The organism is Floridaenema flaviceps BLCC-F50 (assembly GCF_041929275.2).
GTDB lineage: Bacteria > Cyanobacteriota > Cyanobacteriia > Cyanobacteriales > Aerosakkonemataceae > Floridanema > Floridanema flaviceps.
Genome location: NZ_JBHFNR020000002.1, coordinates 1169442 through 1227112, shown reverse-complemented (window position 1 = coordinate 1227112; position 57671 = coordinate 1169442). Strand labels below are relative to the sequence as shown.

44 protein-coding genes and 2 pseudogenes (1 of these 46 only partly in view) are annotated in these 57671 nt (G+C 42.0%); 20 read left to right on the top strand and 26 right to left on the bottom strand.

What is annotated here, in order from left to right:
• The first annotated feature begins 337 nt into the window (after positions 1–337).
• Positions 338–1072 carry a choice-of-anchor K domain-containing protein gene (locus ACE1CI_RS25580; RefSeq protein WP_413264319.1) on the top strand — a complete coding sequence of 245 codons (735 nt, stop codon included), beginning with the start codon at positions 338–340 and terminating at the stop codon, positions 1070–1072.
• 288 nt (positions 1073–1360) lie between these two features.
• On the opposite strand, the gene rpaA is transcribed toward ACE1CI_RS25580, so the two are convergent.
• Positions 1361–2104 (bottom strand): two component system response regulator RpaA, encoded by a 744-nt coding sequence (rpaA, locus tag ACE1CI_RS25575; RefSeq protein WP_413264363.1) that lies wholly within the window; start codon positions 2102–2104, stop codon positions 1361–1363.
• A 375-nt stretch (positions 2105–2479) separates the two neighbouring features.
• Between rpaA and ACE1CI_RS25570 the strand changes: the two genes are divergently transcribed.
• Positions 2480–3529 carry a YheT family hydrolase gene (locus ACE1CI_RS25570; protein ID WP_413264362.1) on the top strand — a complete coding sequence of 350 codons (1050 nt, stop codon included), beginning with the start codon at positions 2480–2482 and terminating at the stop codon, positions 3527–3529.
• A gap of 153 nt (positions 3530–3682) precedes the next feature.
• Here the strand turns inward: ACE1CI_RS25570 and ACE1CI_RS25565 are convergent, their stop codons facing one another.
• The 3 genes from ACE1CI_RS25565 to clpS form a co-directional block, all read right to left on the bottom strand.
• Complete coding sequence (locus tag ACE1CI_RS25565) at positions 3683–5212, bottom strand: hypothetical protein (protein ID WP_413264318.1); 1530 nt, start codon at positions 5210–5212, stop codon at positions 3683–3685.
• Between the two features lie 285 nt (positions 5213–5497).
• Complete coding sequence (locus ACE1CI_RS25560; RefSeq protein WP_413264317.1) at positions 5498–6313, bottom strand: CPBP family intramembrane glutamic endopeptidase; 816 nt, start codon at positions 6311–6313, stop codon at positions 5498–5500.
• 13 nt (positions 6314–6326) lie between these two features.
• A complete protein-coding gene (gene clpS, locus ACE1CI_RS25555; RefSeq protein ID WP_413264316.1) occupies positions 6327–6608 on the bottom strand; it encodes an ATP-dependent Clp protease adapter ClpS in 282 nt (93 codons plus the stop codon).
• Between the two features lie 411 nt (positions 6609–7019).
• On the opposite strand from clpS, the gene ACE1CI_RS25550 reads away from it, so the two are divergent.
• The gene (locus ACE1CI_RS25550) at positions 7020–7385 is read left to right on the top strand and encodes a hypothetical protein (RefSeq protein WP_413264315.1); all 366 of its coding nucleotides are present in this window, start codon (positions 7020–7022) and stop codon (positions 7383–7385) included.
• A gap of 9 nt (positions 7386–7394) precedes the next feature.
• Here ACE1CI_RS25550 and ACE1CI_RS25545 read toward each other — a convergent pair whose 3' ends face one another.
• Together ACE1CI_RS25545 and ACE1CI_RS25540 are read right to left on the bottom strand one after the other, a co-directional pair.
• Positions 7395–8570: a pyridoxal phosphate-dependent aminotransferase gene (locus ACE1CI_RS25545; RefSeq protein WP_413264361.1), complete on the bottom strand. Its 1176-nt coding sequence runs from the start codon at positions 8568–8570 to the stop codon at positions 7395–7397.
• A gap of 132 nt (positions 8571–8702) precedes the next feature.
• Positions 8703–8897 carry a hypothetical protein gene (locus ACE1CI_RS25540; RefSeq protein ID WP_193980889.1) on the bottom strand — a complete coding sequence of 65 codons (195 nt, stop codon included), beginning with the start codon at positions 8895–8897 and terminating at the stop codon, positions 8703–8705.
• Between the two features lie 516 nt (positions 8898–9413).
• Here ACE1CI_RS25540 and ACE1CI_RS25535 point away from each other — a divergent pair.
• From ACE1CI_RS25535 to ACE1CI_RS25515, 5 genes and pseudogenes are all read left to right on the top strand, one after another.
• A complete protein-coding gene (locus ACE1CI_RS25535; RefSeq protein ID WP_413264314.1) occupies positions 9414–9746 on the top strand; it encodes an STAS domain-containing protein in 333 nt (110 codons plus the stop codon).
• A 325-nt stretch (positions 9747–10071) separates the two neighbouring features.
• The gene (locus tag ACE1CI_RS25530) at positions 10072–12786 is read left to right on the top strand and encodes a TIGR03960 family B12-binding radical SAM protein (protein ID WP_413264360.1); all 2715 of its coding nucleotides are present in this window, start codon (positions 10072–10074) and stop codon (positions 12784–12786) included.
• Between the two features lie 1063 nt (positions 12787–13849).
• Positions 13850–16117 carry a ribonuclease E gene (gene rne, locus ACE1CI_RS25525; protein ID WP_413264312.1) on the top strand — a complete coding sequence of 756 codons (2268 nt, stop codon included), beginning with the start codon at positions 13850–13852 and terminating at the stop codon, positions 16115–16117.
• 91 nt (positions 16118–16208) lie between these two features.
• Positions 16209–16813, top strand: a pseudogene (locus ACE1CI_RS25520) (ribonuclease HII).
• A 175-nt stretch (positions 16814–16988) separates the two neighbouring features.
• Positions 16989–17957: a hypothetical protein gene (locus ACE1CI_RS25515; protein WP_413265558.1), complete on the top strand. Its 969-nt coding sequence runs from the start codon at positions 16989–16991 to the stop codon at positions 17955–17957.
• Here ACE1CI_RS25515 and ACE1CI_RS25510 read toward each other — a convergent pair.
• Entirely contained in the window at positions 17880–18455 is a 576-nt protein-coding gene (locus tag ACE1CI_RS25510) for a DUF1997 domain-containing protein (protein ID WP_496615809.1), read from the bottom strand. The genes ACE1CI_RS25515 and ACE1CI_RS25510 overlap by 78 nt on opposite strands.
• A 263-nt stretch (positions 18456–18718) precedes the next feature.
• On the opposite strand from ACE1CI_RS25510, the gene pheA reads away from it, so the two are divergent.
• Entirely contained in the window at positions 18719–19618 is a 900-nt protein-coding gene (pheA, locus tag ACE1CI_RS25505) for a prephenate dehydratase (RefSeq protein ID WP_413265560.1), read from the top strand.
• Positions 19619–19669: 51 nt separating this feature from the next.
• The gene (locus ACE1CI_RS25500; RefSeq protein WP_413265561.1) at positions 19670–21073 is read left to right on the top strand and encodes a hypothetical protein; all 1404 of its coding nucleotides are present in this window, start codon (positions 19670–19672) and stop codon (positions 21071–21073) included.
• 106 nt (positions 21074–21179) lie between these two features.
• Here the strand turns inward: ACE1CI_RS25500 and ACE1CI_RS25495 are convergent, their stop codons facing one another.
• From ACE1CI_RS25495 to ACE1CI_RS25455, 9 genes are all read right to left on the bottom strand, one after another.
• Complete coding sequence (locus ACE1CI_RS25495; RefSeq protein WP_413265580.1) at positions 21180–21821, bottom strand: LON peptidase substrate-binding domain-containing protein; 642 nt, start codon at positions 21819–21821, stop codon at positions 21180–21182.
• A gap of 128 nt (positions 21822–21949) precedes the next feature.
• Positions 21950–22267, bottom strand: coding sequence for a 30S ribosomal protein S10 (gene rpsJ, locus ACE1CI_RS25490; RefSeq protein ID WP_073594782.1), 318 nt, complete (start codon positions 22265–22267; stop codon positions 21950–21952).
• A 133-nt stretch (positions 22268–22400) separates the two neighbouring features.
• Positions 22401–23630, bottom strand: a complete 1230-nt coding sequence (gene tuf, locus ACE1CI_RS25485; RefSeq protein ID WP_413265562.1) for an elongation factor Tu — start codon at positions 23628–23630, stop codon at positions 22401–22403.
• A 198-nt stretch (positions 23631–23828) separates the two neighbouring features.
• Positions 23829–25907: an elongation factor G gene (gene fusA, locus ACE1CI_RS25480; RefSeq protein ID WP_413265563.1), complete on the bottom strand. Its 2079-nt coding sequence runs from the start codon at positions 25905–25907 to the stop codon at positions 23829–23831.
• Between the two features lie 161 nt (positions 25908–26068).
• The gene (gene rpsG, locus ACE1CI_RS25475; RefSeq protein ID WP_413265564.1) at positions 26069–26539 is read right to left on the bottom strand and encodes a 30S ribosomal protein S7; all 471 of its coding nucleotides are present in this window, start codon (positions 26537–26539) and stop codon (positions 26069–26071) included.
• A 268-nt stretch (positions 26540–26807) separates the two neighbouring features.
• Positions 26808–27191: a 30S ribosomal protein S12 gene (gene rpsL / locus ACE1CI_RS25470; protein ID WP_413265565.1), complete on the bottom strand. Its 384-nt coding sequence runs from the start codon at positions 27189–27191 to the stop codon at positions 26808–26810.
• A 55-nt stretch (positions 27192–27246) separates the two neighbouring features.
• Complete coding sequence (locus tag ACE1CI_RS25465) at positions 27247–27588, bottom strand: HesB/IscA family protein (protein WP_413265566.1); 342 nt, start codon at positions 27586–27588, stop codon at positions 27247–27249.
• 13 nt (positions 27589–27601) lie between these two features.
• Positions 27602–28009 carry a phosphomannose isomerase type II C-terminal cupin domain gene (locus tag ACE1CI_RS25460; protein ID WP_413265567.1) on the bottom strand — a complete coding sequence of 136 codons (408 nt, stop codon included), beginning with the start codon at positions 28007–28009 and terminating at the stop codon, positions 27602–27604.
• Between the two features lie 279 nt (positions 28010–28288).
• Positions 28289–30133 carry a phosphodiester glycosidase family protein gene (locus ACE1CI_RS25455; protein ID WP_496615807.1) on the bottom strand — a complete coding sequence of 615 codons (1845 nt, stop codon included), beginning with the start codon at positions 30131–30133 and terminating at the stop codon, positions 28289–28291.
• 90 nt (positions 30134–30223) lie between these two features.
• Between ACE1CI_RS25455 and ACE1CI_RS25450 the strand changes: the two genes are divergently transcribed.
• Together ACE1CI_RS25450 and ACE1CI_RS25445 are read left to right on the top strand one after the other, a co-directional pair.
• Positions 30224–30544: a hypothetical protein gene (locus tag ACE1CI_RS25450; RefSeq protein ID WP_413265569.1), complete on the top strand. Its 321-nt coding sequence runs from the start codon at positions 30224–30226 to the stop codon at positions 30542–30544.
• 210 nt (positions 30545–30754) lie between these two features.
• Positions 30755–35494 carry a glutamate synthase-related protein gene (locus ACE1CI_RS25445; RefSeq protein ID WP_459564088.1) on the top strand — a complete coding sequence of 1580 codons (4740 nt, stop codon included), beginning with the start codon at positions 30755–30757 and terminating at the stop codon, positions 35492–35494.
• An 84-nt stretch (positions 35495–35578) separates the two neighbouring features.
• Here the strand turns inward: ACE1CI_RS25445 and ACE1CI_RS25440 are convergent, their stop codons facing one another.
• The 3 genes from ACE1CI_RS25440 to ACE1CI_RS25430 all read right to left on the bottom strand — a co-directional run bounded on the left by ACE1CI_RS25440 (position 35579) and on the right by ACE1CI_RS25430 (position 40638).
• Positions 35579–36703, bottom strand: a complete 1125-nt coding sequence (locus tag ACE1CI_RS25440) for a polysaccharide deacetylase family protein (RefSeq protein WP_496615806.1) — start codon at positions 36701–36703, stop codon at positions 35579–35581.
• Between the two features lie 608 nt (positions 36704–37311).
• Positions 37312–39024 carry a bifunctional pantoate--beta-alanine ligase/(d)CMP kinase gene (locus tag ACE1CI_RS25435; RefSeq protein ID WP_459564089.1) on the bottom strand — a complete coding sequence of 571 codons (1713 nt, stop codon included), beginning with the start codon at positions 39022–39024 and terminating at the stop codon, positions 37312–37314.
• 447 nt (positions 39025–39471) lie between these two features.
• Positions 39472–40638: a septal ring lytic transglycosylase RlpA family protein gene (locus ACE1CI_RS25430; RefSeq protein ID WP_413265573.1), complete on the bottom strand. Its 1167-nt coding sequence runs from the start codon at positions 40636–40638 to the stop codon at positions 39472–39474.
• A 413-nt stretch (positions 40639–41051) separates the two neighbouring features.
• Here ACE1CI_RS25430 and purM point away from each other — a divergent pair, with 413 nt between their 5' ends.
• Positions 41052–42080 carry a phosphoribosylformylglycinamidine cyclo-ligase gene (gene purM, locus ACE1CI_RS25425; RefSeq protein WP_413265574.1) on the top strand — a complete coding sequence of 343 codons (1029 nt, stop codon included), beginning with the start codon at positions 41052–41054 and terminating at the stop codon, positions 42078–42080.
• A gap of 73 nt (positions 42081–42153) precedes the next feature.
• Here purM and ACE1CI_RS25420 read toward each other — a convergent pair whose 3' ends face one another.
• The 3 genes from ACE1CI_RS25420 to ACE1CI_RS25410 all read right to left on the bottom strand — a co-directional run bounded on the left by ACE1CI_RS25420 (position 42154) and on the right by ACE1CI_RS25410 (position 45542).
• Entirely contained in the window at positions 42154–42804 is a 651-nt protein-coding gene (locus tag ACE1CI_RS25420; protein WP_413265575.1) for a hypothetical protein, read from the bottom strand.
• Positions 42805–43060: 256 nt separating this feature from the next.
• Positions 43061–44197, bottom strand: a complete 1137-nt coding sequence (locus tag ACE1CI_RS25415) for a tetratricopeptide repeat protein (RefSeq protein ID WP_413265576.1) — start codon at positions 44195–44197, stop codon at positions 43061–43063.
• 16 nt (positions 44198–44213) lie between these two features.
• On the bottom strand, positions 44214–45542 hold the full coding sequence (locus tag ACE1CI_RS25410; protein WP_496615805.1) for a C13 family peptidase: 1329 nt from the start codon (positions 45540–45542) through the stop codon (positions 44214–44216).
• A gap of 83 nt (positions 45543–45625) precedes the next feature.
• Between ACE1CI_RS25410 and ACE1CI_RS25405 the strand changes: the two genes are divergently transcribed.
• Entirely contained in the window at positions 45626–47635 is a 2010-nt protein-coding gene (locus ACE1CI_RS25405; protein WP_413265578.1) for a DNA polymerase III subunit gamma/tau, read from the top strand.
• A 259-nt stretch (positions 47636–47894) separates the two neighbouring features.
• Here the strand turns inward: ACE1CI_RS25405 and ACE1CI_RS25400 are convergent, their stop codons facing one another.
• Together ACE1CI_RS25400 and ACE1CI_RS25395 are read right to left on the bottom strand one after the other, a co-directional pair.
• Positions 47895–49301: a glycosyltransferase family 2 protein gene (locus ACE1CI_RS25400; protein WP_413264861.1), complete on the bottom strand. Its 1407-nt coding sequence runs from the start codon at positions 49299–49301 to the stop codon at positions 47895–47897.
• A pseudogene (locus ACE1CI_RS25395) lies at positions 49255–49629 on the bottom strand (radical SAM protein); the annotation flags it as partial. The pseudogene ACE1CI_RS25395 and the gene ACE1CI_RS25400, both read right to left, overlap by 47 nt.
• Before the next feature lie 497 nt (positions 49630–50126).
• Here ACE1CI_RS25395 and ebsA point away from each other — a divergent pair.
• The 6 genes from ebsA to ACE1CI_RS25365 all read left to right on the top strand — a co-directional run bounded on the left by ebsA (position 50127) and on the right by ACE1CI_RS25365 (position 53842).
• Positions 50127–50504 carry a type IV pilus biogenesis protein EbsA gene (gene ebsA, locus ACE1CI_RS25390; protein WP_413268399.1) on the top strand — a complete coding sequence of 126 codons (378 nt, stop codon included), beginning with the start codon at positions 50127–50129 and terminating at the stop codon, positions 50502–50504.
• 46 nt (positions 50505–50550) lie between these two features.
• Positions 50551–51642 (top strand): phosphotransacetylase family protein, encoded by a 1092-nt coding sequence (locus tag ACE1CI_RS25385; RefSeq protein WP_413268400.1) that lies wholly within the window; start codon positions 50551–50553, stop codon positions 51640–51642.
• Positions 51643–51714: 72 nt separating this feature from the next.
• The gene (locus tag ACE1CI_RS25380; RefSeq protein WP_413268401.1) at positions 51715–52218 is read left to right on the top strand and encodes a DNA recombination-mediator protein A; all 504 of its coding nucleotides are present in this window, start codon (positions 51715–51717) and stop codon (positions 52216–52218) included.
• A 45-nt stretch (positions 52219–52263) separates the two neighbouring features.
• Positions 52264–52668 carry an MAPEG family protein gene (locus ACE1CI_RS25375; protein WP_413268402.1) on the top strand — a complete coding sequence of 135 codons (405 nt, stop codon included), beginning with the start codon at positions 52264–52266 and terminating at the stop codon, positions 52666–52668.
• A gap of 137 nt (positions 52669–52805) precedes the next feature.
• Positions 52806–53297, top strand: coding sequence for a YajQ family cyclic di-GMP-binding protein (locus ACE1CI_RS25370; RefSeq protein ID WP_413268403.1), 492 nt, complete (start codon positions 52806–52808; stop codon positions 53295–53297).
• A 50-nt stretch (positions 53298–53347) separates the two neighbouring features.
• Positions 53348–53842: a YidH family protein gene (locus tag ACE1CI_RS25365; protein ID WP_413268404.1), complete on the top strand. Its 495-nt coding sequence runs from the start codon at positions 53348–53350 to the stop codon at positions 53840–53842.
• Positions 53843–54078: 236 nt separating this feature from the next.
• Here the strand turns inward: ACE1CI_RS25365 and ACE1CI_RS25360 are convergent, their stop codons facing one another.
• Both ACE1CI_RS25360 and ACE1CI_RS25355 read right to left on the bottom strand, forming a co-directional pair.
• Positions 54079–54729 (bottom strand): SnoaL-like polyketide cyclase, encoded by a 651-nt coding sequence (locus tag ACE1CI_RS25360; RefSeq protein ID WP_413268405.1) that lies wholly within the window; start codon positions 54727–54729, stop codon positions 54079–54081.
• Positions 54730–54875: 146 nt separating this feature from the next.
• Positions 54876–57671, bottom strand: partial view of an ATP-binding protein gene (locus tag ACE1CI_RS25355; RefSeq protein WP_496615803.1) — the 3' portion only. Its footprint extends 228 nt past the window's final position; the window shows 2796 of its 3024 coding nt (coding positions 229–3024); the start codon falls outside the window, past its right edge; its stop codon occupies positions 54876–54878.

Genomic DNA, 57671 nt, shown 5'->3' with positions numbered 1-57671 from the left:
TGTCTCAACTAGTAATTTTAATGACTAACAGTTTATGACTAGAATAATTTCTTAATCAGAGCAATTCAATAAACATTATATAGCGCCTTATCTACAACAAAGAAATATTCAGTACTTAAAAGTTACTGTTAGAAATTTGCAAATACAATACTTATTTCGTATGAATAAAGTTTATAAACATAGTTATTCTTCCGGATCTCACCTGTTTCTAGTAGGAAGGATAATTAAAGTTTTAGTAAAGATTTAGTGAAAAGATTGCAAATACGTAAAAGTGTACTTGGCAATCATTATATAAATTTACTAGCTTTGATAAAAGTATTCGATTAACAGCAAAATTATGGAAGTTTCTCTCAAAAAAATTATAAATAAACTGTCAAGCTTTGTTTTAACAACAAATATCTTGTTAGGTTTACCATTAAGCGCTCAAGCCGTTACTTTTTCAGGCCAAACAAGCGGCGAATGGGGATTACCTGATACGGAAAACCCAAGTGCAGTTGTTAGCCTAAGTAGCGAAGACGGTGGAACCAATAATCGTCTGACTTGGGGGACTCCTGGAATGGCAGGCATAAACAATTATGTTCAATTTAACGGCCTCAACTTTAGCAGTACTCCTAACCATATTTTTAAACTTGGAGAACTTTTTTATCAAAATGGTAGTACGTTTATTGACACTAACTTTGATGGAGATTTTCCTCTTAATTTAGAGTTAGCCCTGACTCTTCCTTTAACTAGCACAGAATCATTTGAGTTCTTATTTAATATCTTGAACACGCCTAATAATACAGACGATCCAGTTTTGAATGGCGATCTACTCCGGTTTTCCACTGCGGGAATGTCCGGCCAAACTTTCCATTACGAAGGAATTGAATATACTTTGCAACTCATCGGCTTTTCCACAGATGAAGGACAGACAATTCTACATGAATTTAATTCGGCAGAATTGAGCATATCTGAGGCTTCTCTGTACGGAAAAATCACCTTTGCTTCTCCCCCTGCTTCCGTTCCTGAGCCTAGCGTTATAGCTGCGCTGTCAATATTGTCTATTTACTTAGCAACCCGCCAACGTAAATAAAAAATTTTTTCTTCAGGTGTGCATCTATATTAATTAATTTTTAGGTTTTATAAAGATTTTGATTCTTTTTATTTAAATTTATAAGCTTATAGGCAATTAATTTACATACTTTGCTAAATGTAGGTAAAGCCTACAAATCCTCTCACCTGCTGCCTCAACTAGCAACGAAAAATAGCTAACAGCTTAGCTCCACTAATAAACTAATTGCTGAATACTTAAAACCGAGACATGACGATCGGATCTGAGTTGTAGCAGGGGTGAGAACCCTACTACATTATTGGTTAACACTCACTCGACAATTGAAGAATCGAGGTCTTCTCCCAACTGTTCGCGGCTAGGTAACTCCAAACAGTAACCTGCACCATAGACTGTTTTAATATAGCGGGGATGACGGGGATCTGGCTCCAGTTTCGTTCGCAAGTGTCGGATATGAACTCGAATAGTTTCTATATCATCATCTGGGTCATATCCCCAGACTTCCTTGAGAATTTCGCTAGGAGACACAGTTTGACCATGACGCTGTAGTAAACAGTGGAGTAACTCAAACTCCAAGTGAGTCAGCTTGATAGTCTGACCGAACCAGATCGCCTCAAAGCGTTCTGGCACTAGAGTTAGAGGGCCATAGTTCAGGATTTCACTGTGTTTAGCCGCTTGCGGAATGCGATCGGTACGTCTAAGTAAAGCACGTACCCGCGCCAGCATTTCTTCTACTTCAAAGGGTTTAGTGAGATAATCATCTGCTCCAGCATTAAAGCCTTCTACTTTATCTTGAGTTTGACCCAAGGCCGTCAACATTAAAACCGGAATATCCTTGGTGCGTTCATCCCGGCGTAGGCGTTGACAAACGGTAAATCCATCCACCTTGGGTAGCATTAGATCTAGCAGAATCAGGTCAGGCTGAATTTGCAAGGCAAGCGCCTGACCTTTGATGCCATCCTCTGCTTGACTGACATCATATCCAGCCATTTCCAGATTGACGGCGACTAATTCTGAGATAGCAGAGTCATCGTCGATGACGAGTATCCGGGGCATCATTAAAAAATATAACTTTGGCTAAAGGGCTCGTTAAGGTTCTTGAAGAACCTGTTGCGGCATCCAAAGATTCCTGTACAAATTATAAGCAAGTATTCTAAATTCTTGTCTTAGCAACCAAAACTTTACAATTCACTAATTTTTCTGAGCCGCTACCCATGCTGAAATAGCTGAAAGCCTTTGCCTACAATGGATAAGTATCTTGTGCTGAGGGTATTTTGAGTATTTCAGCACTACCTCAATTGTCAGGTGAACTTGATGTACGTAAAGGGTTGGCAAAACTTAGTCGCAAATTTAGCTCCTACTTCCCCTGGAATCAAAAATTTTCAGCCTCCAGCTTACACTCCCCCTAGCTGGTTAAAAGACGGCTTCGCCATGACTCTTTACACGGCACTGCGGGCTTCCCGTGACTGGGAATCTACTATTAATCACCCGGAACCAGATTACCAAGAAAAAATCTTTACAGGTGCCCAAGGCGTACCCATCTACGGCAGAGTTGCCATACCTGAAAATCCTCGTGGCACAATTGTTGGGACTTACGGGATTACAGGTTCTTTAGATAACCAGTGGTTTCTCAAAATTTTGGGGCGTAAAGCATTTGCCAGTGGTTATGCCGTAGTTTTATTTGACTGGCGTGCTCACGGCAAAACGGCAGAATTATCTCCTACCTTGACTTCTGATGGTTTATTTGAAGGGGAAGATTTTGTTCGCATTGCTTCCCAAGCCAAGGAAATGGGCTCTCCTGCGCCTTTTTGGTTTACGGGGTACTCTTTGAGCGGACAGTTAGCTTTGTGGGGTATCAAAGCTGCCCAAGACTTAATTCCTACTCAACAGGTGCCAGGTTTACAGGAAGCAGACATTGGCGGCGCAGCAGTGATTTGTCCTAATCTCGATTCGGTGCGATCGCTTTCGTACCTGGTCAAACATCCTCTGGGTAAATACTTAGAAAAAGCGATCGCCAAAGAACTCAAAAGACTCGCTCTCCAAATACACAATTTGCACCCAGAGTCAATAGATTTAGCTGCTGTGGCACGGGCAAATAGTATCTGGAATTTCGATCGCGAACTAGTCATCCCCCGCTTAGGCTTTCCCACCGTAGAAGCCTACTATCAAGCTAGTAGCCCCCTACCCCTACTACCCCAGCTGAAAAAACCTACATTAATCTTGTACGCTGCCGACGACCCCTTATTCGACCCCGCAGTTATCCCCGACCTCCAAAACGCCTGCGCTAAAAACCATCACATAGACTTAGTAATAACTCGTTACGGTGGTCACGTTGGCTACATCAGCAGCAAATTCTGCCAACAACAAGCAAACGACCCCGACCCCTGGTGGGCGTGGAATCGAGTTTTGCAATGGTGCGATCTCCCTTGGGCGAGCGGTATGAAAAACAGATGGCTCTCCAGCACTCATGGTGATAAGTAAACCTAATTAATTAGCGAAGTACTTACTCCAGATGGAATCCCAGTCCCGTAGGGGCGATTCATGAATCGCCCCTACCCCTGTCCCCAAAAGTAGGGTTTTCCACTACAAGTACGGGAGAACCAGTTCTAGTCAATCAAAAATCTATATTTCTGTTCAATCCAATATTTTATACGTTCCACATTCTTCAGGAGAATCTGCTGCTTTAACTGAATAAGAATAGTTTAATTGAGGTTGAAAATAAGCTGTATAAAGAAAAGTATAGGGGGTTTTATTAACCAGGCATATCCGGTCATATTGGCCGATTTTATTGATGATTTTTACCTGAAGTTTTCGTTCTATATGCTTTGACAATGTATAGAATTTAGGTCTGACAAATACTGCTCTTGTTGAGACTAGAACGAAAATTAATATCACACAACAAACCAGACTTATATGCTGTTTATTAATTATCTTATTCGGAGTGACTAAATCATCTACATTATAGATTAAATACAAGTTTAAAGAGACCAAGGAGAGCATCCAATACATATAGTATCTTAGCTCATAAGCTAAAGGCATAAAAGCAGTGAAAAAAGACAGTATAACCATGAAAATAGCGGCAACAATCACCTGCCTAGAGCGCCATCGATATAGAAGATAGACCAGAACTAAAAGATGGAAAATCACGTAAGTACCGAAAAAGCCCCCCATCCGATTTACGGTTTTATCTTTGCTCCATTGATCGATTGACCAAACAGCTTTTTTTATTTCTAAAACTGAGACAATCCACTTCTTAGGTCGGGTAGGATTTTTCAGTGTATCGGGAGATTTATCCTTAGCTAAGGATGGATTTTCAGTAATATTTATTTTGGACTTACCGGGAAATATTGGTTTAGTAAGGCTGGAAACTTTGTCTAATATTTCTGTTCTAGCAGGGTAAAAAGGATTGCCATACAGTGCAATATTTCTCATCGGAACAAAAAATATTAAAGTGCTGGCTATAACTACAGGCAATAAAATAATCAGTAACCTTTTAGGTTGAATTCTTGGAGCTTGATTATAGGACAACCAGATGAACCGGAACAACAGCAAACTCAGACTTAAAGCAACAAGCGGGATAATTTGATATTTAGTATTACCTGCACTAGCGGCAGCTAGAAAAATAACCAGCAAATTGCGCCGAGTAAAAAAATTGTCTTGTATAAAGCATAAATAGGTCATCATAATCAAAATAGAGGCATATACATTCGCCGGAAGATCGACATAGCAGGAAGTAATATGAGCCTGGACTAAAGGAACAGCTAAAATAGCAATCAAAGATATATACAAAGGTATTTTACAATAGGATTTTAAGAATCCAAGATAAATCAAAAAGCTGAAGAAACAAACAAGGTTTGCTGCTTGAATCAAGTGGAATATTTTCCAGAAAAATCCTTGAAGAAATTCAACGAAGAGAGGGAAACCTTGATAGCGAACCTCTGTTATCCGATCGAATTGATAGCTATCTGCCGGAATAATATTCCAAATTCTGGCTGCCCAAGGCAAGTGATACCACCAGGTATCCCAAGTGAAATCGACATCAATAATACACTTTAAAAATATGCTTACTATTAAAATTGATGCTATTAACTTAAGACAAGTCATAAGTCTTGAGTTATTCACCCGTAATGACATCCATCTGATGAACATTGCTATAACTGACATCAGTGTTTCAGTAATCGTTCTTGTTTATAGTCAAAGATAACACTTGTGTTATCCTGAAAAAATCACAATTAACTTCGGTTATACTGGCTCAGGAAAATCAACTTTATTTAACCTGATTTTTTGATTTTATAATGTAAGTGAAGGCGAGATATATGTGGCTAACTATCCCTTAAAATAGCTAGATTTAGCTTTTTGGCGAAGTCATATTGCAATGGTAAGTCAAGATGTCCATATTATAATAATACAACCAGAGAAATAAAATTATTAGGGGTATTGCTTTAGATCTCACCTTGCCTTCTTCCAGAATAGATATGCGATCGCCCCTAAAAACATTAACCCCATCAAACCCGCCAATGGATTACCATCAATTCCAGTAATCCAAGTGGGGACTTTTTGGGAATATTGCATCAACTGACCGACATTTACAATGTAATAACCCCAAATTAAACCAGCGTGTAAACCGATCGGTAAACCCAAACGCCCCCGGCTACCTCGTTTCGCCCACACAAAAGTCAACCCCAACAGCAGCAGGGCAGGAAATTGGGGAAAAGTGCGGATAATTTCTGAGAAAGGCTTAATAAAATGCAGCAAAGCATAAAGCCAGCTGCTAACCCAGAGACTAACTTTAAGAGAGTAATCCCGTTCTAATTCATCCAACAACCAACCGCGAAACACCAGTTCTTCAGCAAAACCAACAGCTAAAGCACTGATTAGCCCTTCTAAAACCACTCTAGGTAGCCGATCCGAACTTTGCCAAACTAACCAACCCAGTTTTCCCTCTACGAAAAACAGTGTCAAAGTCAGCAATAAGCCAATATCCAAACCCTTTAACAGTTCTAGGGCATTTCTTTTGCTAACTGGCAAACCATAACTTTTCAGGAGATTAGTTTGTTGATAAACTAACTTGCCCCAAAATCGCAGCAATACCAGAAACTCAACAAATAACAATCCCATTGTTAGGATTGTTACCAAGTTAGTGTCGCTACCCCAAAAGTAAATTGGTGCGGCAATGGGAAGCCACAGCACAAGCAAAGTCAGCAAAAACAGCCCTACCCGAATCAGGGTAGGATAACTGGCTATAGTTGGAAAGTGAATTTTCAACGAACCTGTTTATTTACTCTTCAGGTTCAATTGTGCTGGTTAACCCATGATTTTTCAAAGTATCGCAATAAAACTCTGCGTGTTCTTGGGCGCAGGTAATTACTAAAGCAATCCCTGTAGCATGGGCTTCCATCATGATATTGACAGCTTGGGGTTGAGTCAGAGAGGGTACAGTCTTCATCAGGACTTGTACCACATACTCCATTGAGTTGAAATCATCATTATGTAGTAGCACCCGATACCGAGGTGCGAGTTTGCGAGAAGTCGATCGCTTTTCTAGGGTTTCGACAGACACAGCTGCTTTTTCTCCCTCATTTCAATAAATTTTGCCAGTTAATCAAGTTTTACCAACTCTAATACATGAGTTAGCAAGGTTTTAGGTGTGGGTTTCCACCATTGATCGAGTCGGTTTTGGCTACCGAAACCGTAAATTCCAGGCAAACTCATTCACATTTGTTTGGCGACTTGTTAGTATTCAGAGGTACAGATTTTTGCTTTTTGTTTATAGTATTTAACATTTATTTATAACATTTTGCGCCCGATTTAGTCATTGCTTGCGAAAATTTTGGGAAAACTTCTTCAGTTTGATAGTTAAAATCGTGCTTAACAGCCTAAGCTGAGAGAACTTAATCATGCAAATTTAGCAGTAGCCTTTTACAATGGTTGGCAGTAAAAGATACGTTAGTTTACTGTGGAGCAAGGCGTAATGAGTTCTGCTGTAGACTTTCAACCCAGCCAAATAGTCTGTTTAGAACATCAGGAGACACGCTTGTATGCTGAAGTGATTCAGATTGTCGAATCACGACAGGTGGCTTGGGTACGTCCTTTGATGCTGGTGGTGTTTTTATCTAATCAGCCCGATTCTGAACCATTTACTTTGTATGATTTACGTCAAGGGGCAGATTTACTCTGGTCGAGCAATTTATTCCGACCTGCTTTGGATACAGAAGTTTTACCTCTGTTTACTCACCTGCAAACCTCTAAGACTCAAGGTGAAACCCAGCAGTTAGCGCATCAACAGCTACAGCGTTTTGTTCGCCAAGTTTGGCAAGATTACGAAGGGAAGTTTTAAGGGGAAAACTCAAGCTTGGTAATAAATTCCGGCTTGTTTCATTCGCTGCATTGCTTCGGCTAGCCGTGCTTCGGAAACTGTTAAGGCAATGCGGAAGAAGCCTTCGCCAGCGTCTCCGTAACCGTTACCAGGGGGAACTACGATCGCACATTTTTCCAACAGTAAGGTAACAAATTCAGCAGAAGTGTAACCTTTAGGTACGGGAACCCACACATAAAGGGTAGCTTTGGGGGCTGCAATTGTCCAACCCAAAGATCTTAACCCTTCCACAACGATATCTCGGCGTTTTTGGTAAACTGACAACGCTTGCTGAAGTTCTGCGCTGCTGGTGGAATAGGCTGCGATCGCCGCCCGTTGAATTGCCTTAAATATGCCAGAATCTATATTGGTCTTTACTTGGCTCAGTCCTTTAATTCCCAAGGCATTTCCCACCACAAAACCAATCCGCCAGCCAGCCATATTGTAAGACTTAGATAAACTGTGAAATTCGATCGCAATGTCTTTGGCACCCGGAATTTGCAGGACGCTAGGCGGCTGATATCCAGAGTAAGCTATTTCCGAGTAAGCATGATCGTGACACAACAAAATGTCGTATTTTTGACAAAACTGCACTAACTGGGCGAAAAATTCTAAACTGGCTGTAGCACCAGTCGGATTATTCGGGTAATTTACCCATAACAATTTAGCCTTACTAGCTACCTGTTCGGGAATTGCTTGTAAAGAAGGCAAAAACCCCCGTTCTGGCAGCAATGGCATATAGTAAGGCTCACCACCAGCAAAAAATGTGGAAGTTCGATATACTGGATAGCCTGGATTAGGGATTAGCGTGTAATCTCCTGGTTCGACAAAAGCCAGAAAAGTATTGTGAATCGCTTCTTTTGAACCAATAGAAGGGATTACTTCGGTTTCTGGGTTTAATCCACTAACTCCAAACCGCCGCTCCATCCAATTTACCACCGCTTGACGGTATTCTTTTGTACCTTGGTAAGGCGGGTAATTGTGGGTCGAAGGGTCGTCGATCGCCTCGTGCATTGCTGTGACAATATGAACTGGTGTCGGTTTATCTGGATCACCAATTGCCATATTGATAATGTCCACGCCCTGACTAATTAGTTCATTCCGTTTGCGATCGAGTTCTGCAAACAGGTAGGGAGGAATTTTTTCTAAACGTTGAGCAAACTGCATGGCGACTTGTATGTGATGTAGGAAAGCCATTTGACAGTTTACCGTTTAGTTAGCTCTGTTGACGCACACCTGTCTCAATACTTGAGCTTTCAGAGCTCTTATTTCACTAGCAGCAGCATTTTACTCGTCAATTTAGCAGGTAGGTACTAGCTGAATCCGACCTGCATCCATTTCATCCATTAATAATTCCAAGGCTTCATAATCAACATCTGAGATATAGCCTAGCCTTGTTAGTTCATAGTTGATTTCATTTTCGATATCTGGGGTCAGACGACGAATAGAAATCGCTTTTTCTACAAGTCCACGAATTGCATTTTTAGCTTCCACGGTTACTGACCAGAACTCCTTTATAAGAAGATTCTCTATTAAAGACTTTTCCTTGCGAGTGATCCAAACCTGTCAATTTTAGTGATCTAACTCACTGGCATATTCCAAACCCCTATGTTTGACTCGAAGTAGGTAATTAAATATCTACCTAGACAAAAGTGGTTAGATATTGTACATCTATAACTTTTTACTGATGTAATCAGAAGCAAGCTTAGTGATAGTGTAGGCAAGAATAGTTCTTGTCTATCAGTTTGGCATTAGTTGACTTAAATCATCATCGTTCCAACAGACACTTTATTCACTTACTTCTTGACTTAACCGGAAGAATTGCTAAACTTTTCCGTATCTTTACATACTTTACCACTAATTCTTCTTGTTAGAATCTTTAAAAAAGTTGCAATTTAAGTAAAGTTTCTGTGAAAATACGGAGTATAGCTGTTCAATATACGGCATCAGGTTATAACCTCTAATACATGGAATGGCATAAGTAATTTTTGTGATAACAGGACTGAAATCATGCAAACCTTAGCAGTAGTTTCACCAATCACCGTTGTTCAACCTCAAGGACATCTTAATGCTGCTAATGCAGCTGAGTTTCGCAGTAAACTAACAGCAGCAGTTGCCGCTAATCCTGACGCTGTTGTGTTAGTTGACATGAAACAGCTAGATTCTATGGATAGTGCAGGATTAATGACTTTAGTTACTGCTCTCAAACTAGCGCAGCGTCAAAACCAAAGATTTAGCCTTTGCTCCCTTTCCCCATCTATTCGGATTATTTTGGAATTGACGCAGTTAAATAAAGTATTCGAGATATTTGAAAGTAGAACTGCTTTTGAAGCCACGTTGTAGTAGCTTCTGGGAGCAATAATGTTTTTAAGGTTAGTTAGTTGGTTTGACTATCAAAGATACTTCAAACCGTTACCGACTTTAGCAATTTTTAAGTAACAAACGATACAAAATCGTTAAACAGCTTATTATTTAAGCTTTTTGAATTTTACTAGTGGTACTAGTTTAACATGGCTGAATCTGCTTGTTCCTTTCGGGATAAAGCAGATTTTTGCCATAAATACAATTAATAATAGATAAAGTTAGATTGAATCTAGATCCCCGACTTCTTGAAGAAGTCGGGGATCTAGAGGGATATGGGTAGAGTCTTCAGACAAGGATAATGCCTGTGGCAGTAGCAGTAGAACAGTTGCTTACAGCAGATATTTACAAGCCTGCGCGTTATTTGGGAAATGAGTTAGGCGCAGTGCATAAGCCTTGGGAGGAGGCGAAAGTGCGCTGGGTGTTGACTTATCCAGAAGTTTACGAAGTAGGAGCGTCTAATTTAGGGCATATAATTTTGTACAACATTTTGAATCAGCAGCCCCGTCAGTTATGCGATCGCGCCTACTTACCAGGAACCGACTTAGCGGCTAAACTACGCGCAACGAACACACCTTTATTTGCTGTTGAGTCCCGTCAATCGGTGAAAGAGTTCGATATTTTGGGCTTTAGCCTCAGTTATGAACTGGGAGCCACAAATATCTTAGAAATGCTCGATTTAGCCGGAATTCCCTTAACTTGGCAAGAACGGGGAGAAAATGATGATTTTCAACACCCTTTGATTTTTGCGGGGGGACAAACAGCCACATCTAACCCGGAACCTTACGCTCAGTTTTTAGACTTTGTTGCTTTAGGTGATGGGGAAGAACTGTTACCGGAAATAGGTTTAGTTATTGAAGAGGGTAAAGCCCAAGGGTTAAGTCGGAGAGAGTTATTGTTAGATTTAGCCCAAGTTCCGGGAGTTTACGTGCCTCAGTTTTATGATATGGCAACGGATGGCTCGGTGCATCCGAATCGCCCGGATGTTCCTCAAAGAATTTTACGCCGGGTAGCGACTCCGATTCCGGCTTATTCGATCGGGTTAGTTCCCTTTGTGGAAACGGTACACGATCGCTTAACAATAGAAATTCGCCGGGGTTGTACCAGGGGATGTCGTTTCTGTCAACCGGGAATGTTAACTCGTCCAGCTAGAGATGTGGAACCGGAACAGGTGATCGAAGCCATCTCGGAAGGGATGCGGGCGACTGGTTACAATGAATTTTCGCTGCTGTCTCTCTCCTGTTCCGATTATTTGGCTTTACCCGCTGTTGGCGTGGAAGTGAGAAACCGCTTAAAAGATGAAAATATTTCCCTGTCTCTACCTAGTCAAAGAGTCGATCGCTTCGATGAGAATATTGCCAACATTATCGGTGGAACTAGACAAAGTGGAATTACCTTTGCGCCAGAAGCGGGTACCCAGCGAATGCGGGATATCATTAACAAAGGTTTGACTAACGAAGAACTTCTGCGGGGAGTAAAAACTGCCTACGAACAAGGGTGGGATAAAATAAAGTTATACTTCATGATTGGGTTGCCTGGGGAAACCGATGCAGATGTTCTAGGAATTGCGGAAACTGTTCGCTGGTTACAGCAGGAATGTCGGATTAAAGGTAAAAGGCAAATTAATTTCACTCTGACGATTTCTAACTTTACGCCGAAACCTCACACACCTTTCCAATGGCATTCTGTTTCGACGGCAGAGTTTAAACGGAAACAAGGACTTTTGCGCTCGGAATTTCGCTCCATCAAAGGAGTAAAAGCCAACTTTACTGACGTGCGAATTTCCGCGATGGAAGACTTTTTAGGGAGAGGCGATCGCCGTTTGTCAGCGGTGCTCCGACGCGCTTGGGAGTTGGGTGCAGGGATGGATTCCTGGTTTGACAGTGTAGAGAAAGCATATCAAGCTTGGGGAGAGGCGATCGCTCAATCTGATTTAACCTGGAAGTATCGTCTGGTAGAACAAGGCGAATGGAATCTAGTAGGGGCAGGTTTAGCAGATAATCTATGTACAACAGAGACAATTTCCGGACAAAACCCGCAAAGAGAGAAAACAGCAGCAGAACTGTTAGATCAACCTCTACCTTGGGATCATATCGATACCGGAATCGATAAGAATTGGCTGAAAGCTGACTTAGCAAGAGCCCAAGAAGCAGCGACAGTTCCAGATTGCTCTTTTGAAGGTTGTTCCCATTGTGGGGTTTGCGGAACAGATTTTGGGCATAACATAGTAGTATCACCTCCACCAATTCCTCAATTTGTGGGTGAGTTTGTTCCTAACCAACACAAAGCCCAGAGGTTGCGAGTTAGGTTTGGGAAACGGGGTGATATGGCATTAGTGGGGCATTTGGATTTAGTGAGGTTGTTCGATCGTGCGGTTAGGCGTGCGGCGATACCAGTAACGTTTACTGGTGGTTTTCATCCTAGTCCCAGAATTTCGATCGCCAATGCTTTATCCTTGGGAAGTACCAGCGTTGGTGAAATCGTAGATTTTGAGTTGACTCAAGCAATGGAAGTAGCGACTTTCCAAGCGAAGTTAGCCCAAGCACTACCAGAAAATATTCCGATTTATCATGTCGAGGAGGTGGATTTAAAAACGCCAGCAGCTACTCAATTGTTAGAAAAAGCCGAGTATGTGTTAACTGTAGGGGCAGGTTTAGCAGACAACCTGAGTGTCCTACAGACAAGTTCTGAACAAAACCCGCCCTTACCAGAAAATTTGCCTGCACAATGGAACGAGTGGATAGCAGAGGTAAAAAATAGCGATCGAATTTTGATGGAGCATACTACTAAGTCAGGGAAAAAGGTAGAGGTGAATCTGCGCGATCGCTTGTTACAATTAGAACTTGTCTTCGCCGAAACCGAAAATCAACAACAGGCAAAGATCCGTTATCTAGGTACTTGCCGAAATGATGGGAACTTGTTGCGCCCAGAACACATCGTTTATATGCTAGAACAAGTAACTCAGCAGGAGTTTCAACTACTTCACGCTCACCGGACTCAACTAATCCTAGAACCAGCGTAGGCTTGAGAATTTGCCAAAACAATAATTTTTGCTTATCACAAAGCAGCAAAAAATATACCTGCCTGGTCAATGGATGAAATTACCTAGTTTAGATGTGATAAGATGCGATAAGCGAGTTAAGCAAAAATAAGAAGCTTTCATGTTTCTTCGTAGCTATTTCCTTGTGATTAACTCTAAAACGAAATTTACCGAGTTTTGTGTGCCAATAGAGCATTACAAAATCGCATTTAATGCTAGGGGTTAGAGTGAAAGCCCCCTGTTACCTTCCCCATGTTTCTATTGATAGAAAAAATGGGGGAGAATTAGGTAGAAGCCTGAGATTTACAGCTGGGGTAGAGCAAATTTTATCTACCTTATGAAGGTAAAAGCCAGGTGAAAATAGGGGGATTTAACATAATCAATCCGCAAAGCGCACTCCGCGCCGCTACCGCTAACAAACCAAAAAAACTTGGTTAGATATGCCTTTAATTAATTTGCACCAAGCACCCCAAAAGAAAAATCCTAGATTGTGCCAAAATGGTTTCTACAACAAGCTATCTATGGCAATCAATGGAATGTTCAAAATGGGTTTTTGTACCTCTCTCCAGAGATAGTAGATCGCCGAATTCTTCAAGAACTAGGGGATCTAGTCAAAGTCAATTTTGGTAGACCGATTTAGGAATGGACGCTCTCTTGCGCGATTAGTGCTGGTGTACAAGCTACGCGATAGGTGCTACGCAAACGCTGCGCGATATGCCTACGGCACGCTACGCGATCGAATTACAAATTAATTGCACTAAGGAAGTAGAGTGAAATATTCTGTCATCTCTCTCTCGTTATTAGCAACCAAAAATAATTTCTGAAAATTGATGTAATTGTTAATCAATAGATTCAGAAATTATCGGATTATTAGTACAGGCAAGATGCCCGTAACTACTTGCTTCTAAAAGCAGATTTTTCAAGCCATTACAGCCAAAAATAAATCCAAATAATGATTTTGATTTTGATTTTTGATTGACGAGTTTTTTAAAATCCGAAATCTAAAATCTAAAATTTAAAATCTAAAATCTAAAGAGGTATTTGAATGCCAAAACAAATCATCATAGCTGAACAACATCGCATTGCTGCCGTATTTTCTGAAGATCAAATTCAAGAATTAGTTGTTGCTACTGGAAATCACCAAGTAGGAGACATTTATCTTGGTGTAGTCGAGAATGTATTACCGGGGATTGATGCTGCCTTTGTGAATATAGGAGATCCAGAACGCAATGGATTTATTCACGTTTCGGACTTAGGGCCATTAAGATTAAAACGGACAGCAGGAGCAATCACCGAACTGCTAGCACCACAACAAAAAGTTTTAGTCCAAGTAATGAAAGAGCCGACAGGGAATAAAGGCCCTCGACTCACTGGTAATATTACTTTGCCCGGTCGTTATTTAGTATTAATGCCCTTTGGCAGAGGTGTAAATTTATCAAGGCGAATTAAGAGTGAAAGTGAACGCAATCGCCTGAGAGCCTTAGCGATTTTGTTAAAACCACCAGGAATGGGTTTACTGGTAAGAACGGAAGCAGAAAATAAGCCAGAAGAAGCAATTATCGAAGACTTAGAATCGTTACAAAAACAATGGGAAGCGATTCAACAAGAAGTAATTTCTAGTCGGGCTCCGGCATTATTAAATCGGGATGATGACTTCGTGCAGCGCGTTTTACGCGATATGTATAGCGAAGATGTGAATCGGATTGTGGTAGATTCTCACACCGGAGTTAAGCGAGTCAAGCAACATTTGATCAACTGGAGTGCAGGTAAGACACCACAGGGGGTTTTAATCGATCATCATCGCGATCGCTTACCCATACTAGACTACTTCCGGGTGAATGCCGCTATTAGGGAAGCCCTCAAACCCAGAGTAGACTTACCCTCTGGTGGATATATTATCATCGAGCCTACAGAAGCACTTACCGTAATCGACGTTAACTCCGGCTCTTTCACTCGTTCGGCTACAGCCAGAGAAACCGTACTATGGACAAACTGCGAAGCTGCTACTGAAATCGCCCGTCAATTGAAACTACGGAATCTCGCTGGAGTAATCATCGTTGACTTTATCGACATGGACTCAAGACGCGATCAGCTACAAGTCCTAGAGCATTTTAACAAAGCCCTAAAAGCAGATAAAGCCAGACCCCAAATTGCTCAACTGAGCGAACTTGGCTTAGTGGAACTGACTCGCAAACGCCAAGGTCAAAATATTTACGAATTATTTGGTCGTCCTTGTCCTACTTGTGGTGGTAATGGTCATACAGTTCACTTACCTGGTGAAAATATAGCTAGAGAACGGGAAAGTTATGACATAGAAGCCAAAAGATGGACAGACACAGGTAGTGAAGAAACTGTTTCAGCTGTCTCCCCGCGTCACCGCATTTCCATACCATCGCCCACAGGGAATGGGGAATCTAGAGAACGCTTGCCAGAAAGAGAACCCCCTGTCTCATCTTTTAGAGATTATCCCACTGTCGAACCAACTCGCCCACCTGTGAAGGAAATTAAGAACGTACCTTTATGGGAAGACAAGGGTTACACAGATGATGTTGACTCTAATTCTGATTATCCAGACGTAGATATGCTAAATCACCCCGATTTGAAAGATCGAGGCGGGTTGAATAATGCGCGTCGTCGTCGTCGCCGTCGTCTGGGAATGGGCGAAAGCGAGGATATGGGCAGAGGTGGTGTTGGTGGTTCTGCTGCGCCTTTTTCGGAGAAGAGTGAATCTGGTTGGGTGGCTGAGCCGGAAATGCCTACTCCTACACCGAAAACTTTCCCTACCCAGGTCTCTAAAAATGCTTCACTTTTACAGAAAGGCATTCGTTTAGATACCCCCGATCGCTACAATCGTCCCACAAAAGAAGTTACACCTGCGGAAGTGATTTCTGTGGAAATGACACCAGAGGAACAAGAGGTTTACGCTTTAATGGGTATCTCTCCTTTGCTGTTATTAGATCGAGAGGTAAAGAATCCGAAAACAGCGACGGTTGCTATTAAGTCACCCGGACAATCTGACTCAGAATCTAGCAATGAGTCAAGGCGATCGCTAACAGAAAGTTACAAGAAAAATGATGTAACAACTGAAGTGGAGACAGCCGATGATGAACCGGAAAACTATCAGCTAGAACTGGATTTTTCGGATAATGCGGCACAAGAAGAACTGACAATTGCTCCTCCTGTATTGAGTAGGGAAGAAGCGGAAATTGCCACTCCTGAAAGTAGTGAATCGGAAAATGAAGCGGTTGATAATGGCGTGCGTCGTCGCCGTCGTCGTCGTTCCTCTTCGGTAGATGCTGATGGAGGAATCTAGCAAAGTTAGTTATTAGTCATTAGCCATTTGTCATTGGTGAAAGTTCTTACAAATGACAAGTGACTAATGACTAATAACAATTCATCACAATATGAAGGAATTAGTCACTACTAACTATTCAGTATCAACTTTAGTTGCTGGAGTTGATGAGGTGGGAAGAGGCTGTTTGTTTGGCCCGGTGGTAGCAGCAGCAGTAATCTTACCTGATGAGGCGCTTTCGGGATTGAAGAGTGCGGGTATTAAAGATAGCAAGCAGTTAACCAATTTTGGCAGAAAAAAATTTGATTTAATGATTCGCCAAACCGCTTTAGATTACCAAATTGGTTACTGTTCCGTTGCAGAAATTGACCGGATAAATATTTTCCGGGCTTCTTTGTTGGCAATGAGACGGGCTGTAACTAAACTGAAGTTAAGCCCTAGTCTTTGTTTGGTGGATGGTAAATGGGCAATTCCTGATTTGGAAATACCTCAGCAGTCAATTATTAAGGGTGATGAGCAGGTTTTGGCGATCGCAGCTGCCAGCATCCTAGCTAAAGTATGGCGCGACGAACTAATCCTCCGTTTAGCTAAAAAATACCCCCAGTACGGATTTTAGAAGCCAACAAAGGCTACGGTACCGCCCGTCATATTTTAGCTTTAAAAGAATATGGCCCCTCCCGTCATCATCGGCGTTCTTTTCGTCCTTGTAGAGAGTAGGGCAGGGGAGCAGGGGGGCAGGGGGGCAGAGGGGAAATTTACCGAAAAACGTGCTGATGAGCCCCTAGCTTTAGATATGGGGATGAAACGCACCTGGCGGTTTTAACCGCAGTCCAAGTCAAATCTAGTTTTTAACTTTAATGTATAATGGTTTCAAGTGTTAATTAATAAGTCGATGTCCAGTAAATCAATTAAGACTAAAACCCCCACATTTATTGTAGAGATACCGTTAGTGGTGTCGAGCAAAGATGTTGGGGTTTTGTCGTCTAGATTTGAGGCTGGCAGACAACTTTATAACGCTTGTTTAGGCGAAGCGATGCGTCGTCTAAAACTCGTCAAACAATCCCGGAAATACCTGGCAGCCAAAAAGCTCAAGAAAGGCAGTAAAGCTCGAACTGAAGCCTTTCAAGTTGCTAATGAGCTTCACAAATACAGCGAGTATGACTTGCACAGTTTTGTGACCATTATTCGTAATTCTTGGATGGGAAAACACATTGATTCAACTACTGCTCAAAAACTAGCAACTCGCGCCTTCAAAGCTTCTCAAAAAGTAGCTTTAGGCCAAGGGAAAAAGGTTAGATTTAAAGGGAAGAATCAACTCGATTCCTTAGAAGGTAAAACGAATAAAAGCGGGATTAGATGGGTAAAAGAAACCATTATTTGGGGCGAGCTTAAACTAAAACCATACCTAACAACTTATGACCCAGTAATCACTCATGGATTAAATAGTCCAATCAAATACGTTAGATTATTGCGTCGTCGGTTAAATGGCAAGGTTTTCTACTACGCTCAATTAGTTTGTGAAGGTAAGCCATTTCGGAAACCTAAAAACCAACTTGGTTCGGGAACTGTTGGTCTAGATATTGGGCCATCTACTATTGCCATTGTGGGGGATAATTCAGCTAGATTAACTCTGTTCGCACCGGAATTGAAGTTTGCCGAAAAAGAGATTCGTAAACTACAAAGAAAGATGGAACGGTCTAGAAGGGCGAATAATCCACCAAACTATAACTCAGATTTTGTTAACCAAATTTCAGCCTTTCAGCTTTACTCTGCTTTCTGCTTTCTAATTCGCTGGCAAAACTCCCACTTCCCCAGAGATATTTGCTTCGCTGCCTGTTTTCGCCCAGGTAGCATAATCTAGCAAAAGTTGTTGCATTAAGCGATGTTTAATTGTTAGTAGTACGCTTTTGAGTAGTCCGTTACCAGTAGTTTCTAATATTGGTTTTGGAGTTAACCAAAAGGGTGGGGGTAATTCTACTTGAACTTGTAAATCTGCTTTGCCCTTAAGATATGTAATGCCGTTAATTTGGTAGGGAGAAAGTCGCCCTCGCAAATTTAAGGCAAAGCGTTGGTTAATGTATTCTATACCTCGAATTTCACAAGCCACTGATTCCAAATTAACAACACCATCACTGTCCGCCCATACCCGCATATCTACTGTGGGTCGGATCGATAGGCCCATAAATGCCAGCGGGCGCATTTTTAACCGAAATACTTCTTCGCTTAACTGTTCAATCCGATTTACATCAACTAAAGCTTGGACTAAACGTTTTGGTTGACGTAAATAGTGTTGAATGGGTATTGGTTGCTGGGGAACAGCGATTTCAACTGATTGAGAGGCATCAAATCGGGTGTGCATGAGAGGTTGGTAACAGAAGTTTACGCTGTACTACTACTTACTTAATTGTACGTTACGGTTCTTAAAAGTTCCGTGCAATTACTTGTAACTAAAATTTGCATTTCGGCAATGAAATTTAGCTTCTCATAGTAAACTGTTGTGCAACTATGTATGTTTATACTTACAAAACTTTACGAACTATTCCTCTCTAATTTGGCGTAAGCCAGAGGATACAATCTGTTTGAAATGCTGAGAAACGTTACAAAACTGAGATTTACCGCTTTATGAGTCTATCAATTGCACACTTGGGGCCTACTGGTACTTACGCAGAAGCAGCTGCTTTGGCTTATTCTCAATGGTTAACTCAACAAACGGGTCAGCAATCAATTTTGTGTTCCTACCCTAGCATTGCCCAAACTCTTGAAGCTGTGGCGAATGGGGAGGCTTCTTTGGGTGTGGTTCCCATTGAAAATTCTCTGGAAGGTAGTGTCACAATGACAATGGATGCTTTGTGGCGATTGGATAATTTACAAATTCAACAATCGTTAATTTTACCGATCGCTCATGCTTTAATATCTTGCGCGTCAGATTTGGCATTAATTCGAGCGATTTATTCTCATCCCCAAGCTTTAGCTCAATGTCAAGGTTGGATTGATAAGTTTTTACCTTTAGCGCAGTTAGTTCCGACTAATGCGACTACGGAAGCTTTACAGCATTTAGAACAGGATAGAACAGCGGGTGCGATCGCTTCTCAACGCGCCGCTCAACTTTACAATTTACCAATCTTAGCTTGTCCAATTAATGATTATCCAGATAATCATACCAGGTTTTTGGTAGTAAGTTTAAATGCTTCTTCTGGCGGTAGTCATACTTCTTTAGCTTTTAGTGTTCCAGCCAATGTACCTGGGGCTTTAGCCAAACTTTTACAGATATTTGCAAGTCGTAATATTAATCTTAGCCGAATTGAATCTCGTCCGACTAAGCGATCGCTCGGTGAATATTTATTTTTTATTGATATTGAAGCTGATGCTAACGCTCCATCAATACAATCTGCAATAGCCGAATTAAAGCTGCATACGGAAACTTTAAAAATTTTTGGTAGTTATCCAGTTTTACCCATTAACTCAAAAAATCCAGATGGAACGGAAAAGCACATTTTAGCTCAAGAAACTTTTGAATCCTAAACTCAGTCTTTCTTTCCATCTGAGAAAAGTTAGTGAGGGAAAATAAAACTAATGTTAATCTTAGCTGCACAAGGTATTCCCCAATTACCAGATTTAACCCAACCCAGTCAAATTATGCAATTCGGAGGCGAAATACTCCGGTTGTTTTTGATTTTAGTTGGTTTGGTTGGGGTGTTGGGAATGGCGATCGCTCTTTTAAGTTTTTCCCTCTTTTCTTTACGAAAAGACGCACCAGAACCCGGAATTTTTATTAGCGAATGGGTAGTCCGTTATTCTGCATTATTGCGTGGTTTACAACACACTGCTTTAGTTTTAATTCTGGTAATAATAGGCTTCTTTCTTTGTACAACTTTAGCTAATCGTTATCATTTTTGGGAACAAGCGAAAGTAACTCAAGTAGCAGCAAGTGTAGCTGGAGATAGATTAGAACAAAATGCACCCCAAGTACGTTACACAATTCAAGAACCCTATAGTTACAACACGCAAGTAGGAAACAGAATAGTTAAAGTGCAGGAAAAAAGAACTGTAAACCGTTTATTAGCAATTAATGGTTCCCAAGTTCAAGTTAATATTATGCAAGCTTCCGATCCGCAAAAGAACGATCGCAATATTTATTTAGTAGACTTTGCTGCCGAATATCAAGTAATAAATCGCCTCAAAGATACTGATAATTTTATCTTGGAAGTACCACCACCAAACGGCTATTCTTTACTGCAAAACTTTAAAGTAGAACAAAACGGAACTCGATTAGAACCAAATAATCCAGGCGAATATACATTTCCCTTTCGCTTACTACCAAACACAGAAACTCGCTTTCGTGTCACCTACCAAGCCCAAGGAGGCCCTCGTTGGGTTTACAATGCCAATGGGCAATTACTTTCTAATTTTCGACTTTCTGTATTAGCCAACTTTCCTAATGCAGATTTTGCCAGTGGTGTTGTTCCAACAGAAGCAAAAGCAGAGGGAAAAGGTACTCGTTTTACCTGGGTTTTTGATGATAATGTTTCTGTTCTCAATCCCTTTGGCGTATTTACAGCAACCGGAACAATTCGCAATACAGGAATTCTTCCTCGCTTATTATTGTTAGCCCCAGCAATCTTTCTCTGGTGGTTATTATTATTGTATTTTTCAATATCTATGAAACTAAAAGATGTAGCAATAACGGGGGGAATTTTCTTTGCTACGATTTTGGCTATAACTTATCTGAGTCGAATTATAAATCCCCAGCTAGCTTGGGCGATCGCTTCTCTCATCCTCTTAACTCTAGCTTGGGGACTGGGAAGGAATCTAAGGGCATCCCTAGCAGCTTTCATCTGTACTATTGCTGGTGCAGTTTTACCAATTTTAGGGTTAATAGTACCTTATAGTGGTTTAACCTTGAGCATCGCAGGATTGCTTTCCGCAATTTGGTTAGCTGTCTTAAACTGGTACGGCTGGTATCCGCGATCGCAATAAATAGGACTTACTGAATAAGTCTGTTGGTGACGGTAGGGACACGGCATAATTAATATTTGCAACTCCTGCGTTATCTTTATGAATGCCGTGTCCCTTAAGTCGTCGATTATTCTTTTAGAGTATCTTTAAGTACAGTCCTAGCAGCCAGATGATTGCGAGTAGAAGTGAGAATTTCTGCTTCCCGTTCCAACCGAGAGACAGTATCCTGCATTTCTAAGAGCGTCTGTTGTTCTGCTGGTACACCGTAGAGGTTACTAGCAACCCAATAAGACAACTCTCTCGGTAGAGAGGGAATATCATCGGGTAATTCAATATTTTGTTCTGTAAGCTTGGCGGAAAGGCGCACTACATCCCGCAGTAATTGTTCTACATTTGCTGCTAAAGAGTTCAATTCCCTCTGGGGTGGTTGATCTTCAATCCATTCTACCAAACCAACTCGGTAAGGCTTTTCGCGCACGTATTCCAAAACCCGGAAACGTTGCTGCCCTAGAGTGAGTATTTTCATGCGGTCATCTGGTAATCTTTGGAAGCGGACGATTTCCGCACAGCAACCTACTGATGCTGGTTTACCGGATGGTTCCATTAGTAGTACCCCAAAACGGCGATCGCTTTCCAGAATCGTATTCATCATGATTCGGTAGCGAAATTCAAAAATATGCAGCGGTAGGGGTCTACCGGGAAACAAAACTACTTCTGGTAGTGGGAATAAAGGAAGCTCTCGAACCGCTATCGAGGATGACGGTGGCATAGTCACAGAGGGTAATGGCGTTTCTTTATTTACTTTAGCTGATCTCTACCCAAAACAGAAATAAAGTCAGCCTTTTAGAATCATTTCTAAAAGGCTATTTCAAGTTTTACAAAGAAGAAAGAAACTGATTACAGTTTGACTTCAATATCCACACCCGCAGGCAAATCAAGTTTCATCAAAGCATCAATAGTCTTAGAGGAAGGCTGATAGATATCAATAATGCGGCGATGAGTCCGAGTTTCAAAATGTTCTCTAGAATCTTTATCTACGTGAGGAGAACGCAAAACGCAGTAAATTTTCTTGCGTGTAGGTAGGGGAATAGGGCCAATAGCTGTAGCTTGTGTCCGATTTGCGGTGTCTACAATCTTTTCACAAGAGGTGTCAAGTAGACGACGGTCAAATGCTTTCAAACGAATCCGAATTTTTTGCTGCTGAATGGTTGCCATTTTTTTAGTTTTCTAGGTTCTAAAGTAATTGTATGTTTTCAGTTAGACAGTTTTAGCAGGATGCTGAAGGAGCAGAAAAGTATTTTACCAAATTGGTAATACTTTTCTGCCCCTTAAGTAGTTTTAAAAGAGACTACTTCAGAATCTTGGAAACAACGCCTGCACCGATGGTACGACCACCTTCACGGATCGCAAAGCGCATACCTTGCTCGATCGCGATCGGGTTAATCAATTCCACAGTCATTTTGATGCGGTCTCCCGGCATCACCATTTCTGCTGCACCACCTTCATCAGAAGTGAAGGCTGTAATAGTTCCAGTTACGTCAGTTGTCCGTACATAGAACTGAGGACGGTAGCCAGGGAAGAAAGGAGTTTTCCGACCACCTTCTTTTTCGGTCAGCACGTACACTTCACCTTCAAATTTAGTGTGAGGTGTAATTGAACCAGGTTTAGCGATTACCATCCCGCGTTCGATGTCGGTCTTTTGGATACCGCGAAGCAGCAGACCAGCGTTATCACCAGCCATCCCTTCGTCAAGACTCTTCTTGAACATTTCGATCCCGGTGACTGTGGTGTTGCGGGTATCTCTGATACCTACTAATTCCACGTTATCGCCCACTTTAACCTTACCGCGCTCGATCCTGCCTGTAGCAACAGTACCCCGACCAGTGATCGAGAATACGTCTTCTACTGCCATCAGGAACGGCTTGTCAACATCCCTTTCGGGAGTCGGAATGTAATCATCTACTGCTTCCATGAGTTCGTAGATTTTATCTACCCACTCATTCTCACCTTTTTGAGTTTTTGGGTTCGCAGTCATTGCTTCGAGCGCCTTTAACCCAGAGCCACGAATGATGGGTATATTGTCGCCATCAAACTCGTATTCACTCAGAAGATCGCGCAACTCTAATTCTACGAGTTCGAGGAGTTCCTCATCGTCTACCATGTCAACTTTGTTCAAGAAGATGACTAGACGGGGTACACCTACCTGCCGTGCCAATAGGATATGCTCCTTGGTTTGGGGCATAGCTCCATCGGTTGCTGCCACCACGAGAATACCACCATCCATTTGGGCTGCACCAGTGATCATGTTTTTCACATAGTCAGCGTGTCCTGGACAGTCTACGTGCGCGTAGTGACGATTTGCCGTTTCGTACTCAACGTGGGCTGTATTGATTGTGATCCCCCGTGCTTTTTCTTCGGGAGCCGCATCAATTTCGTCATATTTCTTGGCTTGTGCGTTACCCAAGGCAGCCAAGGTCATAGTGATTGCTGCGGTTAAGGTAGTCTTGCCGTGGTCAACGTGACCGATCGTACCGATGTTAACGTGGGGTTTATTCCTTTCAAACTTTGCGCGTGCCATGAATTTAGATCTTCCTTTTCCTAGTTATGCGAGAAGAAGGTGTTAGGTGTTAGGGGTTAGGTGTTGGGGAAACTAACTAGGGGTTGGGTGTTAGGGGTTGGGTGTTAGGGAGAAAGACAATTCCCTAACCCCTAACCCCTGACCCCTATCCCCTAAAGATTCCCTATCCCCTATCCCCTACCCGCTATCCCCTATCCCTTATTCGTTCCCTTTGCTCTTGGCGATGATAGCTTCAGCCACGTTGCGCGGCACTTCTTCGTAGTGGCTAAATTCCATCGAGAATATGCCCCGACCTTGAGTTTTAGACCGGATATCCGTGGCGTAGCCAAACATTTCTGCCAATGGCACCTTAGCGGTGACTTTGGCAAGTCCCTGTTCCGATCCCATCCCTTCGATTTGACCGCGACGGGAATTGAGGTCGCCCATTACATCTCCCAAAAAGTTTTCGGGAACTTCAACCTCAACTTTCATCATAGGCTCCAACAGCACTGGTTTAGCTTTCGCTACAGCTGCTTTTAGTGCCATTGAACCTGCGATTTTGAAGGCCATTTCATTCGAGTCTACGTCGTGATAAGAGCCATCTACCAAAGTCGCTTTCACGTCGATGAGCGGATATCCAGCTAATACGCCAGATTCACAGGTTTCTTTCATCCCTTGCTCTGCAGGGCCAATGTACTCTTTCGGTACTACACCGCCCACGATCTTGGATACAAATTCAAAGCCGCTACCGGGATCTCCTGGTTCTAGGTCGATGACTACGTGACCATACTGACCTTTACCACCACTTTGACGGATAAATTTGCCTTCCACTCTGCTGACGGCGGCGCGAATAGTTTCTCGGTAAGCTACCTGTGGTGCGCCCACATTCGCTTCTACCTTGAATTCGCGTAACATCCGATCGACCAGAATTTCTAAGTGCAATTCACCCATTCCCGCGATTACGGTTTGGTTAGTTTCTTGGTCAATCCGCACGCGGAATGTTGGGTCTTCCTCTGACAAGGATTGCAGAGCTTTGGAGAGTTTCTCCATGTCCTGTTTGGTTTTTGGTTCTACCGCCACCGAGATTACAGGCTCAGGAATAAACAGGGATTCTAGAATTACAGGAGTTCCTTCTTCGCAGATTGTATCGCCTGTAAAGGTATCTTTTAGACCTAGAACTGCGCCCAAATCACCCGCTCGCATTTCATCTACTTCAATGCGTTCATCTGCTTTGAGAACGATCAGGCGAGATACGCGCTCTTTCTTCCCTTTAGTGGAGTTGTAGACGTAGCTGCCTTTTTTCAGAACGCCTGAGTAGACGCGAATGAAGGTGAGACGACCATAAGGGTCTGCCATGATTTTGAAAGCCAAAGCTGACAATGGTTCTTCATCAGAGGCGCGTCTTTCTGTTTCGCTGCCATCTGGCAATTGACCTTTAATCGCTGGAATATCCAGTGGGGAAGGCAGGTAATCAACTACTGCATCTAACAATGGTTGAACACCTTTGTTTTTGAAGGCAGAACCGCAAAGCATGGGAACGATCGTGCCATCAATAGTGCCTTTTCTGAGTCCTTGGCGAATTTCCTCTTCGGTTAATTCTTCACCTTCAAAGTACTTCTCCATCAGAGCATCATCGGTTTCTGCTACTGCTTCTACCAACTTCTGACGAAACTCTTGTGCTTTGTCTTGCAGATCGCCAGGAATCTCTTCAACGGATATCTCTTTACCTTGATCGTCTTTGTAAATCAAGGCTTTCATCTTCACTAGGTCAATGAGTCCTCTGAAGTCGCTTTCACTACCAATGGGCAATTGAATGGGAACTGCATTTGCCCTCATGCGATCGCGTATTTGATTGTATACCTTATAGAAGTCTGCCCCAGTCCGATCCATTTTGTTGACAAAGGCAAACCGCGGCACTTTGTACCTGTCTGCCTGCCGCCATACTGTTTCAGATTGAGGCTGTACGCCTCCCACCGAGCAAAATACCGCGATTACTCCATCCAAAACTCTCATGGAGCGTTCGACTTCGATCGTAAAGTCTACGTGACCCGGTGTATCGATAATGTTGATTTTGTGGTCTTTCCAGCTAGTGCTGATAGCGGCAGCAGTAATGGTAATTCCTCGCTCCCGCTCTTGCTCCATCCAGTCTGTTACCGTCGTTCCTTCATGGACTTCGCCAATCTTGTGAACGATACCGGAATAAAACAGGATTCTTTCTGTAGTTGTTGTCTTGCCCGCATCAATGTGGGCTGCAATACCTATATTGCGTGTTTTTTCAAGCGGGATGGTACGTGCCACGGCTACCTCCTTGGTTATTGCCGTAGATAAACTTTTTTTACTCTCTGTTAAGATTCTATACTTTTTTGTGGCGAAGCCACCAATTCTGGATTGTAGGGGCGGGTGAGAGCCAACATAATTGTCTGTCAGTGGCAAAGGTTGCCTAACTATTCCCGCCCGTACTAGTAGCGATAGTGAGCAAACGCCTTATTCGCTTCTGCCATCCGGTGCGTTTCTTCGCGCTTCCGAATCGCACTTCCAGTTTCATTTGCCGCATCCATCAACTCAGCCGCTAATCTATTAGCCATTGAGCGTCCGGTTCTAGCACGAGAAAATTGGATTAACCAACGTAGTGCTAAAGTTGCACCTCTATCTGAGCGCACTTCCATTGGTACTTGGTATGTAGCACCACCGACACGGCGAGCTTTTACCTCTACCAAAGGAGTAGCATTTTTTACTGCTCGCTCAAAGGTTTCTAGAGGGTCAGAACCAGTCCTTTCTTCGATAATCTTAAAAGCATCGTAAACAATGCCCGAAGCAACGGACTTCTTACCACTCTTCATTACCCGCCGCACCATCATACTGACTAAGCGGCTGTTATATACAGGATCTGGCGGTACGGGACGTTTTTGAACAACTGAACGACGAGACATAATAAGCCTTCAACATGGACTTTAAAGATTTGGCTTAAGGCATGAAATTAAGCCTTATGGCATCAAAATTATTTCTCTTGAAACTAATTTTTGCAACGCATCGCAGGTGATAGCTGGGCGCTTTTCCTACTTTATGCCCTAACTTAATTCCCTTTACCTTAAGAATGGGAACTTATATCTTAAGAAGGTGTTAGGTGTTGGGTGTTAGGTGTTGGGGAATCTTCTTTTTCCCTATCCCCTGACCCCTGACCCCTGACCCCTATCCCCATTATTTGGCTGCTGCTTTGGGACGCTTAGTACCATATTTGGAACGTCCTTGCTTCCGGTCTTTCACACCAGCAGTATCTAGAGTACCGCGAATAATGTGATATCTTACCCCTGGTAAATCTTTTACCCGACCACCCCGAATCATCACAACGGAGTGTTCTTGCAAATTATGTCCGATGCCTGGAATGTATGCTGTCACCTCAAATCCAGAGGTAAGCCTGACTCTCGCTACTTTCCGAAGCGCCGAGTTGGGTTTTTTGGGAGTGGTGGTATATACTCTCGTACAAACACCGCGTCGCTGAGGGCAACTCTTCAACGCAGGTGACTTTGTTTTCTTACGCGCTTTTTGGCGTTCATCACGAATTAATTGTTGAATTGTGGGCATGACCTCTAGGGTACTGTCTTGGCTGTTTGGAATTAATCACAAATATTTATTATATCTATTTGGGTGCATTTGTGTCAATCGAAAAAGAATTACCACAACCACAACTAGAACTAGCGTTAGGGTTATGGAAGCGAAAACCTCCACCCATCAAATCTTCAGTATAGTCTAGGGTGAGGCCGTTAATATATTCTAAAATATTTTCTTTTACTACAATTTTTATACCTTGGCACTCATAAACTTGGTCTTGAGGTGCGATCGCGCGATCGATCTCCAATGTGTAGTATATCCCAGCGCAGCCCCCAGGCTCGACACCCAGACGAAATAAAGAGTTTGGTTGCTTTTGTTTAGCCATGAGTCGCTTAACTTCGCTGGCGGCTGCTTTGCTGAGATTAATCATTGCGCTTACTTAACTATTTAGTACGGGAGTAGTCGTCTTGGAAACGAACAATATCATCTTCTCCCAGATATTCCCCATTTTGCACTTCAATGAGAATCAAGGGAATCACTCCAGGATTTTCTAAACGGTGGAGAGCGCACTGCGGAACGTAGGTAGATTCGTTAGGACCCAGTAGGCATTCTTTCTCACCACAGACAATTTTAGCGGTACCACAAACCACAATCCAGTGTTCGCTGCGGTGGTGGTGCATTTGTAAGCTCAGACGGTGCCCAGGCTTAACTTCAATTCTCTTAATCTTATAACCCCGTCCTTCTTCTAATGTAGTAAAAGAGCCCCAAGGACGTAATTCTGTTGCTGCTACAGGATTAGATGCGGGTAAAGCTGTTAAGGATACGTTGGAAACTTCTTGAAGTTGAGCCATGACTTTATTTCCTTATACTTTGATAGCGAAAGTTCTTAGTTGTTTAATTGCCTTATTGAATGGCGCTGATGTCCCCAAATTTTAACACCGGAATCTAAGGGATTATTTAGTAGAAAATAATGGGTTTAATTAGACTTCCAGTTATGCACGTTCTATCTCGTACCCTAACATAGCACTCCACTTAGGTACTGTCATCTCTAAGATGCCCAATTTAGGTGAGCTACATCAAATCTTTAACTAAAGAAGTGATTAGTTTAAATAAACTTTAAACTACCACGGCTAAAATTCTATGAAAATACCTAGACCGTTGTGAATACGAGCCGCAGTGTTAGGTGAACGATTAATCAGTTGACCACCAAGGTAAAGGCTTGTAGAGCTACCCCCATCTAGATTGAGAGCATCAATTGCTCCTAGACGTTGCATAATCTCGGCAATTTCACTGAGAGTCGGGCCTACTCCACCAGAGCGGTTGCCTACGGTGGCTATTAGTATAGTACCCGTTCTGTTTGTAGCAATTACACTTCGATGAGCAGATTCTTTAATAAAAGAATCACGAAATTGTTCATCTTGAGCATCAAGGACTATGCGGCTATTTAAGAGTAGAATTGGCCCTGCACCGATAATGTGGGGATAGCGGTTAAATTCTGGTGGGAAAGTTTCACTTTGGAAACTAACAGTTGTTCCTAGAGGTAAGTAACTTTCTGGTTGCCAATCTAAATTACCGCGAATTGCCAAAATATAACCATTGCTAGGAATAGGAAGAGAAGTTTGCCCTACTATTGCTCCGGGTAAAATGTTTTGTACTTGGTTATTCTGGATAACAATTAAGGTTTCATTGTTAGTTAAAGAGTTGTAGACTGTTCCCCAGTTGGGAGTGTAACGAGCGATTCCTGGTTGTGTGTAACCGCTATTAGAATTAACTATGGGTAATTTTTGTCCGCTGGATGTGGTTAAGGTTTCTTGGAGGGTGAGACGGGAGATTTTGAATTCGCCGTTATCGTTCCATGCGATCGCACCTCGGTTTAAAATTGGACTAGAAATCCAATTGCCATTTTGACGAATTGCACCTAAAGGTAATTGAGTGTTACGATTAAAATAACCCCCATTAATTGCCGCAGCTACTTGCGATTCTCTAGCCACTGTAACTAAAGGATTAATCCCTATTAAAGTTTGAGAATTTCCCCAAATTGGTCTTAATTTTAACCCTGGTTGACGGGGATTAATTTCCAACGAAACTACAGGAAATCGAGAGTTATCTAAAGTAATAATTTGTTGTTTATAACGGATACCGGGAGCCCAAACAATATCTAATTCTTGTAATACTTCGGGAGCTAAATCTATTACTATTCGATGGGGATTTGCTAAAGACCAAACGCGAGGGCGCAGACCATCAGGTATACTCATCTTTAACAGAATTTGGTTTTCTGCGCTTTCCACCCGTAAAGTAGAATCAGGCGTTGGGAATTTTTGTAAAAGTTCTGGATTTACTTGAGCGTCAATTCGTAGAGTTAAACTTTTAGCATCTTGAATTACTTGCCAAGGAGTAGAACGGTCTAAGTCTACAACTATTCGTTCTCCCCAATCTTGATTACCTTGGCGAATTTCTTGGATGATAGCAGAGGGTGTAGTAATTTGTAGAGTTTCGCCTAATGTTTGGATTTGCCAATTGTAGGTTTTGGCTAAGTCGGTAATATCTAAATAACGATATTGTCTTGTTAGTTGAGTAGCTAAAATAAAAGAGTGAGTATTGTCGGGAGGAAACCATTTTATTGGTTGTCTGTTTATATCCGAGCTACTTAATAACTGTAGTCCGATCGCCTGCATTAATCCAGCATCACTCACACCAACTCGCACCCCACCCGACGCAGAAGTTCCCCACTGTCGCCAAGGAAAGGGGAAAGTGCGACCATTAACAGAGATTTGATTACCAAAGGCTGGAGACTGGGAGGAAGAGATGGGGAGATGGGGAGGTAGGGAGGTGGGGGGAGTTCTTAGCTTCGTTTTTTGAGTTCTTAGCTTCGTTTTTTGAGTTAAACTTCCCCATCTCCCCATCTCCCCATCTCCCCATCTCCCCATCTCCCCCGCTACTACTGGGGAAACTGGATACAAGGCATTTACACTCACCCAAATGGGGGTAGCGACAAAGGTGATGGTACTGAAACAGTAAGAGAGAAGATTTTTGCAGAGAGTGTTCACGATGGCGATCGTCAAGGAATGATGACTTTATTTACAAAAAATTTTCATCAAGCCGCTACATTTGTGATAGAGGCAGATTGTTGTAGAGACGTTGTATACAACGTCTCTACGGCTGATAATCTTGTTCAAAATGAACAAAAACTCGCTTCTGATAAAGGATACCAAATTAGGTGTTGCTTGCGTTCAAGTTTTTTTATAGAATCTAAAACATCTGTCGCCAGTGTTTACCTGTATTGCAGGCTATCAAGAGAACTTCTTGAATTAAAACATCCATTCGCACTTTTTATTTATTTAGAGGTTGTTTTGAGGTTTCCCCTGGCTGGTTTTTTAGGATCTTAAAAGAACAAATTGAGTATCTAAATTAATTCACCCCTGGATCGGGATTAACGGATTAGAGGATTTTAGGATTCATCTCCAAGTAGAGACGTTGTACATCTTAAATCAATCCTCTAAATCTTATCATCCTCAAATCCCGATCCGCATTTTGAATTGTTTAACTTTTCCCAAAATTTCACATCAACCAAAAAGTAGTAACAGATGAATCAATCCATGAATCAGAGAAATTCGCAGCAAAATTCATTACAAAATACATCGAATGAACTAGCTAATGTTGGTTACTTAGGTCAACCTTGGCTAGTAGAAGAAAGAGATGCCTGTGGTGTTGGTTTTATTGCCAATAAAGATGGGCAAGCTAGTCATGATATTGTAGATAAAGCTCTGTCTGCATTGGCTTGTTTGGAACACCGAGGCGGTTGTAGCGCGGATTATGACTCTGGAGATGGGGCGGGAGTCATGACGGCGATTCCTTGGGATTTGTTGCGGGAGTGGGTAGGGAATGAAACTGATAAAAGTGCCTTAGCTGTAGGCATGGTTTTCTTACCACCAGAAGCGCAAAAAGCTTCAATTATTCGCCATGTAATTGAAAGGGTATTAGTTGAAGAAAATCTAACGTTAATTGCTTGGCGAAAAGTGCCTGTTGAAACTCAGGTTTTGGGGATTCAAGCAAGAGAAAATCAGCCGAAAATTGAGCAGTTAATTGTTAAAAGTGAAACCCTTAAGGGAGATGAATTAGAACGGCATTTGTATTTAGTTCGGCGGCGGATTGGGAAAAAATTAGAGACAGAAACTTCTTTAAAATGGCCTGATGACCTTTACATTTGTTCTTTTTCTTGCCGAACAATTGTTTATAAAGGCATGGTTCGATCGGCTGTTTTAGCCCAATTTTACACCGATTTGAAAAACCCAGAATATAAGAGCAATTTTGCGGTTTATCACCGTCGTTTTAGTACAAATACTATGCCAAGATGGCCTTTGGCTCAACCGATGCGCTTGTTGGGGCATAATGGGGAAATTAATACTTTGCTGGGCAATATTAACTGGACGATGGCGCGGAAGGCAGATTTAAATCATCCAGTTTGGGGAGAAAGTATTGAAGATTTGAAGCCTTCGGTTGATGTCAGAAATAGTGATTCGGCGAATTTGGATAATGTTTTAGAATTGCTGGTGCGTTCTGGACGATCGCCAATGGAATCATTAATGATTATGGTGCCAGAAGCTTACAAAAATCAGCCGGACTTGGACGATCATCAAGAAATTGTTGATTTTTACGAATATTACAGCGGTTTGCAGGAAGCTTGGGATGGCCCTGCTTTGTTAGTGTTTAGTGATGGCAAACAAGTTGGTGCTACACTCGATCGCAACGGCTTAAGACCAGCCCGTTTTGTTACTACTAAAGATGGCTGTGTTATTGTGGCTTCGGAAGCTGGAGTAGTAGACACCCTACCCGAAACAGAAATCAAAGAAAAAGGTCGCTTAGGCCCCGGTCAAATGATTGCGGTTGATTTAGAATCTAAGGAAGTTCTGAAAAATTGGGAACTGAAAACTAGAATTGCCCAAAAATTGCCTTATGGTGAATGGTTGAAAAATCGGAAAACTCTTGCTATTCAACCTTTAAGAGAAACAAGGTTGTTAGATGAACAAACTTTGCTAAGGAATCAAACTGCTTTTGGGTATACGATCGAAGATGTAGAAATGATAATCGAGGAAATGGCGGCGAGTGCCAAAGAACCAACTTTCTGCATGGGTGATGATATTCCTTTAGCAGTACTTTCTGGTCGCCCACATTTACTCTACGATTACTTTAAACAACGTTTTGCTCAAGTTACAAATCCATCGATCGATCCTTTGCGGGAAAAATTGGTAATGTCTTTGAGTATGACTTTGGGCGAACGGGGTAATATTTTGGATGTTAAACCGGAATATGCCGAAAAGCTGTTAATTCAGTCTCCGGTTTTGAGTGAAACTGATTTAGAAGTAGTGCGGAATTCAGGTTTTAAAACTGCTACTTTATCTACACTTTACCCTGTAGCTAGTGGTCCCGATGGTTTGGCAAAAGCTGTTAATAACCTTTGTTTGTCAGCGGATGCAGCTGTTAAATCTGGCGCGAAGATTTTGATTTTAAGCGATCGAGATCCCCGACTTCTTGAAGAAGTCGGGGATCTCTGTGGAATAAGTGCTGATAACACTTATATTCCTCCCTTGTTGGCTATGGGTGCAGTTCACCACCATTTAATAGGTGAAGGACTGCGGATGAAAGCTTCGATCGTTGTTGATACAGCACAATGTTGGAATACTCATCATTTTGCTTGTTTAATTGGCTTTGGTGCAGCTGCTGTTTGTCCTTATTTGGCTTATGAAACTGTGCGGAGTTGGTGGGAAGATCCTAAAACTCAAAGCTTAATGGAACGAGGTAAAATAGCCAAATGTACCTTAGAAAAAGCTCAAGCTAATTACAAAAAAGCTGTAGAAGATGGGTTGTTGAAGATTCTCTCGAAAATGGGAATTTCGCTGCTTTCTTCTTACCAAGGAGCACAAATTTTTGAAGCGATCGGCATTGGCCCGGAACTATTACAATTAGGATTCAAAGGTACAGCTTCTCGGATTGGTGGTTTAACTGTTAAAGAGTTAGCTACTGAGGTAATGTCTTTCCACAGCAAAGCATTCCCAGAATTAACAATTAAGAAGTTGGAAAACTTCGGTTTTGTTCAATACCGTCCCGGTGGAGAATACCACATGAACTCGCCGGAAATGGCAAAAGCTTTGCATAAAGCAGTAGCGGAGTATAAAGCTGTAGAGGTAGAGACGTTGCGTGCAACGTCTCTACCCGGTTCCCCAACCCCCAACCCCCAACCCCCAACCCCTTCTAGTTACTATGAACTGTACCAAAAAATCCTCAGCGAACGTCCGGTTACGGCTTTGCGGGATTTGTTAGAGTTTGAGAGCGATCGCCCATCTATCCCCATTGAAGAAGTAGAATCGGTGACGGAGATTGTCAAGCGTTTTGCTACAGGGGGAATGTCTTTGGGTGCTCTTTCACCAGAGGCGCATGAGGTTTTAGCGATCGCCATGAACCGCATCGGTGGTAAATCTAACTCAGGTGAAGGTGGAGAAGATCCCAACCGTTATAAAGTTCTTAATGATGTAGATGAAAATGGTTTTAGCCCGACTTTCCCACATTTGAAGGGTTTGCGGAATGGCGATACTGCTTCTAGTGCGATTAAGCAAGTAGCTTCTGGTCGTTTTGGTGTAACTCCAGAATACTTGATGAGTGCCAAGCAAATTGAGATTAAAATTGCTCAAGGTGCGAAGCCAGGTGAAGGTGGACAGTTACCGGGTAAAAAAGTCAGTCCCTACATTGCGATGTTACGGCGTTCTAAGCCGGGTGTAACTTTAATTTCGCCACCTCCGCACCACGATATTTACTCGATCGAAGACTTAGCGCAGTTAATCTTTGATTTACACCAAATTAACCCCAAAGCTGCCGTTTCCGTGAAGTTAGTAGCCGAAGTCGGTATTGGAACTATTGCTGCGGGTGTGGCTAAAGCTAATGCGGATATTATCCAAATTTCCGGTCATGATGGAGGAACTGGTGCATCGCCTTTGTCTTCCATTAAACACGCGGGAAGTCCTTGGGAATTAGGTTTAACCGAAGTCCATCGGGTGTTGATGGAAAATAAACTGCGTTCCAGAGTCATTTTACGAGTTGATGGTGGCTTTAAGACTGGCTGGGATGTGGTGATGGGTGCCCTGATGGGTGGTGAAGAATATGGCTTTGGATCGATCGCCATGATCGCAGAAGGCTGTATTATGGCTCGCATCTGTCATACAAATAATTGCCCTGTTGGTGTAGCGACGCAGCAAGAACAACTGCGGAAACGGTTTACGGGTGTGCCGGAAAATGTGGTGAATTTCTTCTACTATGTAGCCGAAGAAGTGCGATCGATCCTGGCAAAACTCGGTTATCGTTCCTTGAATGAGTTAATTGGACGGGCAGATCTCCTAAAAGTACGGGAAGAAGTCCAACTGACGAAAACTGAGCATTTAGATCTGTCTTATTTGTTGGCTTTACCGGATACTAGAGTCGATCGCAGTTGGTTAGAACATGAAGCAGTACATACCAATGGTGATGTTTTAGACGATCGACTTTTAGCAGATCCCGAAATTGCCGCTGCTATTACCCATCAAACCGAAGTCACTAAAGATATTGTGGCAGTGAATACCGATCGCACGATCGGCGCAAGATTATCTGGTGCTATTGCTTCAAGTTATGGCAATACTGGCTTTGAAGGTCAAATTACCCTCAATATCAAAGGTAGCGTTGGTCAAAGCTTCGGCGCATTTAACTTACCCGGAGTAATCTTGAATTTGTCAGGAGAAGCAAACGACTATGTAGGTAAAGGAATGCACGGTGGCGAGATTATCATTAAACCACCCGCAGAAGCTACCTACGATGCTTCGGCAAATGTGATTGTTGGTAATACCTGCCTTTACGGGGCGACTGGTGGCGTGTTGTATGCTAATGGTCAAGCTGGGGAACGTTTTGCAGTGCGGAACTCAGCTGCTAAAGCCGTGATTGAAGGTGCTGGCGACCACTGTTGTGAATACATGACTGGTGGTGTAATTGTAGTTTTGGGTAAAGTCGGTCGCAACGTAGGCGCTGGAATGACTGGTGGTTTAGCTTATTTCTTAGATGAAGATGGCAGTTTTTCTAAGAAAGTTAACCCGGAAATTGTCAAAGTCCAACGGGTACAAACCCCAGCAGGCGAAGCACTTCTTAAAGAACTGATCGCCGCCCATGCACAAAGGACCAGCAGCAAAAAAGCGAAACTAATTCTAGAAAACTGGCAAACTTATTTACATAAGTTCTGGCAACTAGTTCCGCCTTCGGAAGCTGATTCACCTGAAGCGAACTCAGAAGCCACAGCAGATAAGGTGCTCAGTTCAGTTTAGTAGGGATTGGGGATTGGGACTGGGGTAGGGGCAATTCATGAATTGCCCCTGCGACTGGGGAATTTTCGATTTTGATTGAATTTTCTACCGTCCCTTTGTAACCAGGTTTCCTGGTTTAACCAGCTTGTTGTTTGCTGGTTTTACGATCCCAATTCCAGATTTAACGAGCTTGTTATTTCCTGGTTTTATGGTCATAACTCCAGATTTAATGAGCTTGTTGTTTGCTGGTTTTGCGATCCCAATTCCAGGTTGAATAATTTTGTTATTTCCTGGTTTTATGGTTATAACTCCAGATTTAACGAGCTTGTTGTTTGCTGGTTTTATGGTCATAACTCCAGATTTAATGAGCTTGTTGTTTGCTGGTTTTGTTATCAGAACTCTAGGTTTAACGAGGTTATTGTTTCCTGGTTTTGTTATCAGAACTCTAGGTTTAACGAGGTTATTGTTTCCTGGTTTTGTTATCAGAACTCTAGGTTTAACGAGGTTATTGTTTCCTGGTTTTGTTATCAGAACTCTAGGTTTAACGAGGTTATTGTTTCCTGGTTTTGCGATCCCAATTCCAGGTTTAATGGTCTGGTCGTCTTCTGGTTTTATTGTTTCTTGGTCTCCTGAAGCATCACTTTTTTGTATGCCCATCAATTCAGGAATGGTGACGAATCTGTAACCTTGCTTTTTCAAGGAATTAATGATGGTAGGTAGGGCTTGAACGGTGCGGGAGCGATCGCCTCCACCATCGTGCATTAGTACGATAGCTCCAGGTTTAGCACCTCTCTTGACTCTGTTAATTATTGTGTTAACTGAAACGTCGCGGGCGTAATCTGTGGAGTCATCTGACCACATCAGAACCGCATATTTTTGTGAAAGGGCATAACCTGCTGGCCCATTAATTAAAATTCCGCCTGGGGGACGAAATAGCGTAGTTTCTACATTGGTGATTTTTTTGATAATTGCCTTGGTGCTTTCAATTTCTTTGTAGGCAATAACTTTATTCATGTTTCGGTAAGAGTGACTCCAAGTGTGATTGCCGATCGCATGACCTTCTGCAACTACTTGTAAGGCAATCTGAGGAAATGCTTTTACATTTCTTCCAATCCAGAAAAATGTAGCCTTAATATCGTTGTCCTTGAGAATTTCTAAAATTTCATTAGTATATTTCCCCCAAGGCCCATCATCAAATGTTAAGGCAATAACTTTATCTTGAACTCCCAACTTTACCTGTTTAATGGCTTTTCCCTGAAAACTAATGGGTGGTTTAAATGCTAGGGGTGGTAGCGGATTTTCTTGATTGGTAGGGGGAATTTCTGGTTTCTCATTCAGGTCGGGTTGTAACCTTTTATCCGGTTTTTGTTCAACACCAAAAAGCTGAGATAAATCCTTTTTTAATAAGGGGTGTGTTATTACTAAAGGTTTCTTTCGATATGTTTGCTGACTATGTTCATAAATTGACAGACCCCCTCCAATACAAAAACTACAAGCAGCTGCGAACAAACTTACGTATGTGCAGAACTTCAAATTTCTCCGGCTAAGTCTAAGCATTTGATTTTTCTCTCGCTCCTCACTAGAAGAGTTGCTATATTCGGCACCCCTTTATTAGGGGAACAGTGTAAAAGAAAAAAGTAAACTAAAGATTCCTTACTTTACTCTTTTTTGATTTGAAATGAAACAATTTTAAATTACTTTATGTAAAATTGTTGGTTACTAATGTTATTGGATTTTCTAATCTAAAGGGTAGGTCAGTCAATAAAATTTTGAGCGAGCCAGAGTAAATTAAAGGTTCTGACTCGCTCATATAAAATATAACTAGCAACTTGTGTTACTTAGAGTTTAGTTTTTTCCCAGTAGAAGTTAGTAATTAACTCAGTTACTTGGGTAACACTTAAGCCATCGGTGTTAACCTCGATCGCGTCAGTAGCTTTTCTTAAAGGTGCAATATCACGGTTACTGTCTTTCCAGTCACGTTCGGAAAGGTCTTGTTGCATTTTTTCCAAACTTAAATCAAGTCCCCGTGATGCTTGTAAATCAGCACGACGGCGACGGGCACGTTCTTCCACTGATGCAGTTAAGAAAATCTTGAGTTCCGCATCGGGGAAAACATGAGTACCAATATCTCGACCTTCAGCAACTAACCCGCCTTTTTCACCCCATTGTCGCTGTTGTTTAACTAGTTCATCGCGAACAGCTTTTTGGGCTGCGATCGCAGAAACATTAGAAGTAACTTCTTCATAGCGAATTTCTTGAGTACATTCTTGACCATTGATCCACACGCGCACCCCAGTTTGGGGATCGTCACTCATACGAAGATCGATTTGACAAGTACTAGCAATTTCTGTAACTCCTGGTTCATCATCAACAGAAATGCCTGATTTAATGACTAACCAAGTTAAAGCGCGATACATTGCACCTGTATCCAGATATAGTAGTCCCAAACTTTGGGCTACCGATCTTGCTACTGTAGATTTTCCCGCACCCGCAGGGCCATCAATAGCCACAATGGGTTGACGTTTGGAAAGAATAATATTATCGATGAGACGGGTAGAACCCAACCTCGCTGCGATCGCCAACAGTCCAACCTCCTCAATTTCTGCTAAAGGTTTAAGTGTATCAGGATGTACCAACTCCACATATTCTGTTTGCAGTGAAGATACCCTTGCTAATTGTGCCTTAACAATGGCAATTAGGTGCTGACTTTTTATTTCTCCTTCAAGAAAAGCAATAAGAGCCTTTTTTAAACCTTCATATAAAATCGCTGCTTCTGCTTTTTGTTCTGGAGTCAAATATTGATTACGAGAACTTAGCGCTAGTCCAGAAGGTTCACGAACGATCGGACAACCGACAATTTTTACAGGGAAATTCAAGTCCTGTACCATGCGGCGAATAATTGCTAATTGTTGAGCGTCCTTCTGACCAAAGTAAGCTGTTTCCGGTTGTACGATATTGAGTAATTTAGCCACAATGGTAGCTACGCCTTGGAAATGTCCCTGACGCGATCGCCCACACAGCAAAGAAATCATCGGCAATGGTGGGATCACTTGGGTTACAGGTAAAGAACAAGGGGTTGGGGGTTGGGGGTTGGGGGTTGGGGAAAGAGAGGGGTTGGGTGTTGGGGGTTGGGTGTTAGGGGAACTGTCTTCTTCCCTAACACCTACCCCCTGACCCCTATCCCCCAAAGAATCCCTAACCCCTAACACCTGACCCCTATCCCCTTCTTCTTGGCTGACTACTCCCAACTCTGCTGCTTTCGGAGCAAAAATTACATCTACCCCGACTTGTTCGCATAATTGGCGATCGGACTCAAGTTGTCGGGGATACTTATGAAAATCTTCTGTTGGCCCAAATTGTAAGGGATTGACAAAAATACTAACTACTACGACATCATTTTCTTTTCGAGCTTTTTCAATTAAGCTGAGATGACCTGCGTGTAAAGCTCCCATCGTAGGAACCAAGCCAACTTCAAACTCAGAATTAAGTTGTCCAGCACGGGCTTGCCGCAGGTAGCAGCGCAGTGCCGCAACTGTAGTAAACAGGCGCACTTTTATTCCTTCAGGTTTCCACCGAATTAGACCCATAGTAGTGTATAGCGAATCAGCCAGAAAATACACTGCTTATGGGCCCGAATCAGGCAGGGGGGATTGAGACTCTTGGGACAAGGGGACAAGGGGACAAGGGGACAAGGGGACAAGGGGACGAGGGGACAAGGGGACAAGGGGACGAGGGGACAAGGGGACAAGGGGACTAGGGGACTAGGGGACGAGGGGACGAGGGGACAAGGGGACGAGGGGACTAGGGGACTAGGGGACAAGGCGACGAGGGGACTAGGGGACTAGGGGACAAGGCGACAAGGGGACAAGGGGACAAGGCGACGAGGGGACAAGGGGACAAGGGGACTCTTGGGAAAGAAGAACTCACCGCGTCAACCGATTTTAGATGAAAGGATTTTAGATTTTCGATTTTGGATCTGGAGCCCGAAAAGGTTTCAGCTAATTAATTAAAGGGAATGGGGAGTCGATGGTAATTTCTTCTGGTTTACCTAAGACTTCGACTGTGACGCGGGCTACTCCTGTGCCTTTTAGTCCGATGATTCTGGCGGAAGCGGCGGAAAGGTCGATGATGCGACCTCTGGAGAAGGGGCCGCGATCGTTAATTCTGACTACTACTGACAAACCATTTCTCAGGTTGGTGACTCTGACCATTGTGCCAAAGGGTAGGCTACGGTGAGCCGCAGTGAGGGCTTCTTGGTTGTATCTTTCGCCGCTGGCGCTGCGATTGCCGTGAAAGCCGGGGCCGTACCAAGAGGCTAAACCTCCCAGAACTGCTCTAACTGTGGGTAGGGGTGCAAAAGCGACTTGTGCTGGCATTTGTTGCGGCGTGGGTCTACCGGGAATGTCGGTTAATGGGGGGGCATTCCCCATGAGTCGCCGTAATCTGTTGGTGGCTTGCAGGGCATCTTCAGCTAGGTTATTGGTGCTGTCTGGCAGTCTGGTGTTGTCTGTAATTTCTACCAACTTTTCGTTGTTGATTTTGATGATGTAGCGGTCGCGCAGCGTGCCGTTAGGCGTATCGCGATTATTCTTAGCTGATCTCGCTGTTTTTTGATTGCTGGCTGTATTTGCTTGAGCAAGTAATGTTTCTTCGCTGGTGCTACTAACCTTGTTGCTGACCGCATAAGCAACTGTAATTTGGCTAGCATCCAGGTTTTCCCGATTTAATTGGTTTAGCTTGGCTGCTACTGCTGTGGCTCTTGCCATTGGATCGATCGCAGCATTTTCCACTTGTTGGCTGCTATTCTGGGAAAGAGTGCCTTGTTTGACACTGCTTGACTCAACTGGAGAAGCGCCAAAAAAAGTTAAAACTGGTATATCCCGTAAATAAAGGGTCGCAGCTTGACGACCTGCTACTTCATGAGCTTGAATTTTGGCGATTACCTGCTCTTGAGCATCACTTCCAGTCTTTGATTGATACTCTCCTACTTTGATTGTGTCGGGTTGAGTATTGACTGGAGGTGAAGGTTGACTAGCAACTGCCCCAGGTTTTACTTCCGATTCCGTTACTTTTACCTCGTTAGTTTCGGCATGGCAGGAAAAGGTTGTCCCCAAGGTCGTTGTTAGTATTGCGGCAGAAATACCGCTCCAAAATCTTTGCTTCATAAGCTTTTGCTCTGTCGATGTGGATATCGCTACTGTTGAGGGCTGTGTTCATTTGGTATCAGCACCCTACCGAAAAATTCTCGGCTAACTTGTAGTCGATTCGTATTCGCTTTACTAAATTTGCAACTGCAACAGATTACCATGAAGTTTTCTAATTGGGGATCGGTATGTGCCGCAATTTGTGATTAAGTAGTTCCGTACTAAACAACGATTTTTCCGTAAAACTATTGGTGTAATCTGAGTTTCCAGGTTTTTTGGCTGCCATACTATAAAATAAATTTTTATAAAAACTTTATTAATTGATTTGGAATTGTTATCATAATTTGCCATCATAAATTTTGGGAAAATTGCCAGTACCCTACGGTTAAAAATTGGATTTGGCATGGATTGGAAAGAAGTGGGAGCATGATTGAATGGATTATCGAGAAGCGGGTGTTGATGTAGAGGCGGGTAGAGCTTTTGTAGATAAAATCCGCAGTTTAGTAAATCGTACCCACAGACCGGAAGTGATTGGTGGGTTAGGTGGTTTTAGCGGTTTTTTTGAGTTACCCAGCGGGTATAAAGAACCTGTTTTAGTTTCGGGAACTGATGGAGTGGGGACGAAGCTGAAGATAGCTCATGATTTGAATTGTCACAATACTGTAGGCATTGATTTAGTGGCAATGTGTGTCAATGATGTGCTGACTTCTGGTGCGGAACCTTTGTTTTTTTTGGATTATTTAGCTACAGGAAAGCTGGAACAAGAACAGCTGACGGAGGTGGTAGCGGGAATTAGTCACGGATGTGAAATGGCGGGGTGTAGCTTGTTAGGAGGGGAAACGGCGGAAATGCCGGGATTTTACCCGCCGGGGGTGTATGATTTGGCGGGTTTTTGTGTGGGTGTGGTGGAAAAGAGCCAACTTTTGTCAGGGTCTAAGGTGGAAATTGGGGATGTGGCGATCGCGTTAGCTTCTCAAGGTGTCCACAGTAATGGTTTTAGTTTGGTACGCAAAATTGTCAGTGATGGTGGGTTTAATTGGAGCGACGCTAGAGAAGAATTAGGCGGTAAAACTTTAGGAGAAGTTTTATTAACTCCCACTCAAATTTATGTCAAACCTGTATTAGCTGCTAAGTCTTCTGGAATCGAAATTCATGGCATGGCGCATATTACAGGTGGGGGTTTACCAGAAAATTTGCCTCGTTGTCTGGGTGCTAATCAATCAATTGAAATTATCCCTAACAGTTGGAACATTTTACCCATTTTTGACTGGTTAGCTGCGGCTGGCAATGTTAACCCGAAAGCTATGTTTGAAACTTTTAATATGGGGATTGGGTTTGTAGTTTTGGTAAACCCAGAGCAAGAAGTAGAAACAATTAAATGGTTTGAATCACAAAATATTGCTGCTTATGCGATCGGTAAAGTAATTCCCGGTACAGGCAATCTTGTAGGTTTACCGGAGTGATCGTTTTGGTTTTAGGGACTCTCCGAGTTCCGAGCGTCCCTGGATCTCCCCAAAACCAACGCTTTCTACTTATCTAAATTTCATCTATTGGGACACCACCGGATTGATTCATCAAAGCGCGAATAATTTCTTCGGGATTGTTAGTATTAATTTGCAGTAATGCTGCCATTTGTTGAACTAATTCTGGATCTCGCTGTAACAATTCCCAAAGTTGTTCTAAAGAGATAGTTTGCGGTTGATCGCTCAAATTACCTGCTTCATCTAGAGCTACAAACAGAGTAGAAGCTGCTGGATTTTGTGGAGTTTGGATTATTGGTTTTTCCTGTCTTTGTAATAACTCTAAACCAATTTCACTTGCTGTTTCGCTAATTTCTCCGCAACCCATTTCGCCTAATGCTAACATTCGTAAGGCTAATTCTTGGTTTGGTGCTCTTAAGGCGAGTAATCTTTCGCCAAAGCTACGTATCCATTGTACCCATTGGGTTTGGGTGGTGCGATCGTCTAATTGAGCGAAAAATTTTTCCACTCTTGCCTGTTGCCAACCATGCGCTATACCTTCTAATAACTGCATGAATAAAAACTCGTAATCCGCATTTTCCAATGGTTTTGGTGGTTGGATTTGCTTTTTTATAGCTGTTATGGAGGATTTGGATCTTTTACTATCGCTACGCCCAAATAATCTCTGAAAAAACTGCACTATTTTTTGCCAAATCCTTCCAATCATCGCTATTTCCTTGCATGGTATTGCACTTTTGATTTTAGCCAATTACTGCTGTCGCAGAGGAGAGAGGGCAAGGGGACTCTTGGGACTCTTGGGACTCTTGAGATGGGGAGATGGGGAGATGGGGAGATGGGGAGATGGGGAGATGGGGAGATAGGGAAGTTTATTAACTCAAAACTCAAAAAACGAAGCTAAGAACTCCCCCCTACCTCCCTAGTCCCCTCCTCCCCAGTCCCCTCCTCCCCAGTCCCCAGTTTCTTCAATAAAGGTCTGGTTTGATTGCCTTTGCTTTTTCTAAGCTGGCATTAGCTTCTTCTGTACGGCCTAAGTTATTCAAAGCTACACTGCGGTTATACCATGCTTCGTAGCGTTCTGGGTTAATTGTTAAGGCTTTGTCCCAACTAACGATCGCTTCTTCCAATTGACCTAAATTACCTAAAACTAATCCCCGATTAAACCAAGCTTGATCGTCTTGGGGTTTAATTTCTAAGGCTTTGTCGTAAGATGCGATCGCTTCATCTAACCTACCTAAATTTCCCAATAATACTGCTTTATTAAACCAAGCTTGATGATATTGGGGTTGAATTTCTACGGCTTTAGTGTAACTTTCTAAAGCTTCTTGAATGTAGCCTAAATTAAATAAAGCGTTGCCACGATTATTCCAGGCTTCGTATTTGTCGGCTTTAAATTCCAAGGCTTTTTCATAACTGGCGATCGCTTCTGTTGCTTTCCCTAATTTAAATAAAGCGTTGGCGCGATTGTACCAAATTTCGTTAGCATTGGGTAAAATTTCCAATGCTTTGTTGTATGTTGTAATCGCTGCCCAAAAGTCTCCGGCGTTAAATTGTTCAACTCCTTGATTAAATAAATCTTGGGCTTTTTGGGCGGGTGTTTCTACTATTTCTGGTTCTCGATAAAATTCATGATTGTATATGTCTGCTTGGGGCGATCTTGCCAATAAAGAAAAGCCTATTTCGCGAGATATTTTGCCAAATGTACCGCCACCTAATTCTCCTAGTCTAATCATTTGACTGGCTAAATGTTCATTTGATATTTGTGCTGCTAATAAGCGATCGCCAAATATTTTTAACCAATTAATCCATTCGGCTTCTGTAGTTTTATCACACAAAGCCGCCAAAACTCGCTCAACTTGATTTTTTCGCCAGCCATGATCCACCCCTTCTAGTAACTGCATGAAAAAATATTCATAATCTGCACTATCTAAAGGTCTCTCCTCTTCAGGAGGCGCATAAGTTTGTGGTACTTGATATGTTTTTTTCTTTGGTGTTAACCAAGGTTTTAACCATCGTCTGAGTTTTCTTTTCAGCCAGTTGCGAAGAATTCGCCCAGCACGTTTGATTTTTTTTCTTAGTTTGGAATTAATTATTTTACTCATTATGTCAACCGCTTGTTTATTGTTTCCCCCAGGAACCATTTTCACATTCAATCAATCTCTCAAGGATGGCGATCGCTTGAGGATTTCCTGAATTTCGCACTTGTTTTTCCATAGCAATATTTAACAATTCCATGCGTAACCGCATTAAATAAGCTTCTTGTTCTTCCGTTTTGATTTTCCCTCGTAGGGTTGTTCTTTGATTTTCAACCAAAGACTTTTCTGGGTTTATTTTAAACATTTTTATGATATAATTAACTACATATCTTTGCTCAGGACGTGCTGTTACTAATGTAGCATTTATCGACTGAGCTAAGATTGTTTCTTGAGTCTTTTTATTAGCTTGATTTTGTAACCAAAATTCGGAAGTAGAAAGGGGAAAATCAACGTTTTCTTGGTCTATTTTGGCAAAGGCATGGGCTTCGGCAAAAGACACTCTGCCATCTTGGTTATAATCAGCAGAATTCACTATTTTACCAGTGCGGCTGCGTCCACTTAAACCAGCGAAGAAACTAGAGCTATAATCCTCATAGTCGGCTTCGTTAACTTCTGGGGAACAGCCAACGGAAGGTCGGGTTTTCACGGTAGCAAAGAAACCACAGCGAGGTCTTTGAGTGACAGGACGTTTAGGATTACCACCTTCATAAATTAAATTAGCAAATGACCCAGAATAGCATTGACTCATCATACCTACAAAAGAGGTTTTTGGCGGTAATTGATCTAACAAGGAAGAAAACATTTGAACGCTTAATGGTTCGTCATTCCATAACAATATGATGTTATTATTGATATTCTCAGGATTACGAATTCCGTGACCTGTAAAATAAAAGAAGACTGAATCGGGCTTTTTACTCTGCAATTGCCCAAAAGCGTTCCGTAGGTTAGACAAAGTTGAGGCACCCTTGATATTAGGGATCTCTGGAATTTTAAACAACTGTCTGCCGTTTTTGTCCAAGTAGCTCACTGTGGCTTGTTGATTGTTACCATTAGCAAATAAGATAGGCACCTCTGCTGGATTGTATCCCATTACACGCAGAGTGCGTTGAAAGTACAGAATGTTTTTCTCAATGCCAATTTCGTTAGCTTCTGGTTCTGGGCCACCGCCGATAATTAAAAAACTTTGGGTTGGCTGTGAGTTTAAATTATTTTGTTTTCCTTGACTATTTTCTACTTTTTGTGGTATATGAATAAGTTTTTCTTTTTCTGGTTTAACGTTGTGAGGATTTTTTTGTGATAATTGTAGACCGATGAATGAGAGAACAGCCAAGCTACAGAGAATTAGACTAGCGCTGAAAAATTGTGGCATGGTAATTGCTAGGTGGTAACGAGTAACCGATCGGCAATTCAAAGTTAAAATTTTCTTTCTTCGAGATTGATAATCTCACGATTAATAAGCATCTTAGCCATTAACTATATTGCTTTTTGTTTCTCATGTCCTACGAACCCCTGCATCATAAGTATCGTCCCCAAACTTTTGCCCATTTGGTGGGGCAAGAGGCGATCGCGACTACTTTAACTAATGCGATCCAACAAGATCGGATTGCTCCAGCATACTTGTTTACAGGCCCTAGAGGTACAGGAAAAACTTCTAGTGCGAGAATTTTTGCTAAGTCATTAAATTGTCTTTCTAGCAATGTTCCCACAGAAAGTCCCTGTGGTAAATGCGATGTTTGCATAACTATTGCCAAAGGTTCTTCTTTAGATGTAATTGAAATTGATGCTGCCAGTAATACTGGGGTAGATAATATTCGGGAAATTATTGAGCGATCGCAGTTTGCCCCTGTACAATGCCGTTACAAAGTTTACATCATTGACGAAGTTCATATGTTATCAACGGCGGCGTTTAATGCTTTATTGAAAACATTGGAAGAACCGCCCGATCGGGTAATTTTTGTTTTAGCAACTACAGATCCCCAAAGAGTTTTACCCACGATTATTTCTCGCTGTCAAAGGTTTGATTTTCGGCGAATTCCGTTACAGGAAATGGTAGAACATCTGTGGCAAATTGCCAGTAAAGAAAAGATTAATATTACTAAAGAAGCGGTTACTTTAATTGCCCAAGTTGCCCAAGGTGGGTTAAGAGATGCGGAAAGTTTATTAGATCAATTAAGTTTATTTCCGGGAGAAGTGACAGTTGAAGCTGTTTGGGATTTAGTGGGTGCTGTTCCCGAACGGGATTTAATGGAGATGTTGGAAGCGATCGCTACTGACGAAAGTACCAAAGTTTTAGAAATTGCGCGTCGGCTGATGGATAGAGGACGAGAACCTTTAATTGTGCTGCAAAATTTAGCCAGTTTTTACCGAGATTTGTTAATTGCCAAAAGTGCGCCTAACCGTCCAGAATTAGCAGTTGTCACTACTCCCACTTGGGAAAAAATGTGTGATTTCACCGGATTGGAAATCCCCCAAATTTTAGCAGGACAAAAATTACTTAAAGATAGCGAATTTCAAATTAGAAATACTACTCAACCTCGGTTATGGTTGGAAGTTACCTTATTAGGATTGTTACCTTCAGCAATTATACAAACAACACAAAATGCTGCTAATTATGCAATTAAAACTAATGTTAATCCGGTTAATGTAAATCAGAAAAATCCGTCATCAACTGTTAAAAGAACTCCACCTCCAGAAGATTCAACTTCTGTAAAATCTCCGGTTAAATTCGAGAATATTCAACAGAATCAAGAGATAAATCACTCTGTTGCCCAAACTGCCCAAACTGCGGAATTAGAAGCAACACCAGAAGTTTCTCAAATTGCTGATATTTCGGAACAAGAAATCAATTTAGAACAAATTTGGCAACAAATTTTAGAATATTTACCTATTTCTCCTAAATCTCTTTTTCGGCAATACGGATGTTTATTAAACATTCAAGAATCTCAGGCTCAGGTAGGAATTAAAACTGTCAATTTGCTGAAACACGCTGAACCGAAAATACCAGATTTAGAAGCTGCATTAGGGCAAATTTTAAAACGAAAAATTAAAGTAAGTTTGAAAGTATCTACACCAAATCAAACCGAAAGTAATCAAGAGGTAAAAGTTACTAAGAAAGAAACAGAAATTTCTCAGCCTAGCAGAACTAATATTGAATCTAAACCTGACTCAGAAGAAGTTACGGTGAAAACTGAGCGGGAAATAACCACTAGTCATATCGCAGCTTCATCAGAACCAAAAGTAACACCGAAAATTTTCCATGAACCGGAGAAACCGCCAGAACAAAACGCCCAAGAGTTAGCGAAAAAAGCGGAAGCGGAAGAAATAAAAAAGGCAACTCAACGTTTAATTAGTACCTTTAATGGTCAGGTTGTGGACTTCTCAGAGGTTATGGAATTAGCTGATAGATTACCGGAGAAAAACAATTTGCGATCGACCTCAGAAACACCAGATTTTGACTCAAATTTGGAATTAGAAGATGAGGCAGAAACAGAAGAGGAATTTTAAAAGCTTTCGGGGCAGAGGGGCAGAGGGGCAGAGGGGCAGAGGGGCAGAGGGGCAGAGGGGCAGAGGGGCAGAGGGGCAGAGGGGCAGAGGGGCAGAGGGGCAGAGGGGCAGAGGGGCAGAGGGGCAGAGGGGCAGAGGGGCAGAGGGGCAGAGGGGCAGAGGGGCAGAGGGGCAGAGGGGCAGAGGGGCAGAGGGGCAGAGGGGCAGAGGGTAAAAATTCCCCTTGTCCCCTTGTCCCCTTGTCCCCTTCTGTCTTTCCTTATTCGGCTTGAGTACCTTGATGGACAGTTTTCACCCATTTTAGTCGTTTAGGTAAAACGGACATTCGGGCTGTGGTACTAGCCATAACAATGACCCAATGGAGCATATACAAAGTGCCACGGATGGTATTGAGCAAAGTCAAAAACAGGTTAGGAATAGTGACTTTTTCCTGTTGCTTAACACGCCGGATACCGCTAAACATGGCGATAAAAGACATAGTGAGCATTAAAGCTGTGACAGGGCTAAAAACAGGCATTCGGTTGCGGACTAGAGCCATGAGAAAATCTGGCACTGCTGCGGTGGGGAGGAAATATTGGGTAATCCAAAACATGAACATATCCCAAGTTTTCCGGTAGCCCATTTTCCCCGCAAAAATTGGTCGCCAGTAGTCCAAATAACGCTGATAGCCGCCTTCTGCCCAACGGTTGCGCTGATGCCAGAGAGCGATCGTACTAGTCACGCCTTCCTCTTCCACAGCAGGATCGATGACGAACTCAATATCCCATTGCTCAAGGTGCAGACGAATAGTTAAATCGAGGTCATCAGTAATAGTTTCCTCATTGAAACCGCCGCAAAGTTCCAAAGCAGAACGACGAATAAACTCGCCATTTCCGCGCAGTTCGCCAATGCCACCAAGGGCGATCCGCTGTTGTTGGAAATAGCTATCCAATGCCATCTCTGCCACTTGACCCACAGTGAGCAAATTCACATCAGGGTTAGAGATCGCCTTTTGGACTTGGACTGCGCCCACCTGTTCTTTAGCAAAAACAGGGACGACGCGCCTTAGCATATCTTTGGGTACTTGAGCATCAGCATCAAACACAGCGATAATATCGCCACGAGTCAGAGGCAGGACTTGATTTAGGGCTCCTGATTTGCCGCCAGTCGCACCTGGCGATCGCCGGAACACCTTCAACCGATCGTATTTCTGCGTCAGTTGCTTGAGTACCAGTGGAGTTTTGTCGGTGCTGTTGTCATCAATTACCCAAAGTTCATAACGGTAGCTGGGATAGTCTAAACTACAGAGGGTTTTTACCAAGCTTTCAATTACAGCCTCTTCATTTTTAGCTGCTACCAGCAAAGAGACGAAAGGCCAAGAATCTTGGTTTTGGGTTGACAAAGACTCAGGTAAGGTATGGGGGCGGGCACGCAAAACGCGAATGGCATGAATTCCCATTAAGGTTGTCAAGCCTAAGATTAGCCAACTACCCCAAGAGAGTAAATGCAGGGCAATAGTGCCACTCCAAACTATCGTGAGGACGATCGCCGCTTTGCGCCTGCGTCCCCCATATCTTTGGTTAGGAGTCTCTTCCGGTTCCTCTGTTTGCGAGATATCGGAGATCAACGAGTTCAGTTCGTCAAGCTCGTTGAAGGAATTGTTTTCGGGCCAGGAATTCGCTGGCATATTTCAGTTGATTCAACCACCAGTACTTATTTACACCTTTAAAGAAGCTGGGTACTAAAACACACCAAACCGTAAAGCCTTCACAAACTGATTGTTTGCCAAAAGACAGACGGTACGCTTCTATCACTTCTGGCTGGCGATACAAATCGTATAATTTCCCGTTGATTGGGACACCAGATTGAACGAAATAATAACAAGGTAACAACAGTTTGTCATCAGGAGAAATCGGAATTACAGCATCCACCGCCTGAAAACGGGGATTTTTGGTGTCATTGTCTCCGGCTTAAATAAAGATTAATGCAGCCCTATTGTATCCAAGATTGCTGTACTACTTAGCAACTGTCTCTATTGATGGCTAGGGGGTAGGGGGTAGGGGGTAGGGTGTAGGGGGTAGGGGGTAGGGTGTAGGGGGTAGGGGGTAGTGAAAAGAATTTGAGGGAAAAGAGTCGGGTTCAAAGGGCAAACTTCTCTTTCATTGTCCAATTTTTTCCCTATACCCACACCCTACCCCCTACACCCTACACCCCACACCCTACCCCCTACCCCCTACACCCTACCCCCTACCCCCTTTCGGATCAATTTAGCGGCTATTTAGTAATTCTGCTGGGTAAAGTGGGGAATAATACGATCGGGTAAGACCTGACCCAAACAGCTGGCTCTGTTGTACTTATGGTAATTAAATCTACCTAATTAATTGCTAAAATGCTTGATGTGTAAGGAATTCCAGTCCTTGTGTACCCATCCCTAAAATCAGGATTTTCGACCATAAGTACAAGAGAACTATTCAGTTGAGTACCTATAATTAACGAGCAAAAAGGGAAATTTATGGATATTATTGAACAACTCCCGCCTGCCAATCCCCAAAGAGTAAATGTTTATATGCCATACTACCAAGGCAATAAGCGAACTTGGCTACCCAAGGCGATGAGCCTGTACGAAAAGGGTGTACTCGAGGGAAATCGTAAAATTGAAGGCGGTGAGAGCATTCCTTTTGTGGCAACCTGGAGTGTGGCTGCATTACCAGCAGATTTAACTCGTTGTCGATTGCAGTTTGATGGTAATGCGGAACTCAGCTATGAGATGACTTTGGCAAATAATGAATTTGTTAACTTTCTTATAGAAGTGATAATGAATTTTAAGTCCTCACGGACGATCGACTTTTCCAAGGCTTTTTACCGTAGGCTGTTGCGCTTAGATGAATAAGAATTGGAAAACCACCTTTTAGAAAGTGATGAACAGGAGCTAGGGTGTGCCAAAATTTACGAAACATCTGCTGATTGGGTCAACAGAATCTTATAGTGGCAAGTCAGCAGTAATATTGGGGCTTGCCCATCAGTTAAAAGAAAGAAAACTGGATATTGCCTACGGTAAGCCTCTGGGAACTTGTTGGAATGAGCCACAGACTGATGCGATCGATGAAGATGTGAAGTTTTTGGCTCAAAGCCTGAACTTGCCATCCGATCGAATTAGACCAACTCTATTCTTCCTCTGCGAAGCTGCTGTAGCTAAACGCATTAGAGGCGAAGATACGGTAAATTACCGTGCGGAGTTGGCAAAGTATCTGGATGTGGCAGGTGGAGAGTTGGTGTTGCTAGAGGGGCCAGGTTCTCTAGATGAAGGCAGTTTGTTTGATTTTTCTTTACTGGATGTGGCTAATAGTATTGATGCCTCAATCCTACTAGTGTCCCGTTGGCAGTCTTTGCTGTCGGTGCATAAGTTGTTGTCGGCAAAGCGTCTGTTGGGCGATCGCTTAATGGGCGTTGTCCTCAATGATGTGCCAGAAAATCAAATGGAAATGGCGCAAACAGAAGTCCGCCCGTTTCTGGAAAAACGCGATGTTCCCGTGTTGGGTATTCTGCCTCGTAGTCCTTTACTCCGCAGTGTGAGTGTTAAGGAATTAGTCAAGCAATTGAAAGCTGAGGTTTTATGCCGAGGCGATCGCTTAGATTTACTGGTAGAAAGCTTGACAATTGGGGCAATGGATGTTAATTCAGCGCTGAAGTATTTCCGCAAAGGGCGGAATATGGCGGTGGTGACAGGGGGCGATCGTACCGAAATTCAACTAGCAGCATTAGAAACTTCCACTCAATGCTTGATTTTAACTGGGCATATCCCGCCTTCTAATTTGATTTTAAGTCGGGCTGAAGATTTGGAAATCCCCATTCTCTCTGTAGATCTAGATACTTTAACAACCGTCGAAATTATCGATCAAGCTTTTGGTCAAGTGCGTCTCCAAGAACCGATCAAGGTCGAATGTGTCCGTCATTTAATGGCAAAACATTTCGATATCGATCGGTTGCTGGCAAAACTCGACTTACAACCAGCGGTAACTTTGCCTTAACTGATTCTGATGAACTACTCGCCTCGACACTTCTGTTAAAATAACTAGGTCGTTGTGTCTTCAACTTAATCCTTGAGTCAATCGCTGGACATTCCTAAATTTGATGAATTAGTCCAAGAACTAGCGACGATCCAACAGACAGGTGCCAAAAGAATTGCCCTGTTAGGTTCGCGCCATGTTCCTATTACCCATCAGCACTTAATTGAGATGATGAGCTACGCCCTAGTTTTGACAGGGAATAAGTTGCTCACTTCTGGTGCTACTGGGACAAATGCAGCTGCGATTCGCGGCGCAATGCGGGCAGATCCCAAGTTGTTGACGGTGATTTTACCTCAAAGCCTGGAAAGACAACCACGAGAATCTCGTGAGTTGCTCGAACAGGTAATGCACTTGGTAGAAAAGCCGGAAAACGATCATTTGTCTTTGGGTGAAGCTAGCGCTCTGTGCAATCAGGAAATTGTTTCCCGATGCCAACAATTAATTTGCTTTGCTTTTCACGATAGTAGGACTCTTTTAAAAACCTGCGAAGATGCTGAGGAGCAAAGAAAATTAGTCACCTTGTTTTATTTTGATTAAGGTGCAAATCTGGGAAATAAATCAGGGCTGATGAGGTTATTACCAATGTCAGGATCAATGACTTTTCTGTATTGCATTGCTGGAGCTATTGTTTTAGTTTATGTTCCCTTTTTGCTGGTGGCTTTTGCTCGTGTCAATTTGGGAACAGAAGCTTTAGCAACTCCTAGAGCTATAGTTGATAAGTTACCTGCTTATGCTCAACGTGCTACTTGGGCACATCAAAATGGTTTTGAATCTTTGATGGTATTTGCTCCCGCAGCATTGATGGCATACATTACAGGTGTAAGTTCGACTCTGGCAATATATGCGGGTTTAACTTATTTGGTTGCCCGGTTGCTTTACTCGGTGTTTTACATTTTGAATGTACCACTGTTGCGATCGCTGAGTTTTGCGATCGCAACTCTTTGCAGTGGCACTTTGATTGTGTTGAGTCTTTCCCAGGCTAGATGAAATTACTTGTTAGGTAATGGGTAATGGGTAGGAAAATTAGCAATAACAAATCTCTTTTCATATTTAGATTTGAAATTTCCAATTAACCACCAATTACCGATTACCAATCATCCCCAATTACCGTTCAGTTAGTTGTTATGGCCTCCACTTATTCGTTTGATATTGTTAGTGACTTTGATTACCAAGAATTAGTAAATGCAGTCGATCAAACTACTAGAGAAATTAGTAGTCGCTACGACTTGAAAGATACTAAAACTACAGTAGAATTAGCCAAAGAAACGATTACTGTTAACACGGATAGCGAGTTTACTTTAGATGCCGTGCATACAATTTTGCAAACTAAAGCAGCAAAACGAAACTTATCTTTGAAAATTTTTGACTACGGCAAAGTTGAAGCAGCTAGCGGTAATCGAGTCCGCCAAGAAATAAAACTCAAAAAAGGCATCAGCCAAGAAATTGCGAAACAAATTAGTAAATTAATTCGCGATGAATTTAAGAAAGTGCAAGCTTCCATTCAAGGCGATGCAGTGCGAGTTTCTGCCAAAGACAAAGATGAATTACAAGCAGTTATTCAGCGTTTGAAGCAGGAAGATTACCCGGTAGCGCTGCAATTTACTAATTATCGCTAAGGTTTAAAGTTGGTTGGGTATGGCTTCCCAACTAACTAAAATTTGAAATTATGGCTAGCCCTGAGAAGATCGATCGCCAAAGAGAACACCAAGCTAATGAACGTACATTTTTAGCTTGGTTGAGAACAGCCATTGCCTTAATTGGTTTTGGTTTCGCTATTGCCCGTTTTGGCTTATTTCTCAGGCAATTAGAAATTTCATTGACCGGACAAAACACTGTTCCCGATTCTTTTATTAATTCCCAACATTTAGGAATTAGTTTAGTAATTTTGGGAGTGATTGTCATTGGTTTATCTGTATGGCGTTACAACAAAGTTCTCCGACAAATTGAAGAAGCTGACTATAAACCTAGCCGTTTGATGGTGTTGTTAACTGCTGTAATTGTGATGATTTTGGGATTACTAACTATTCCTTTTTTGTTGTGGCGACATACCCCTATTCCTAATAAGTTAAATCCACCAAAGCGGAAAACAAATATTTCCTCTTTGGTGAATAAAACTTTAGTAAAAAAAGGTACATTAATTCGGAAAATGCTTGATTTATAAGGGATTGTAGGAGTGATTCATTAATCGCCCCTACCCAAAACGGCTCTCCCGTATTTATGGTGATAACAAAATCTTATTTAACTGTAGGGTGTGTTAGGCACGGATAACAAATTCAGCATTTCAACCAATAATTAAATTCCCGTGCCTAACGCACCGTTTTCAAAGTTTGTAACACATATGAACATTTCTCACCATGAATCCGAAATAGCCGCAGTATTGGATTACGCCCTAAGTTTTTAGTGGCTAACAGGACATCCTCCAGTAGTTAACTTAGTTAAGAAATTATTCGTATCAAAGAAATGTTCGACAGACTCAATCTTTAAGTCTTCCGTTACTTTAGCAATACTAAGACCAACAATTTCGATCGTTTCTCCTGTAGGTTGACGATCTTTGTAAGCCCCACTGAAAGTTTCCCAATGTCTCCATTTAAAAACAACATTAGGAGGCCCAGCAACAACTTCAATTAATTCCCAGTGAAAACCATTAGGAAAAGCTGTGTGAAAAAGGTTGTAAGATGATTCAAAATTTTCCTCAGAAGCACGGTAGTGGTCGGAGTTTTCCAGAAACAGATTATAGGTTCCCTGTTCTACAATATCTTCGGCAGTATATTCTTTCCCGCCATTGGTACTCATACGAAATTTATCTGTAACTACAGATATCCATTGTTGAGGACTAGTTTTGAAAGTTGCTTCCATTTCAAATGTCTTCACCAAATTATGGGCGATCGCATTTAATGTTCCTTCTGCATGATTCGTTTTTCTTTCTTGCTCTAAAAAAGCCTTTGTATGGGAATAGTCAGGACGTTCCCCATAGCGCCATTCCACTCCATCATCGTGTTTGAGAACTTCTTCGCGATCTTGTACCCATAGAGGTAAATCTTGACTCATAATCGTTAATATCCCCTGATTAGCTGTTGAATATTCCAGGTTAGTATAACAGATATGCAAATCTGTGCTTTGAAAATATTATTAATTTTATTATATTTATAATATGCAATGTAATTTTTTGGGAAAAACTTATAGTTAATAAGGAATTATTTTTGTCGAACAGGAATTTCAATAATAAATTCTGTTCCTTGACCTAATTCGGAGTTACATTTCAAGTTACCATTGTGTTTTTCGACAATAATTGAATGAGAGATACTTAATCCTAAACCTGTACCTTTACCTACAGCTTTTGTAGTAAAGAATGGATCGAATATTTTACTTTTAACATTTTTAGGCATTCCTCCACCATTGTCAGCAATACTAATGATGATTAATTGGTTTTTGGCTTGAGTACTAATAGTAATATTTCGCGGTTCTGGTTGAGTTTCTAAAGCATCTATGGCGTTAGCTAAAATGTTCATAAATACTTGGTTTAATTGTCCTGGATAACATTCTACTAGGGGTAGTTTGCCATAGTTTTTAAATACCGAAATTCCAGAGAAGTGAGGCTTTGCTTTTAGTCGATGTTCTAAAATCATGATTGTGCTATCAATTCCCTCGTGAATATCGACTACTTTCATATCAGCTTCATCTAAGCGAGAAAAAATTCGCAAACTCTGCACGATATCTCGAATTCGAGTTGCGCCTACTTTCATAGAAGCTAATATTTTGGGTAAGTCTTCGACCAAAAATTCTAAATCAATTGCTTCTGCTTCCATTTGGATCTCTTGTGCAGGAATTGGGTAATGGAATTGATAAAGTTTGAGTAATTTAAGTAAGTCTTGGATATATTCGGTAGCGGGTTGAATATTGCCATAAATGAAGCTGACAGGGTTATTAATTTCATGGGCGACACCTGCTACCATTTGTCCTAAAGAGGACATTTTTTCGCTTTGAATTAATTTGGTTTGAGTTTGTTGTAATTCCTGTAATGCTGTTTCTAATTGTTGGGTACGTTCACGACTTTGGGCGTAAAGTTCAGCTTGGTTAAGGGCGATCGCCAACTGCACCCCCACCGCTTCGATTAATTCTACTTCACTATCAGTAAATGGGCGTTTATTTCTAGTATGTCCAAAACTAAAAGCGCCAACTTTCCCGGATTGCGTTTGAATGGGTAAAATTAAAATTGAAGTATAACTTAAGTCTAAAAGAAATTCGCGCAAAATTGGGTCTTGGCAACTACTAACTTCATCAACTTGGAAGGTTTCCCGATTGAGAATTTTTTCACATAAAGGGCCTAGCACAGTTGCTTTGTATAATCCTAATATACTAGGTAAAAGTGCGTTTTTTGCTTCTTTAATACATTCCCAAGTTTGGGGATTAGTATCATAACGATACCAACCAAAAGCGGCGCGATCGATCTGTAATAAGTTACGCAGTTCATTTACTGTAGTGGTTAAAATGCGATCGATATCTAAAGAGTTACGAATTTGGTTAGCAATGCGATTAATTAATGCTTCTTGTTGCGCTAGTTTGCGGAATTGTGCTTCAGATTTTTGTAAAGCTATTTCGGCTTTTTTGCGTTCGGTAATATAAGTAGAAGTAGCAATAATCCGGTAAATCTTTCCTCCGGGATCTTTTAGAGGAGTTAAAGTTGCTATTAACCAAACTTCTTCATCCTCAACTTTCGTACAGCTTTCATAAGAAATAGAAGCTTTTGCGGCTAAACATTGGTTAAATCCCTGGCGAAATTCGCTGGATAAATGGGGAGGAAAAAGTTCTTCAGGAGTTTTACCAAAACTAGCTTGAGAACTAATTCCCGTAATTTTTTCTGTTGCTGGATTCCAACCAGCATAAGTAATATGACCATTTTCAGCCACATCGACGACGCATATAATGTAATTAACGCCATCATAAATACTGGCTAAAAATTGCTCTCTTTCTCGTAAAGCTGTTTCGACTTGTTTGCGATCGCTAATGTCGCGCCCTTCGGCTATTAATAATATTATCTCTCCGGTGCGATCGCGCAATGGTTTGAGAGAAAAATCAATAGTTGCCACCTGATTATTTCCTCCACAAACATCCACTTCATAACGTATTATATCCCCTTTTGCTGCTTGGTTAATCGCAGATTTTAGTTGTTGTTGTACTGCTGAAAAATTTTCATTCCTAGTAATAGATAACCGAGTAATTAATCTCTCTTCATCTATCCACCATCGGGTTTGCCAAAAAGGTTTGTTAACTACATCTAATAAGGAAACTTCAGCAAAATCTAATGCCGTTTGGTTGACTTCAATTAAAGTACCATCTGGTTGCAATAAAGCGACGAATTGAAATGATTGCTCAAAAATCGCGTGAAATTTAATTTCATTTTCTTGCAGGGCTTTTTGTACTTTTTGTCTTTGGGTATCAACTCTGGTTAAAAATCTGGCAGTACACCAAATTACCCAATTAAAAAATATAATATTCAATACACTTAATAAAGTGATAGCAATTTCTGGGGAATAGGCATAACTGCGATAACCTATTAAGATTAACCAGCCGACAATTAATGGCATTGCGATCGCTATAGGCGACATCCGTCTCGCCATTATTCCCCCAGCATTTTCGCTAGTGAAAGTTCTTATCCAACCATGTTCGGGAGAAGCAAACAAAATGCCCAAAGATAATAAAATTATTGCCATACTTGTAGGCAATAACATTTTCGTATAAGAACCAAATACGTAAAAATCTTTGATTTGATAAGCCTCGCCCAAAGAACCAATTAAAGATATTAAAAAGCCGATTACGCTAAAAAATTGAGCAGCACTATAAGACTTATTGATTAATAGTAATAAGCCTATGCTTAGAAAAATTAAGCTAATAGCTGTACTAGCTATTATATTTCCCGGTATTTTCCAGAAACTTATTTTATAAATTAAGGGAAAAATTTCTGTAAATTCTACAAAAATAATTATTATTAA

Excerpts from the sequence above, each read along its gene's own strand:
- ACE1CI_RS25450 (WP_413265569.1), top strand. The coding sequence starts at position 30,224 with ATGATGACTTTATTTACAAAAAATTTTCATCAAGCCGCTACATTTGTG.
- ACE1CI_RS25375 (WP_413268402.1), top strand. The coding sequence starts at position 52,264 with ATGTCAGGATCAATGACTTTTCTGTATTGCATTGCTGGAGCTATTGTT.
- ACE1CI_RS25370 (WP_413268403.1), top strand. The coding sequence starts at position 52,806 with ATGGCCTCCACTTATTCGTTTGATATTGTTAGTGACTTTGATTACCAA.
- ACE1CI_RS25405 (WP_413265578.1), top strand. The coding sequence starts at position 45,626 with ATGTCCTACGAACCCCTGCATCATAAGTATCGTCCCCAAACTTTTGCC.
- ACE1CI_RS25495 (WP_413265580.1), bottom strand. The coding sequence starts at position 21,821 with ATGCCACCGTCATCCTCGATAGCGGTTCGAGAGCTTCCTTTATTCCCA.
- ACE1CI_RS25565 (WP_413264318.1), bottom strand. The coding sequence starts at position 5,212 with ATGTCAGTTATAGCAATGTTCATCAGATGGATGTCATTACGGGTGAAT.
- ACE1CI_RS25365 (WP_413268404.1), top strand. The coding sequence starts at position 53,348 with ATGGCTAGCCCTGAGAAGATCGATCGCCAAAGAGAACACCAAGCTAAT.
- ACE1CI_RS25500 (WP_413265561.1), top strand. The coding sequence starts at position 19,670 with ATGTTAATCTTAGCTGCACAAGGTATTCCCCAATTACCAGATTTAACC.
- ebsA (WP_413268399.1), top strand. The coding sequence starts at position 50,127 with ATGGATATTATTGAACAACTCCCGCCTGCCAATCCCCAAAGAGTAAAT.
- ACE1CI_RS25545 (WP_413264361.1), bottom strand. The coding sequence starts at position 8,570 with ATGCAGTTTGCTCAACGTTTAGAAAAAATTCCTCCCTACCTGTTTGCA.
- ACE1CI_RS25460 (WP_413265567.1), bottom strand. The coding sequence starts at position 28,009 with ATGGCTCAACTTCAAGAAGTTTCCAACGTATCCTTAACAGCTTTACCC.
- ACE1CI_RS25360 (WP_413268405.1), bottom strand. The coding sequence starts at position 54,729 with ATGAGTCAAGATTTACCTCTATGGGTACAAGATCGCGAAGAAGTTCTC.
- ACE1CI_RS25400 (WP_413264861.1), bottom strand. The coding sequence starts at position 49,301 with ATGCCAGCGAATTCCTGGCCCGAAAACAATTCCTTCAACGAGCTTGAC.
- pheA (WP_413265560.1), top strand. The coding sequence starts at position 18,719 with ATGAGTCTATCAATTGCACACTTGGGGCCTACTGGTACTTACGCAGAA.
- tuf (WP_413265562.1), bottom strand. The coding sequence starts at position 23,630 with ATGGCACGCGCAAAGTTTGAAAGGAATAAACCCCACGTTAACATCGGT.
- ACE1CI_RS25535 (WP_413264314.1), top strand. The coding sequence starts at position 9,414 with ATGCAAACCTTAGCAGTAGTTTCACCAATCACCGTTGTTCAACCTCAA.
- rpaA (WP_413264363.1), bottom strand. The coding sequence starts at position 2,104 with ATGCCCCGGATACTCGTCATCGACGATGACTCTGCTATCTCAGAATTA.
- ACE1CI_RS25510 (WP_496615809.1), bottom strand. The coding sequence starts at position 18,455 with ATGCACACCCGATTTGATGCCTCTCAATCAGTTGAAATCGCTGTTCCC.
- ACE1CI_RS25580 (WP_413264319.1), top strand. The coding sequence starts at position 338 with ATGGAAGTTTCTCTCAAAAAAATTATAAATAAACTGTCAAGCTTTGTT.
- ACE1CI_RS25550 (WP_413264315.1), top strand. The coding sequence starts at position 7,020 with ATGAGTTCTGCTGTAGACTTTCAACCCAGCCAAATAGTCTGTTTAGAA.
- ACE1CI_RS25420 (WP_413265575.1), bottom strand. The coding sequence starts at position 42,804 with ATGATTGGAAGGATTTGGCAAAAAATAGTGCAGTTTTTTCAGAGATTA.
- ACE1CI_RS25570 (WP_413264362.1), top strand. The coding sequence starts at position 2,480 with ATGACTCTTTACACGGCACTGCGGGCTTCCCGTGACTGGGAATCTACT.
- ACE1CI_RS25445 (WP_459564088.1), top strand. The coding sequence starts at position 30,755 with ATGAATCAGAGAAATTCGCAGCAAAATTCATTACAAAATACATCGAAT.
- rpsG (WP_413265564.1), bottom strand. The coding sequence starts at position 26,539 with ATGTCTCGTCGTTCAGTTGTTCAAAAACGTCCCGTACCGCCAGATCCT.
- ACE1CI_RS25465 (WP_413265566.1), bottom strand. The coding sequence starts at position 27,588 with ATGATTAATCTCAGCAAAGCAGCCGCCAGCGAAGTTAAGCGACTCATG.
- ACE1CI_RS25415 (WP_413265576.1), bottom strand. The coding sequence starts at position 44,197 with ATGAGTAAAATAATTAATTCCAAACTAAGAAAAAAAATCAAACGTGCT.
- purM (WP_413265574.1), top strand. The coding sequence starts at position 41,052 with ATGGATTATCGAGAAGCGGGTGTTGATGTAGAGGCGGGTAGAGCTTTT.
- rpsJ (WP_073594782.1), bottom strand. The coding sequence starts at position 22,267 with ATGGCAACCATTCAGCAGCAAAAAATTCGGATTCGTTTGAAAGCATTT.
- ACE1CI_RS25430 (WP_413265573.1), bottom strand. The coding sequence starts at position 40,638 with ATGAAGCAAAGATTTTGGAGCGGTATTTCTGCCGCAATACTAACAACG.
- rpsL (WP_413265565.1), bottom strand. The coding sequence starts at position 27,191 with ATGCCCACAATTCAACAATTAATTCGTGATGAACGCCAAAAAGCGCGT.
- ACE1CI_RS25515 (WP_413265558.1), top strand. The coding sequence starts at position 16,989 with ATGTCCAGTAAATCAATTAAGACTAAAACCCCCACATTTATTGTAGAG.
- rne (WP_413264312.1), top strand. The coding sequence starts at position 13,850 with ATGCCAAAACAAATCATCATAGCTGAACAACATCGCATTGCTGCCGTA.